This is a genomic window from Cryobacterium sp. Y11 (genome assembly GCF_002929535.1).
In the GTDB taxonomy this organism is placed as follows: Bacteria; Actinomycetota; Actinomycetes; order Actinomycetales; family Microbacteriaceae; genus Cryobacterium.
Genome location: NZ_PJJO01000042.1, coordinates 1 through 43,150 on the forward strand (window position 1 = coordinate 1; position 43,150 = coordinate 43,150).

At 60.0% G+C, this 43,150-nt stretch carries 39 protein-coding genes and 6 pseudogenes; 24 read left to right on the top strand and 21 right to left on the bottom strand.

Annotated elements, in window-relative coordinates:
- Positions 1-170: lycopene cyclase family protein (locus CXY75_RS01890; RefSeq protein ID WP_146069326.1), on the bottom strand; the 170-nt coding region annotated here is incomplete at its 3' end.
- Between the two features lie 228 nt (positions 171-398).
- Here CXY75_RS01890 and CXY75_RS01895 point away from each other — a divergent pair.
- The gene (locus CXY75_RS01895) at positions 399-1,232 is read left to right on the top strand and encodes a bacteriorhodopsin-like (RefSeq protein WP_104081180.1); all 834 of its coding nucleotides are present in this window, start codon (positions 399-401) and stop codon (positions 1,230-1,232) included.
- Between the two features lie 519 nt (positions 1,233-1,751).
- Here CXY75_RS01895 and CXY75_RS20680 read toward each other — a convergent pair.
- From CXY75_RS20680 to CXY75_RS01915, 4 genes are all read right to left on the bottom strand, one after another.
- Complete coding sequence (locus CXY75_RS20680; protein ID WP_255411751.1) at positions 1,752-1,883, bottom strand: hypothetical protein; 132 nt, start codon at positions 1,881-1,883, stop codon at positions 1,752-1,754.
- A gap of 517 nt (positions 1,884-2,400) precedes the next feature.
- Entirely contained in the window at positions 2,401-3,456 is a 1,056-nt protein-coding gene (locus CXY75_RS01905) for a zinc-dependent alcohol dehydrogenase family protein (RefSeq protein WP_104081182.1), read from the bottom strand.
- A 42-nt stretch (positions 3,457-3,498) separates the two neighbouring features.
- Entirely contained in the window at positions 3,499-3,972 is a 474-nt protein-coding gene (locus CXY75_RS01910; RefSeq protein ID WP_104081183.1) for a Dps family protein, read from the bottom strand.
- An 844-nt stretch (positions 3,973-4,816) separates the two neighbouring features.
- Positions 4,817-5,485: a metalloregulator ArsR/SmtB family transcription factor gene (locus tag CXY75_RS01915; protein WP_104081184.1), complete on the bottom strand. Its 669-nt coding sequence runs from the start codon at positions 5,483-5,485 to the stop codon at positions 4,817-4,819.
- A 100-nt stretch (positions 5,486-5,585) separates the two neighbouring features.
- Between CXY75_RS01915 and CXY75_RS01920 the strand changes: the two genes are divergently transcribed.
- Both CXY75_RS01920 and ribA read left to right on the top strand, forming a co-directional pair.
- Entirely contained in the window at positions 5,586-6,815 is a 1,230-nt protein-coding gene (locus CXY75_RS01920; RefSeq protein ID WP_104081185.1) for an NAD(P)/FAD-dependent oxidoreductase, read from the top strand.
- 2 nt (positions 6,816-6,817) lie between these two features.
- Positions 6,818-7,507 (top strand): GTP cyclohydrolase II, encoded by a 690-nt coding sequence (gene ribA, locus CXY75_RS01925; protein WP_104081186.1) that lies wholly within the window; start codon positions 6,818-6,820, stop codon positions 7,505-7,507.
- A gap of 639 nt (positions 7,508-8,146) precedes the next feature.
- On the opposite strand, the gene CXY75_RS01930 is transcribed toward ribA, so the two are convergent.
- Entirely contained in the window at positions 8,147-8,749 is a 603-nt protein-coding gene (locus tag CXY75_RS01930) for a hypothetical protein (RefSeq protein ID WP_146069327.1), read from the bottom strand.
- Positions 8,750-8,784: 35 nt separating this feature from the next.
- Here CXY75_RS01930 and CXY75_RS01935 point away from each other — a divergent pair, with 35 nt between their 5' ends.
- From CXY75_RS01935 to CXY75_RS01955, 4 genes and pseudogenes are all read left to right on the top strand, one after another.
- The gene (locus CXY75_RS01935; protein WP_369826636.1) at positions 8,785-9,339 is read left to right on the top strand and encodes an amylo-alpha-1,6-glucosidase; all 555 of its coding nucleotides are present in this window, start codon (positions 8,785-8,787) and stop codon (positions 9,337-9,339) included.
- Between the two features lie 657 nt (positions 9,340-9,996).
- Complete coding sequence (locus CXY75_RS01945; RefSeq protein ID WP_104081189.1) at positions 9,997-10,650, top strand: DUF4232 domain-containing protein; 654 nt, start codon at positions 9,997-9,999, stop codon at positions 10,648-10,650.
- Between the two features lie 338 nt (positions 10,651-10,988).
- Positions 10,989-11,486: pseudogene (locus CXY75_RS01950) on the top strand (IS982 family transposase); the annotation flags it as partial.
- A 71-nt stretch (positions 11,487-11,557) separates the two neighbouring features.
- Positions 11,558-13,021 carry a cryptochrome/photolyase family protein gene (locus CXY75_RS01955; protein ID WP_104081190.1) on the top strand — a complete coding sequence of 488 codons (1,464 nt, stop codon included), beginning with the start codon at positions 11,558-11,560 and terminating at the stop codon, positions 13,019-13,021.
- Positions 13,022-13,105: 84 nt separating this feature from the next.
- Here CXY75_RS01955 and CXY75_RS01960 read toward each other — a convergent pair whose 3' ends face one another.
- Positions 13,106-13,813 carry an SDR family oxidoreductase gene (locus CXY75_RS01960; RefSeq protein ID WP_104081191.1) on the bottom strand — a complete coding sequence of 236 codons (708 nt, stop codon included), beginning with the start codon at positions 13,811-13,813 and terminating at the stop codon, positions 13,106-13,108.
- 154 nt (positions 13,814-13,967) lie between these two features.
- On the opposite strand from CXY75_RS01960, the pseudogene CXY75_RS01965 reads away from it, so the two are divergent.
- Positions 13,968-15,268: pseudogene (locus CXY75_RS01965) on the top strand (ISL3 family transposase).
- A gap of 67 nt (positions 15,269-15,335) precedes the next feature.
- Positions 15,336-16,621, top strand: a pseudogene (locus CXY75_RS01970) (IS256 family transposase).
- A 46-nt stretch (positions 16,622-16,667) separates the two neighbouring features.
- Here the strand turns inward: CXY75_RS01970 and heR are convergent.
- Positions 16,668-17,471 carry a heliorhodopsin HeR gene (gene heR, locus CXY75_RS01975; RefSeq protein WP_104081192.1) on the bottom strand — a complete coding sequence of 268 codons (804 nt, stop codon included), beginning with the start codon at positions 17,469-17,471 and terminating at the stop codon, positions 16,668-16,670.
- Positions 17,472-17,825: 354 nt separating this feature from the next.
- Complete coding sequence (locus CXY75_RS01980) at positions 17,826-18,872, bottom strand: TerC family protein (RefSeq protein ID WP_104081211.1); 1,047 nt, start codon at positions 18,870-18,872, stop codon at positions 17,826-17,828.
- 252 nt (positions 18,873-19,124) lie between these two features.
- Here CXY75_RS01980 and CXY75_RS01985 point away from each other — a divergent pair, with 252 nt between their 5' ends.
- Positions 19,125-19,631 (top strand): hypothetical protein, encoded by a 507-nt coding sequence (locus tag CXY75_RS01985; protein ID WP_146069328.1) that lies wholly within the window; start codon positions 19,125-19,127, stop codon positions 19,629-19,631.
- A 137-nt stretch (positions 19,632-19,768) separates the two neighbouring features.
- Here CXY75_RS01985 and CXY75_RS01990 read toward each other — a convergent pair whose 3' ends face one another.
- Complete coding sequence (locus CXY75_RS01990) at positions 19,769-20,011, bottom strand: hypothetical protein (RefSeq protein ID WP_104081194.1); 243 nt, start codon at positions 20,009-20,011, stop codon at positions 19,769-19,771.
- Between the two features lie 127 nt (positions 20,012-20,138).
- Here CXY75_RS01990 and CXY75_RS01995 point away from each other — a divergent pair, with 127 nt between their 5' ends.
- Complete coding sequence (locus CXY75_RS01995) at positions 20,139-20,345, top strand: three-helix bundle dimerization domain-containing protein (RefSeq protein ID WP_146069329.1); 207 nt, start codon at positions 20,139-20,141, stop codon at positions 20,343-20,345.
- A 272-nt stretch (positions 20,346-20,617) separates the two neighbouring features.
- Positions 20,618-21,532, top strand: coding sequence for a DNA/RNA non-specific endonuclease (locus CXY75_RS02000; protein ID WP_104081196.1), 915 nt, complete (start codon positions 20,618-20,620; stop codon positions 21,530-21,532).
- Here CXY75_RS02000 and CXY75_RS02005 read toward each other — a convergent pair.
- On the bottom strand, positions 21,511-22,047 hold the full coding sequence (locus CXY75_RS02005; RefSeq protein WP_104081197.1) for a recombinase family protein: 537 nt from the start codon (positions 22,045-22,047) through the stop codon (positions 21,511-21,513). The two genes, CXY75_RS02000 and CXY75_RS02005, sit on opposite strands and share 22 nt — an antisense overlap.
- 294 nt (positions 22,048-22,341) lie before the next feature.
- Between CXY75_RS02005 and CXY75_RS02010 the strand changes: the two genes are divergently transcribed.
- Positions 22,342-23,643 (top strand): cell wall metabolism sensor histidine kinase WalK, encoded by a 1,302-nt coding sequence (locus CXY75_RS02010; protein WP_104081198.1) that lies wholly within the window; start codon positions 22,342-22,344, stop codon positions 23,641-23,643.
- Between the two features lie 321 nt (positions 23,644-23,964).
- Here the strand turns inward: CXY75_RS02010 and CXY75_RS02020 are convergent, their stop codons facing one another.
- Complete coding sequence (locus CXY75_RS02020; RefSeq protein WP_104081199.1) at positions 23,965-24,555, bottom strand: recombinase family protein; 591 nt, start codon at positions 24,553-24,555, stop codon at positions 23,965-23,967.
- A gap of 494 nt (positions 24,556-25,049) precedes the next feature.
- On the opposite strand from CXY75_RS02020, the gene CXY75_RS02025 reads away from it, so the two are divergent.
- From CXY75_RS02025 to CXY75_RS20690, 4 genes and pseudogenes are all read left to right on the top strand, one after another.
- Entirely contained in the window at positions 25,050-26,078 is a 1,029-nt protein-coding gene (locus tag CXY75_RS02025; protein WP_104081200.1) for a S66 peptidase family protein, read from the top strand.
- Positions 26,079-26,468: 390 nt separating this feature from the next.
- Positions 26,469-26,921: a hypothetical protein gene (locus tag CXY75_RS20260; RefSeq protein ID WP_233201677.1), complete on the top strand. Its 453-nt coding sequence runs from the start codon at positions 26,469-26,471 to the stop codon at positions 26,919-26,921.
- Positions 26,922-27,095: 174 nt separating this feature from the next.
- Positions 27,096-27,556, top strand: a pseudogene (locus tag CXY75_RS20685) (transposase).
- Between the two features lie 52 nt (positions 27,557-27,608).
- Positions 27,609-27,974 carry a transposase gene (locus CXY75_RS20690; RefSeq protein ID WP_255411752.1) on the top strand — a complete coding sequence of 122 codons (366 nt, stop codon included), beginning with the start codon at positions 27,609-27,611 and terminating at the stop codon, positions 27,972-27,974.
- A 35-nt stretch (positions 27,975-28,009) separates the two neighbouring features.
- Here the strand turns inward: CXY75_RS20690 and CXY75_RS02040 are convergent, their stop codons facing one another.
- A complete protein-coding gene (locus tag CXY75_RS02040) occupies positions 28,010-30,331 on the bottom strand; it encodes an FdhF/YdeP family oxidoreductase (protein WP_104081212.1) in 2,322 nt (773 codons plus the stop codon).
- A 392-nt stretch (positions 30,332-30,723) separates the two neighbouring features.
- On the opposite strand from CXY75_RS02040, the gene CXY75_RS02045 reads away from it, so the two are divergent.
- The 3 genes and pseudogenes from CXY75_RS02045 to CXY75_RS20270 all read left to right on the top strand — a co-directional run.
- Complete coding sequence (locus tag CXY75_RS02045; RefSeq protein ID WP_104081202.1) at positions 30,724-30,945, top strand: YrhK family protein; 222 nt, start codon at positions 30,724-30,726, stop codon at positions 30,943-30,945.
- A gap of 105 nt (positions 30,946-31,050) precedes the next feature.
- A pseudogene (locus CXY75_RS20265) lies at positions 31,051-31,155 on the top strand (IS481 family transposase); the annotation flags it as partial.
- A pseudogene (locus tag CXY75_RS20270) lies at positions 31,149-31,418 on the top strand (IS30 family transposase); the annotation flags it as partial. The pseudogenes CXY75_RS20265 and CXY75_RS20270, both read left to right, overlap by 7 nt.
- A gap of 59 nt (positions 31,419-31,477) precedes the next feature.
- On the opposite strand, the gene CXY75_RS02055 reads toward CXY75_RS20270, so the two are convergent.
- On the bottom strand, positions 31,478-31,888 hold the full coding sequence (locus CXY75_RS02055; RefSeq protein WP_104081203.1) for an ester cyclase: 411 nt from the start codon (positions 31,886-31,888) through the stop codon (positions 31,478-31,480).
- Positions 31,889-31,931: 43 nt separating this feature from the next.
- Here CXY75_RS02055 and CXY75_RS20915 point away from each other — a divergent pair, with 43 nt between their 5' ends.
- A complete protein-coding gene (locus CXY75_RS20915; protein WP_369826637.1) occupies positions 31,932-32,093 on the top strand; it encodes a DUF3140 domain-containing protein in 162 nt (53 codons plus the stop codon).
- Positions 32,094-32,218: 125 nt separating this feature from the next.
- On the opposite strand, the gene CXY75_RS02065 is transcribed toward CXY75_RS20915, so the two are convergent.
- From CXY75_RS02065 to CXY75_RS02085, 7 genes are all read right to left on the bottom strand, one after another.
- Positions 32,219-33,361 (bottom strand): glutathione-independent formaldehyde dehydrogenase, encoded by a 1,143-nt coding sequence (locus tag CXY75_RS02065; protein ID WP_104081204.1) that lies wholly within the window; start codon positions 33,359-33,361, stop codon positions 32,219-32,221.
- A gap of 480 nt (positions 33,362-33,841) precedes the next feature.
- Positions 33,842-34,513, bottom strand: coding sequence for an isochorismatase family protein (locus CXY75_RS02070; protein WP_104081205.1), 672 nt, complete (start codon positions 34,511-34,513; stop codon positions 33,842-33,844).
- A gap of 205 nt (positions 34,514-34,718) precedes the next feature.
- Positions 34,719-35,162 carry a hypothetical protein gene (locus tag CXY75_RS02075; protein ID WP_104081206.1) on the bottom strand — a complete coding sequence of 148 codons (444 nt, stop codon included), beginning with the start codon at positions 35,160-35,162 and terminating at the stop codon, positions 34,719-34,721.
- A 72-nt stretch (positions 35,163-35,234) separates the two neighbouring features.
- Positions 35,235-35,366, bottom strand: coding sequence for a hypothetical protein (locus tag CXY75_RS20695; RefSeq protein WP_255411753.1), 132 nt, complete (start codon positions 35,364-35,366; stop codon positions 35,235-35,237).
- A complete protein-coding gene (locus tag CXY75_RS20920; protein WP_158251088.1) occupies positions 35,342-35,614 on the bottom strand; it encodes an FUSC family protein in 273 nt (90 codons plus the stop codon). Before CXY75_RS20920 ends, CXY75_RS20695 begins: the two co-directional genes overlap by 25 nt.
- Before the next feature lie 627 nt (positions 35,615-36,241).
- On the bottom strand, positions 36,242-36,385 hold the full coding sequence (locus tag CXY75_RS19990) for a GPGG-motif small membrane protein (RefSeq protein WP_199182331.1): 144 nt from the start codon (positions 36,383-36,385) through the stop codon (positions 36,242-36,244).
- Positions 36,386-36,741: 356 nt separating this feature from the next.
- Positions 36,742-38,115, bottom strand: a complete 1,374-nt coding sequence (locus tag CXY75_RS02085; RefSeq protein WP_369826638.1) for an IS256 family transposase — start codon at positions 38,113-38,115, stop codon at positions 36,742-36,744.
- A gap of 575 nt (positions 38,116-38,690) precedes the next feature.
- On the opposite strand from CXY75_RS02085, the gene CXY75_RS02090 reads away from it, so the two are divergent.
- From CXY75_RS02090 to CXY75_RS19360, 3 genes are all read left to right on the top strand, one after another.
- Entirely contained in the window at positions 38,691-38,999 is a 309-nt protein-coding gene (locus CXY75_RS02090; RefSeq protein WP_104081208.1) for a hypothetical protein, read from the top strand.
- Positions 38,996-41,077 carry a hypothetical protein gene (locus CXY75_RS02095; protein WP_104081209.1) on the top strand — a complete coding sequence of 694 codons (2,082 nt, stop codon included), beginning with the start codon at positions 38,996-38,998 and terminating at the stop codon, positions 41,075-41,077. The genes CXY75_RS02090 and CXY75_RS02095 overlap by 4 nt, the downstream gene beginning before the upstream one ends.
- A gap of 976 nt (positions 41,078-42,053) precedes the next feature.
- Complete coding sequence (locus tag CXY75_RS19360) at positions 42,054-42,884, top strand: hypothetical protein (protein ID WP_146069332.1); 831 nt, start codon at positions 42,054-42,056, stop codon at positions 42,882-42,884.
- Positions 42,885-43,150: the final 266 nt, after the last annotated feature.

A 43,150-nucleotide genomic window follows, 5' to 3' on the forward strand; every position in this document is an offset into this window, starting at 1 on the left:
TGCTGTTCCGGTCGCCAAAAACACCAGCTGCGATCGTCTCGATAGGCCGTGCGCGGTTCCAGCAGCACGACGCGCGGGCCGGAACGCTCCCGAGCCAACCGGGCCGCCAAAGTGAGCCCGGCCAAGCCCGCGCCCAGTATCACAAGGTCAGCGTCCACGGCAGGCGGCATCTATGCTCCTTCTTGCTCGATCACGTAGACGAGTACGGACCGGGTGATACGCAAACAGCCTAACGAGAAACCCGAAGCTGATCAGTATTTCTAATACTCCGTCCGGAGCCTATTGGGATACTCCCGCTCGCGGGAGTATGTTGTGATACATAGCCTAGTTAGCTATTTATGTATTCCCTGTTTAATCGCCGTCACTTCAGCGAATACTCGTGAACAGAAAAGGACATCGTGATACCTGACTCCCTAACCCAGACCCAGTACGACACCATCTACAACGTGTTTTCTTTCGTGATCGCTTCGCAGCTGTTTACGTCTATTTTTCTGGTCGTCTGCCTGCCGCGAGTGCTGCCGCGCTACCGCCAGGCGATGAGCGTCGCTGCCATCGTCTGTGGCATTGCGGCGTACCACTACTTCCGCATCTTCAACTCCTTTACCGAGGCGTTCGTCACTGACGCCATTGGTGGCCGCGGCAACTATGCCCAAGTTGCCGGAGCATCCTTTAATGAGGGCTACCGGTACGTCGATTGGCTCCTCACTGTGCCGCTATTGCTGCTCGAGCTCGTGGCTGTTCTGGCCCTGGCGCGTAAAGTGCAAAGCAGCCTGCTCACTCGGCTGATTCCCGCCGCCGCCCTCATGATCGCCCTCGGCTACCCCGGAGAGATGGCTTCGGACAACCTGACCCGCGGCATCTTCGGCCTACTGTCCTCAATCCCCTTCGCCTACATTCTCTATGTGCTCTTCATCGAGCTGACCCGGTCGTTGAAGCGGCAGCCCGCCACGGTGCGCAAAACCATCAGCCTGCTACGACTGCTACTGCTAGCTACCTGGGGCGTCTACCCGATCGCCTACCTACTCCCCGGCATCGGCATCGACGGATCCGACGCCTGGGTCGGCCTACAGATCGGCTACTCCGTGGCCGACATCCTCGCCAAGTGCCTCTACGGCCTAATCATCTACCGCATCGCCCGCATGAAGTCCTTCTCAGACGACCCAGCCTTCGCCGACTCCGAACTATCCCTGGAAGACGCAACAAACCTCAAACGCTCCACCCTCAACACCTAGTCCATACAGAGCACGTGCAGCGGGGCTTGCACGACCGAAACCCGATCGTGCTGGCCCCGCTGCATGTGCGTGCTCCCCCCCAAGATGTTGCGCAATGTCATATTCGGAGGGCAGACCGAACGAAAGTGTTCATTCGTGAGAATCACGTGCTCGTGTTGTCGTCCTTTGACGCAGATCACATTGAGCCCTGCCCGGAATGCACAGACTGCTACGCCCCGATACGTGCTGAAATATTCCGGCTATAAGGCCCCCACGATCCGTCTCTACCAGGGTTGCCGGCAACCCCGCCAGCCAGTCAGCGGCCGGTGCAGCACCCGTCGGATCTCCTACCCATTCAATTTGAACCGTGCCATTGCAGTTCTGCAAATGCGTTCGGAGGGAAAACAGGAATATGCACATTGGGATGACGAAGTCGTACAGCGGTCTGTAGAAAACTCTTGTGACTTTTCAATGGCGAGTGACTCCTCACCAAGGGCGCACGCCACATATCGTCGGATTACGTAGTGTGTTGTGGGTTCGTTAAAGTACGGCAATAGAACGGTCGAATTTGACGATCGGGTTCTTGCGCACGTTAAAGTCGTGATTGTCCGCACGCTTCGCCGGGGCGAGAGCTTCCTGCTGTCCTGGAAAGATACCGCTGAGACGGGACATGGTCGAAGTTCAATATGGATACACCCAGCCATTCCCCTCCACTTCAAATTCCATGACGGTCGCTCGCCCAGCGTGAACCCGGTCTGGTTGGCAGAACTTACCCTCTCCGCCGACAGCTCTTTCGGGATGCTCATTACGTCAGAGAAAAAATCGCCCAGAAATACGCGGCAAACGAACTCACAGGAGTGTTGACATGCGCTATGTCAGCACAGCGATGGCCTCTACTATCCGACAACAACGGATGCGTGAACAACGACCGGCACGCGAGTGAGAACCAATTTCATCCAGTTTGCCCTGATGAACGATCCGTGCCCTCGACGTGTTCTCGAACCGGGAACTCATCTCCTGAAATTTACGTCCGTGTGGTGAGTTGAGAGCGGTAAGGAAAATTGTCGACGCTCTTCGAAAAGTGGACCATAGGCACTGTCGCGTGATTGGCCTACTTATCGAAGAATGACAGCCCAGAATTAAAAGTGCAAGGTACTTTCGGTGGATTCGGTTCCGAATGGATAGTTGCTCATGCGTTGAGAAGAACCTTTAGAGCTTTCGTCTCGGCGGCACGCCCGAACACGTCGTAGGCCTCGATGATGTCTTCGAGTTTGAAGGTGTGGCTGACGAAGTTTTCGGCCACGATCTTTTTCTGCGCGACGAGCTTGAGAAGAATATCGAGCGTGTCGGTGTTGACGAGGCCCATGCTGATATTGATGTTCGAGATCCACAGGTCCTGCAGCGGGAAGTCGACCGATTTGCTGTGCACTCCGACGTTCGCCACGGCGCCGGCAGGACGCACGATGTCCAGACACATTGCGAAGGTCTGCGGAATACCAACGGCCTCGATCGCGACGTCAACCCCGAGCCCGTCGGTCATCTCGAGTACCTGCTTCTTCCAGTCGGTTTCACTCGAGACGACCGTGTCGGTGGCACCGAACTTTCTGGCCTCCTCCACTCGATTGGCGTCGAGGTCGATCGCAATGATCCGCGAGGGACCGTAGAGACCAGCCGTGGCGATCACCGCGAGTCCGACCGGACCCGCACCGACGACCGCGACGACATCACCGGCCTTGACCCTGCCGTACTTCACACCGATCTCGTGCCCCGTCGGCAGGATGTCCGAGAGCACAGTTCCCTGCTGAGGGGTGACGTTCTCGGGCAGCAGGTAAACCGACGTCTCCGCGAAGGGTACCCGCACGTATTCGGCCTGCGTTCCGTCGATGAGATGGCCTAAAATCCACCCGGTGCCCGATGCGCCCTCGTCGGCAAGGCAATGCGAGTAGACCCCTACCTTGCAGTAGCTGCAGTGTCCGCAGGCGGAGACGCAGGAAAGAATGACCTGGTCGCCCACCTTAAGGCTCGTCACGGCGGCCCCAAGCTCGGTGATCGTGCCCACCCCCTCGTGGCCGAGGATCCTTCCCACCTCGACAGTGGGAACATGGCCTTTGAGGATGTGCAGGTCGGTGCCGCAGATCGTCGTCGTGTTGATCTTCACGATAACGTCGGTCGGTTGCAAGATCGCCGGGTTGGGCACCTCTTCCCATGACTTCTGGCCTGGACCTTTATAAACGAGTGCCTTCATGGAGTTCCTTTCGGAGAGATGGGCATAGTCGATCACTTTCGACTATATGCCCAACGCGATCGACGGTTGCGGCTGCCGATTCTCGGCGCTGACCATCCAGGCGTACTGCTCCAACTTCTCAATGAAAAGGTGCAGAATATCGGCGCTGGTGGGATCTTCTTCGTCGACGTCATCGTGCACGACGCGCATGTTCTCTACCGTGAGGTTCAGGCGTTGTGCGATGAGGTTGATCGCGTCGGTGGTGAGTACCTCGCCAGCGGGAAAGCTCGGCAAGTGCGTCGTCGCGGCCACGGTTTCGATGCGTCCGTCGGGCTGCACGTTGAGGGCGCGCAAACGTTCGGCCAATTGATCAGAGAAATCACGCACTGCCCCGACAATTTCGTCGAGTTGCAGGCGCAGGTCACGAAAGTTCGGTCCGACGATGTTCCAGTGCGCCTGCTTGCCCTGCAAATGCAGCGCAATCAGGTCAACAAGAACGGACTGCAAGTTCGTGCGAAGTGTCTCGGAGGCGTGCATAGTGTCCTTTCTTGGTACGCGGATAAAGCAAAAATATGGCGTCATTGCGCTAGCCACCGTCGCGGTTGAGCGAGTTCCAACGAACGTCTTGACCTAATTGAGGTCTCTCTTGATGATATGACCATCAACCCACAGACCGCGCTGAACTGTATTGACCTGGAAGGCGATTGACCCGTTGAACAGACAGCGCACGAAAGAGAATGTTCACCAAAACAAAATCACGTCGGGACTTCAATTCCGAATTCAAAACGACGCCGTGAAATGAGTCGCCTTTACCACCAGGCGGTCACGACCACTCTTCGGTCGAACTAAGTCTGCGAGAAGAGAGAAAGAGAGACCCTACGTCTTGTACCCCACGGGATGTGCCTATTTGCTTTACCAGACACAGGGCCTGCCCAGCCAGCATCCAGCCCATACCCGTACCGTTTGCAACGGAGTCCCCCACTCCAAACGAGTAAGTCCCGACAGATTCCTCGCCTCCCCCCAGGCGTAGCGTAGTCGGGGCTTTTTCGTAACTATCACCGAACTCGTCGGAAACTCCCAGCCACTCGGGGCCGTGCGCACTGAGCCCACTGCTGGCGTGCAATCGGGCTAGTCAACTCCGGGCTCAGTCCCCGGGAACAACTCGTGTGAATCGCTTTTGGATGGCGTTGTTAGTGACGTCGGTTACTGTAAATATGGAGGGCCCACCGCTAATGCAGTGGGCCCTCGCCAATCCTGGACGCCGGGCAGGCCGCTACGTGTGAGATTGCGGTGAACTCGCCCAAATACTGCTCGCCTCCCCCAGCGTCCACCACAACGACACCAACCTCAACCGCACCGAGGTAAGGACAAAGCGTTCCGCCTACTCGGCATTCCGGGCGATACGTACGCAACAGTATCCGTCTCTCGGCGCAAAGTGGACCTTACGTGCACGCTCCCCCGCACCTTCCGCGACCCCAACCAGTAGGGCTAGGTTGGCCGCGCAGATGGTCTCGGTGTGACTCTTCGTAAGCTGGTTGAACGGGCAGTTGTGCAGAAGCAGCCCGCCATCACCATCGTCCTGGGGTTCGTATCCGGTTGACTGCAGCACCGCATCCAAAGAGCCGGCACTCATGCCCAATGTATGGCCGTGTTCTACAGACACCTGGGTGAGCGACTCCTGGGCGGGCTTCCCTGTGCGATCGGATTGCTCAATGGCGGAGATTAATAGCTCTCCGGCCAGAGCGTAATGTCGGCCCGGAACGGACACGACGATTTCGTTGGCCGCACGCCGGTACAGCTTGGCGGGCCGTCCAGCGCCAGGACCAGTTCGGCCCGTGCGGCGCTGGAATTCGGTATCCAACAGCCCGCATCGAGCAAGTCTCTCCAAGTGAAACGCCACCGTCCCGCGCGGAACGCCCAGCGCCTCAGCCGCCTCATCACGGCCCATCGGCACGGCACTTTGAGAGACAAGATCGAACAAGGAGCGCCTCAGCGGGTCGCTGAGCGACGCTATTGCGGAGATGTCGTCCGACTGTGATTGTTCGTTCATAGTGATGATCGTAACTCTAAAACAAAGTATCTTGACAAAAGAAACGGGTGGCTCCTAAAGTTGGGCTACGAAGCTCGCCAGCACACAGTAAAGAGGAAACATGTCGGATTCTCAGAGTTATGTCATCGTCGGAGCAGGGCTCGCGGGTGCGTCCGCTGCTAGGACGCTGCGCGAAGAGGGCTTCACCGGGCCAATCCAACTGATCGGCGCCGAAGCACACCGGCCTTATATCCGGCCGCCTCTTTCGAAGGACTACCTCAGCGGATCCAGTGACCGCGACTCTGTTTACGTTGATCCCAAGGATTGGTACGCGCAGCATGATGTTGAGTTAATCCTCGGCACTTCTGTCGCCCGCGTTGATGCCGGAAGCCAGCTCATTCATACTGACGCCGGTGATGAATTCGCTTACAGCAAGTTGCTCATAGCCACTGGCTCGTCACCTCGCCGTCTGTCGATCCCCGGGGCAGACCTCGAAGGGGTGCACTATCTGCGTACCCTCGATGACTCCGACACCCTGCGCCCTCTACTTTCGGGCGGAAGTTTGCGCCTCGTCTTAATCGGCTCAGGCTGGATTGGCATGGAGGTGGCTGCGACGGCACGCACCCTAGGAAATGACGTGACGATTCTCGAACGCGACCCAATCCCGTTGGCGAACGCGCTCGGCGATGAGCTCGGCCAGATGTTCGCTGATCTCCACGAACAAAACGGCGTCATCCTGCGGCGCTCAGTTTCCGTTGAAAGCGTTCTCGGACAGGACGGGCGAGCTAGCGCTGTGCGACTCGAAAGCGGAGAGGTCATTCCCGCGGACCTCGTCCTGGTCGGCATTGGTGCCACGCCCAATGTTGAGCTGGCCGATTCAGCGGGGCTAACCATCGATAACGGCATCTCAGTTGATGCGTCGCTTCGCACGAGCAACCCGGCAATCTACGCGGCGGGTGACGTTGCCAATGCCTACCATCCTCTGGCGAAGTTGCGGCTGCGCAGCGAACACTGGGCCAATGCCTTGAATGGTGGGAAGGCCGCGGCGCGGTCGATGCTCGGCCAGAAGGTGTCCTTCGACGACATCCCGTACTTCTACACCGATCAGTTCGACGTCGGAATGGAGTACTCCGGATTCGGCCCCCTGACCCGGGGAGCTGAGGTGGTGTATCGAGGCGACCGGGCTGGCCGCGAATTCATCGCCTTCTGGGTGACGGGCGGGAAAGTCGTGGCCGGGATGAACGTGAATGTCTGGGACGTCAACGAAGCCGTGCAAGGCATTATTCGGCGTGGCAACCAAGTCGATCGCACCAAGCTTGCGGATGCCGATGTGCCCCTGGAATCGCTGTAATCATGGCCGAAACATGTTTCAGCACCAACCGCTCCGTGGCATCAACCGCCGCACTCTCGGAGGGGGGAGACAGCACCTGCACTGTCCGTCCGATCGCGATATCCGGCGTCACCTTCGAAGTTGAAACGACCGTCCCGACAAGGCACGGCACTTTCCAGTTCCGCGCCTACCGCGACCTTGTCTCCGGCAGCGAACATCTCGCTGTCGTGTCCGGCGCACCAACTGACGGCTGCTTCGTTCGCGTGCACTCAGAATGTCTGACAGGTGAGGTCTTTGAATCTCAGAAATGTGAATGCGGCCCACAACTCGACTCCGCCCTCAACACAATCAATCAATACGGCGGCATCGTGATCTACATGCGCGGCCACGAGGGCCGCGGCATCGGACTTGTCAACAAACTCAAGGCCTACCGACTGCAAGAAGCCGGCTTAGACACGCTCGATGCCAACCTCGCGCTCGGCCTCCCCGCAGACGGCCGTGACTACTCTGCCGCGGCTGCCATCCTCCACAACCTCCGACTGCGGGCGGTGCGCCTCCTCACCAACAACCCGGACAAAGTCGACCAGCTCACCGAGCACGGGATCACCGTCCTCGAGCGCGTATCACTCACCGCAGGTGCGCATCCGGCCAACTCCGCCTATCTACGCACCAAACGTGATCGCATGGGACACCTCCTTCAACACGCACTCTGATCCTGATATGCAAGACCCCGCCAGACATCGTCTATTCACCACCCGAGTGGTCAATAAGTCCCAAACAATTACACACGGATACTGATGCGGAGGTAAAAGACACCACTGCGCAAGATTTTCGCGCCAGCACAGCCCACACATAAACAGGACTGCCTTACGATGACGCGAGTCCAAACGAGCGGCAGAGAGAACTTCGCGAGCTGGGTCTCCCCGCCGCATTATTCACGACAGGTTCACGAAATCGAAAATCCAGACCAGCTCGGGACTGCCTTCAGGACTGAGTTGGCGCAAAGCTAGTGAACATCGAGTCGAGCTCGATCACAAGCGGACCTGGCCGGCGCCCAAACTCACCGACCACGGTACTTTTGCCTGCACTGCCACGACCGAAGACAACGATGCGGTTTATCAAACCGGCCCGTAGACCGAACCGGCCGTCGATCAGGTCGTGTCGATCTAGCTAGTTTGTGGACCGTGTCCAGGGGCTCACGCTATCGAGCTGGACGTTGATGACGCTGGGACCAGCGAGGAGAGTAACAACAGCCGTGAAGTCTTCCTGAGAGAGGATGCTGTCGGTCGCATCGACGCCATTGAACTGGTGACGTTGACCCGCCCCGCGTTTGTGGACGAGAAGACGACCGGCTACTCAGTGCCCGCATACAAATAAGCGTCATAGCCGCCGGTCTCCGGCAGAGCAGGAAGCGCCGAAATCGGCGACACAGTAATGGACCAATCACCCGCACCGGCCTCAACACCTATCCAGCCCGCTGGGCCAGCGGCGGGGTCCAAACCATAGGCCACACTGGCGGAATCGCCCGGGTAATCCGCTGTTCCGGCCTCATGGAAGGTGGCGTCCTCCCCATAAACCTGCGAATAGGAGTCCTCCTTGACCCAGTGGCCAGGTGCCAGGTGCCAGGTGCCAGGTGCCAGGTGCCAGGTGCCAGGTGCCCACGTTATTGTGTTGAAGCCAGATTTAGCGTCGTCGGGAAAGATAATTTCACCAGCGCTGCTACCCGTGACGGTAAAGGCCTCGAATGTCTCGTCCGCCCACGCCTGAGCAAATTCCTGCGCAGCGGGTTTATTCGTCTGGGTGGGGGGCGAAGAGGCCGACGCTGATGATTCAGGCGCGACGGGTTGCTGTGCTTGGCAACCTGACAAAACAACAGCCGTTACGATCGCTGCGGCCAATACAAATGTCACACGTTTCATAAAATCCCCTTGGTGTCTATCGTCTTCACCGCTCATTCTGGATCGTCTCCCCGCAGGGCCGCTACCCGGCTGTGGCCCTAGACGCGTTCAAACGCCCGGTCGACACCGTCACCAGCAACATCGGCCACCTCCTCGGCACCGGCCTGCTCTCCGCCGAAGAATCCGCCCTCGTCGCTGCCCGTCTGGTCTCTCCCGAACTCAATTCCGGCTACGGCCTGCGCACCATGTCCACCGACTCGGCCGGGTACTGGCCGGTGAGCTACCACGGCGGCTCGGTTTGGACCCACGACACCGCGATTGCCATCGCCGGACTCGGCCGCGCCGGCTTCGGCGCCGAAGCCGGCGTCTTGATCACCGGTCTACTCGCAGCGGCCGAATCATTCGATTACCGGATGCCCGAACTCCACTCCGGCGACGCCTCTACCGCCGTCACCGCTGCAGGTTCCTACCCCGCCGCCTGCCGGCCGCAGGCCTGGTCCGCGGCGGCCGCAGTGTCCGTGCTCAGCACCCTGCTCGGCCTCAAACCGGACCCGGTAACGGGCGAGATAACTTCCACTCCCATCAGCCCCGCCATCGTCGGAAACGTCACGCTGAATGGCCTAGCCGCCACTCTCCGAGTCGGCTGAGGTCCGCCCCCGCTCACACCGTCAGCGGGTCAGCCGACGACAGCGACCCTGTCAATATCCTGAAAAAGCCCCACCGGAATCTTTCGATGGGGCTTTTTCACACCCCAAATCATCACCGGATACGACCCGGTCATCGTCAAAAACGCAACGGGCGACAAGTCATGATTTCGCTATCGAGATCCGCCGCAACTTCCGCTACCGAGGCGGGAGCCATGCGCCGCCAATGGCTCGAATCAGCAGTGCAGGCGTGCTCACTTTGGCGGCCTTGGCACAAAATTTCCAGCGCCAAATGGCGCTTCGAACTAAGTTCACGAGGGACGTGACCGACCCCCACCTCCTTGTATCGCAGGGGATATGAGGTACTTAGGTTCCAAGACGCGTTACGGTCGCGAAGCCGCGGCCGCGGTTGCGGATGCGGATGCGCATGATGTCTACGACTATGCGGCGCGTCCTCGGTCGCGGAGCTGCGATTTTACGAAGATAGTCTTCATGGAAGGCTTGGATCTGGTGGAGGCTGCCACCGAAGTCGCTGCCATGCTCCGCACAGACGAACTCGTACCTCTTGACCCAACCCTGACACGAAGGAGGCCGCCGCCCCAGCAGTCGTACACCGCAGGTGCATGCATCAACTAACACCACGACAATCCGAGGAAAATCATGAAGAAAATTTCTGCACTCTGCTCCGGAATAGCCGTCATTTTCTTCTTGACTGGCTGCGCTGGCCAGGTGAGCGGTGAGGCAGCGTCTTCAACCCCGTCGCCCACTAGTACCGGTCATCCTTCGGCTTCCGCTTCGCCCGTAGCGCCTGATCCGGGGCAGTCCGAGCCCACCGGCGAAGCATCGGTCCCCGCAATCAATGCGGATGTGAATCCGATGCCCGCCGGAGCCGCTGAGTGCGACGGAGACAACCTGGATATTTCTATCGCCGCACAGCCCATGGCCAGCGGAGCCGGTTCGTTCTTCTCCGAGATCACATTTACTAACACCAGCAGCGACGCCTGTTGGATCGAGGGACCGCCTTCCATCTTCAACCTTGCGGACAGCGCCACGGGGGCGATCGTCGGGAAGCGCGCGGCAGACAGCGGCATGCCAGCGGTGGTGCAGCTCGCTCCTGGGGCGTCTGCTTACAGCACCATCCATTTCAGCAATGCCGGAGCGTACGACTGTGACACCGCCGTCGCCGATGTGGCCCACGTGAGTCCACCCAACTGGGACTCGTCACGGACCATAACGCTGGAAAGTCCCGTCATCGTATGCAACACACCCGCTACCTACATGGTGTCGTGGATCAGCGCGACCAGTCTCTTCTGATCTCAAGGCATGGGCAGCGACTGATTACACCTGCCGCGAAGGAGTAGACAACCGGGTTCTATGCCAAGTATCGGTCACCTGCTTGTCAGAGCGGAACCAACGAAACAAGACTTTAGCTAGGCGGGCCAAGCCGGTGGAGAGCACTGGGTGCATCACAACCCGAGGGATACAAGACGTCTCACGTTAATGTTTTGGCTCTCTCCGCGTTCGCAGGATGTGACTTGTAGCGCTAGATGAGTGAGTCCTAATCGGTTGGTAGCGCGCCAACTGCTCAGTCCGATCGGACTTTCCCCGCGTGGGCGCTGTTAATCGAAGGCGGAGGGTGTTAAACCCAGTGTGTGAAGACAGACCTCAACACCCTCCTGACCACACTTTACGTCCATCTAGACGATCGGATCATCCCTGCGTTGGGGTTTTCCAGACGCGGTCGGCCGGGCAGACCACCGGCCCTGACCGACATTGAGCTGCTCTGCCTCGTGGTCGCGCAGCACCTGGTCGGCATCGCGTCGGACCGTAAATGGATCCGCTACGCGAACAAGCACCTCAGAAGCATGTTTCCGAACCTGCCCCAACAATCCGGGTGGGGTAAACGCGTTCGCCAAGCCACCGGGCTGCTCTCTGCGGTGATCACCGAACTCGCCCGGGATACCCCGTCCTGGGGCGAGATCACCCGACTGATCGATTCCACCCCGGTGCCCTGCGGCAAGTCTCGGGAGACCGTGAAACGCTCCAACCTGGCCGGGCACGCCGGCTACGGCTACTGCGCGTCCCACTCCCGCTACTTCTGGGGATTCCGCCTCTACCTGATCTGCACTCCCGACGGAATGCCGGTCGTCTGAGGCCTCGCCAACCCCAAGATCGGCGAACGTGAAGCCGCCGAAAGATTCTCGCCAGTAGACTCGGCGACATGACGCCGCCGCGCTTTCTCTTCGCCGATCAGCTCGGTCCGCACTACGACGATGGCGGAGCCATCGTGCTCGTGGAGGCCGCCGCGGTGCTGGGCCGCCGCAGCTACCACCGGGCCAAGGCCCACCTCATTCTCAGCGCCCTGCGCCACCGCGCCCGGGAGCTCGGCGACCGCGTCGAATACCTGCGGGCCGAGCACTACCGCGACGTTCTCACGGGCCGTGAGCTCGAGGTCATCAACCCCACCTCGTGGGGCGCACGGGCGCTGGTCACCGAACTGGGCGCATCCGTCCTGCCCAGCCGCGGCTTCGTCACCAGCGAGGAGGACTTCGCCCGCTGGGCCGACGGCCGACCCGCTTCCCGACTCGTGATGGAACAGTTCTACCGCAGCGTGCGCACGACCACCGGGGTGCTCATGCGCGGCCCCGACCCCGAAGGCGGCAAGTTCAACTTCGACCACGACAACCGCCTGCCCCCGCCGAAAGCCGCGACCAGCCTGGGCCTGCCCGACCCGTGGGCTCCCGTCGAAGACGACATCGACGCCCAAGTGCGCCTCGACCTGGACCGGCTCGTGGCCGAGGGGCGGGTGCACCTGATCGGCTCCGACGGCCCGCGCCGTTTCGCCGCCACCCGGGCGGAAGCCCTGGCCGCCCTGCAGGATTTCATCGACACCCGCCTGTCCGATTTCGGGCCCTTCGAAGACGCCTCGCTGCAGGGCGACACCACCATGGCGCACTCGCGGCTGAGCGTTCCGATGAACCTGGGACTGCTGCATCCGCGGGAAGTCGTCGACGCGGTCGTGGCGGCCTACCAGGCCGGCGGTGTGCCACTGGCAAGTGCCGAAGCGGTGGTGCGCCAGATCATGGGCTGGCGGGACTGGGTCTGGCACCTGTACTGGCACCTCGGCGAGGACTACGTCGCCGACAGCAACTTTCTCGACGCCCACACGCCGCTGCCGCGCCCGTTCCTCGAGCTGGACGGCAGCACGGTCGAGGCCAAGTGCCTCAGTCACGTCCTCGACGAGGTCGGCCGCACCGGCTGGACACACCACATCCCCCGCCTGATGATTCTGGGGAACTGGTCCCTCCAGCAGGGTTACGAACCGGCGGCCCTCTCAAACTGGTTCATCAACGCTTTCGTGGACGGCACCCCCTGGGTGATGCCGGCCAACGTCGTGGGAATGTCCCAACACGCTGACGGCGGAATCGTGGCGACCAAACCGTACGCCTCGGGCGGCGCATACATCTCCAAGATGACGGACTTCTGCGGCAGCTGCCGCTTCAACCCGAAGGTGCGACTGGGACCGGATGCCTGCCCCTTCACCGCCGGATACTGGGCGTTCCTTGACCGGGTGGAACCGCGCATCCGAGGCAACCACCGCATGAGTCAGCCGCTCGCCGGCCTGCGCCGACTCGTCGACCGTGACGCGGTGGTCGCCCAGGAGCGCGAACGCACCGCCTGGTAACGCACCGCCTGGTAACGCACCGCCTGGCGCTCAGTCGGGTACTGCTCAGGCTCGTCTGGCTCAAGCTCAAGCTCAAGCTCAGGCTCAGGCGGCGGGGTCGGTGAACGCCGAGCCGGGCAAGTCGCGCTCGTTGCCCTCGATCGCGGCCACGATGCGGCGCGCCACGAAAGCCGGGTCGAGGCCGCCGGCCAGCTTCGGGGCTGCCCCGGCAATGGGGCGGGTGGCCAGGCCGGTGTCGGTGTGGCCGGGGCGGGCGTCGAGCATCCGGATGCCACTGCGTCGCAGTTCCCGAGCACTGGCCTTGCTCCACGCGGCGAGGGCGGCCTTCGAGGCGGAGTACGCGGCCATGCCGGCCGTTGGTGCTTCGCTCGCGACCCCGCTCAGGGTTAGTACGAACGGTTCGCGGCCGGCGGCGCCCGAAGCAGCCAGTGCCTCATTCGCGGCCGCGAGCAATCGCATCGGAGCGACAGCATTCACGGCGAAGAGCGTGTCGAGGGTCTCATCGGCCACCTCGGATGCCGTGCCGAACGCGACCAGACCGGCAGCGTTCACGATGCCGTCGAGGCCGCCGTGCGCCGTGACAGCCGCGGATACGAGCTGGTTCGGGGCGTCCGCCTGGGTGAGGTCGACCGCGACCACCGTGCCGGGAATGTTCAGCGCGGCGAGCTTGTCTGCGTCACGACCGCTGAGGGTGAGGCGGGCTCCCGCTGCGGCCAACAGCCGGGCAATCTCGGCACCGAGCACTCCGGAGGCACCCACGATCAGAACAGAAGATCCAGATAAAGTCGTCATGTGTCACGGTATCCCATATGGGGACGTGACCGGCAAAAAACGGGCTCTCCTGACGTAACCGTGGGTGGTTTCCGAGCGCCTTAACGAGTGCACGCCGCTCTCCGTCTAGGTTTCTAACTGACAAAGGTAAGAAACTTAGGGACGAGAAAACGGCGTGCAAAACTCAAAACTATGGCGAACTCTGCTCGGAGTCGACAAGACCATCGTCGAAGCGGTCGATCTCGACGTGAAGTCGGGCATTTTGGTCGCGTCGGTTCGTCCAACGGCATCGATGCGAAACCGCTGCGGGTTCTGCCGGAAGCGCTGCCCCCGCTACGACGCTGGTGACGGTCGCCGCCGCTGGCGGTCTCTGGATGCGGGCTCGGTGCAAATCCAGTTGGAAGCCGCGGCGCCGCGGGTAAGTTGTGGGGTTCACGGCGTCACCGTCGCCGCCGTCCCGTGGGCTCGGCATCAAAGCGGACACACGCTGTTCTTCGACGACCAGGTCGCGTGGCTGGCCACGCAAACGTCCAAGACCGCCATCACCGTGCTGATGCGCATCGCGTGGCGCACCGTCGGGGCGATCATTACCCGGGTCTGGGCCGATACTGAGAAGCAGTTCGACCAGTTCGCCGGCCTCACCCGGATCGGGATCGACGAGATCAGTTACAAGCGTGGCCACAAGTATTTGACCTGCGTTATTGACCACGATTCCGGCCGTCTCGTCTGAGCGGCGCCGGGCCAGGACAAGGCCACCCTCTCGACGTTCTTTGACGCGTTAGGGCCGGAGCGTTCGGCGCTGATCACGCATGTTTCTGCGGACGGCGCGGCCTGGATCGCCAGTGTAGTCGCCGCCAAAGCGCCCAACGCCGTTCGGTGCGCTGATCCGTTTCATGTCGTGAAATGGGCTACCGAAGCCCTCGACGACGTTCGCCGAACCGCGTGGAACGATGCCCGCACAGCGGCCCGCCACAACGACGCCCGACGCACCCGCGGCCGGCCTGCCGCCGATGATCCGGCCCGACCGGATAGTGCTCGAGCTGCCGGCATCAAGAACTGCCGTTACGTGCTGTGGAAAACCCGGAAAACCTGACCGAGAAGCAACAAGCCAAGCTCGCCTGGATCGTGCAGACCGACCCGCGGCTGGCCCGCGCTTACTACCTGAAGGAAGGCCTCCGCGTGATCTTCAAACTCCCTGTCGATGAGGCGACCGAAGCTCTCGACAAATGGGTCGGCTGGGCTCGCCGTTGCCGCATCCCCTCCTTCGTGAAACTGCAGAAGAGCATCGTCAAGCACCGCACCGCGATCCTGGCGTCCATCGAACATGGTCTCTCCAAGGGCCGGGTCGAATCCATGAACACCAAGATCCGCCTCATGACCCGTATCGCGTTCGGCTTCACATCACCCGACGCGCTCATCGCCCTCGCCATGCTCAGCCTCGGCGGGCACAAACCCGTACTTCCGGGCCGAATTTAACGGGACTGTCTCTTAAACGGTGTTTCCGGCCTGACGCGCTGGACGTGGGTCTGGCGGGAAAGGTGCCGTGATGACGACACTTGATGCTGTGACGAAGAAGACGAAAAATGAGCCCACCCGTGAGGCGTTGGCGGCGAAGGAATGGGTGCGCCTGGCCAAGGAGCAGGGCCTGGCTCTGGACGGTCCTGATGGTCTGCTGGGCCAGTTCACGAAAACGTTCCTGGAGACGGCGCTGAACGAGGAAATGACCGATCACCTCGGTCATGAAAAGAACCGTGCCCCGGACGAGCGCGACGACTCGAACGTGCGCAACGGGACCCGGCCCAAAACAGTGATCAGTCCCACGACAGGGCCGGTGACCATCCAGGTGCCCCGTGACCGAGACGCCACGTTCACTCCGGTGATCGTGCCCAAACGACAACGCCGCCTGACCGGGGCCGATGAAATCGTGCTTTCGTTGTATGCCCGCGGACTGACGACCGGGGAGATCAGCGCACACTTCAATCAGATCTATGGTGCGCAGGTCTCGAAAGAGACGATCTCTCGCATCACGGACAAGGTGATCGAGGAGATGCAAACGTGGCAGTCCCGCCCCTTGAACGGCGTCTACGCGGCGATCTTCATCGACGCGATCGTCGTGAAGATTCGGGACGGGCAGGTCGCCAACCGGCCCATCTACGCGGCCATCGGCGTGACCCTGGACGGCGATAAAGATATTCTCGGGTTGTGGGCCGGCACCGGCGGTGAGGGCGCTAAATTCTGGATGTCTGTCCTGACCGACATCAAGAACCGTGGTGTCACCGACACGTTCTTCCTGGTCTGTGACGGGTTGAAAGGGCTCCCGGAAGTTGTCGGGAACGTGTGGCCGTTGACACGGTGCAGACGTGCATCATTCACCTCATTCGGAACACGTTCAAGCTGTCCTCGAAGAAGGATTGGGATGCGATGAAACGAGCGGTGAAACCGATCTACACCGCTCCGACCGTCGGCGCCGCGCGGGCAGCGTTGGATGATCTGACCGAGATCTGGGGGAAGAAATACGGTGCGATCATCCGGTTATGGGAGTCGGCAGGGGAAGAGTTCACCCCGTTCTTGTCCTACGACCCCGAGATCCGCCAAGTGATCTGCTCCACCAATGCGATCGAGTCGCTCAACGCCCGGTACCGGCGGGCGGTGCGTGCTCGAGGGCATTTCCCCACCGAGCAAGCAGCTCTAAAATGCTTGTATCTGGTCACTCGAAGTCTCGACCCCACCGGCGAGGGCCGAGCTCGTTGGACGATGCGCTGGAAACCAGCTCTCAACGCCTTCGCCATCACCTTCCACGACCGCTGGCCGAACGCAGAATCCTACTAATGAAAAACGCCGGAAACACCGTTAACGAGACACACCCCGGCCCGGCTTAGCTGGCGATCGCCGGGATGATGGCGCCAGAGAATACTTGCCAGGCCAGCGCCGTTTTCGCGACCAGGCTCAGGGTGATATAGGTGCGTTCGCCCTGCAGGTAGCTCTTCCACTTGCCCACTTGCTTGTATTGCAGCCATTGGTTGATGGCGAAGGTGTTGAAGAACACGAACAAGGAGATGACGATACCGATCACGAATCCGGGGGCCGCAACGTCGCTGGCACTACCCGGACGAAGGAAGTAGATCAGCACCAGGATCCAGGGCACGATGCCCACCATGGACCCGAGGATGAACGGCAGCAGCCGCCCCGTACCGGGCTGTTCGTACTTCTCTTGCAGCGCACCGAACATGATCATGGCGGCGTTGACAGCGAACACCGCGACCAGCGCGCCGATGTCGGTGACGCCGTTGATTTGCAGGATCAGCCAGATCATCGTCGACGAGCTCAGCGAATACTCCACCCAGCGGAAGTAGTTGTGGTTGTTCAGCAGTCCTTTCTTATAGCGTGCGAAGAACCCGGAGCTGGAAATGAGGAAATGAAAGAACGCGCTGAGCGCGAGGAACGCGACGACGCCAATGCCGATGTTCACCTGGAAGAGTGTCACCCGTTCCGGCGGGATCGGAACGCCGGGAGGACCGGCCAGATAGTCGGCGGTCACGGCGAACAGAACCTGCGAGCTCAGCATGGTGAGAACCACCGTGAAGCCGATGGCCTGGAGCAAGTGCAGACTTCCGGCGAGAACGTTATAGATTCGCAGCCGATCGATCTGCGCGTCAGGCGTGTAGACCTTTTTGGCCATGGGACAACTCCTTCGTTTGTGGGTGCCAGCGCCCCTGAGGACATCTTGGCACCGCCGTATCCACTATTAGTTCGACGAGTGAAGACCGGGCTGAGGCTGGCCGGTTCTCAGGGACCCGCGTTCTATGGTGAACAACGATCAATACTCTTGCTTCCCCGCTCCCCTTCCCTCCCTCGACCAGAGTCTCCGTATCGGAGTGACCGGTGCCCGCCAGGACAGCTACCGGCGGTCCACGCGACGACCAGAATGCCGGTGACCGCGAGTAGCGGCAACGCAAACACCGCTGACGTTACAGTTCGGCGGACTCTCCGCGCTGTTTGCGATTCAGAGACCGGGGTGTCCGAGGGGTCCAGGTCACTCATTGAAGCGATCCTTCCCACCGCCGACGGGCACGCGTCCGCGGCGGCGGAAAACCGGCTCGACCGCAGCAAGTTCCGCGTCGGTGGCGATCCGGAACATCCCTGCAGCCTCGGTATGCACTTCGCGTCGGCCTTGGCCGCGGGTGGCGCGGAGGCTGGCCACGATGGACACCGTGATGATAGTCACGACTACTGCCAGGCTGATCGTGGTGGGGATATAGAAGACATCCAGGAGCAGCATCTTGATACCCACCCAGATCAAGACGAACGCCAGTCCGATCTTGAGGTAGATGAAGCGATGAATCAGGTCCGCGAGGAGGAAATACATAGCCCGCAGCCCCAGGATGGCGAACGCGTTCGCGGTGAAGACTAGGAACGGTTGGCTAGTGACGGCGAAGATAGCCGGGATCGAGTCGACGGCAAAGATGATGTCCGTAATTTCCACCAGCACGAGCACGGCCAGCAGCGGGGTCGCCACCATGATTCCTGCCTTACGAATCAGGAGCTTCTGCCCGTGGTACGCGTCGGTCATCGGCACGAACCGGCGAAACACCTTGAGGATGCGGGATTTCTCGGGGTGGATGTGGTCGTTGCGAGAGCGGAACATTCGCCACCCGGTGTAGATCAGGAACGCGGCGAATACGTACAGGATCCAAGAGAAGTTCTCAATCAGGGCGGCGCCGGCGGCGATGAAGATCCCGCGGAAGATCAGGGCGCCCAGGACGCCGAGGAACAGCACTCGGTGCTGGTACTCGCGCGGGACAGCGAACGCGGCGAAGATGATCGCCCAGACGAACACGTTATCTACCGCGAGGGATTTCTCGATCAGGTAGCCAGCGAAGTACTGCTGCCCGAATTCCGCCCCCCACAGCATCCACACCAGCACGCCAAACGCGACACCGAGAGTCACCCACACGATCGACCAGACGGCGGCTTCCCGCACACCGATCACATGAGCTTTGCGGTGGGCGACCAGGTCGACGGCGAGCATCAGCAGGATCACACCCAGAACAGCGAACCACGCCCACAGGGGAACAGTCATGACAAAGACCTCCACGAAATTTTCGTGAAGGTCTCATCGACCTTGCGGCCCTGCGCACCGGAACCCGTGGCGGGAACGTATTGACGATGCGAAGCGAGGATTACTCCCCTTCTGAAATACATTGAACAGGACAAGTGTGCTTCACGTCAAGGCGGGGACGGCTGAGCAACCACTGTGCAGTGTTCGCCGCAGATCGCTCGGCTACTCTGACACCGGCGATGCAGCAATCTGCCCGCAGAGACGGAGGTGACGGTGAATGCTTCGGGGTTCGATCTGGATGCCCAGTTGCGGCGCTACCCGTGGGTGTCGCGGGCATTGAACGCGGAGGCCGTCTACGGTACCGTTCTGACCGCAGGGCTGATCTCGGCATTCTCCCTCTACAATCCGGGACTGCCGGTGCTGATCGCCCGAACCGTCGGCACCGTGCTGGTGTTCTGGGGCGCACACGTGTACGCGGAAATTGTCGGCAACCGGGAGATGAGCTGGCGGGCAGCAGTCGGCGAAGCCCTGCAACGCTCCGCCGGACTGCTCTGGGCACTGATCGTCCCGGTGGCATGCCTGGCCGCCGCCGCAGTCTTCGGACTTTCGATGGATACCGCCATCAACATTTCACTGTGGGGAGCGGTAATCACGCTCGCCATATTGGGATGGTGGGCAGCCCGACAACGCCGCGCCACCCTCCTGGCAAAGCTCGGCACCGCAGCCGGCACCGCCGGCATGGGAGTCGCTTTGATCGCCCTCAAAGCGCTCGTACACTGACCGATCCCGGGCCGCGGAAAACTGACCGACCGTACCGATGTTTTCGCAACGTGCGGACCAGATCGTACGCATATCAACAGGGGCTGTCACAGAGAGCCACCTCGTAGAGTGAGGACCGACGTCCCGTAAGCTGAGCCTCAGTCGAGAACGCGCCATTCGCGCACGCGATGATCGGCGGTTGCTTGATCGTTTCCGACGATATCGAAGCGATATTTGTTGGCGTGCTCCATCACCAGGACCGCTCCGATGCCGGTGAAGATAACGAACATTTGATCCGTGAACCACAAAGTGTGTTCGTAGTGCCGGCGAAGATTCTGACCAAGTACCGGGACACTGCGGAGTGGTTCGACCGGGTGCACGATAGTTGTCATGGTGATCATGACGTCATCCTCAGCCCCAAGGTAAGCACCAGGTTGACTGTCGGTGGGTGTCTACTGGGAATGCAGACGGGGCACCTTCGATCCGTTGGATGTTGACCAGGGTCGGCATTGTGAGGACACTCGGATTGTGACCACCGACATAGATGATGAGGAAACCATTCGCCAGGTCGTGGAGCGACTTGAGGAGAAATTCCCGGACGTTCCTAGGGCTGAGATTGAAGAAGTTGCTCGAGCCGAGTTCGCTGCTCTCTCCGACCGGCCAGTGCGGGAATTCCTCACTATCCTCACTGAAAGAGCAGCGAAAAAGCGATTAAAGAAATCAGTTCACACCTGATCTGACCGCCGCCGGTAGCCAGACTTGAGAAGCGTTTACGTATCAGGGACAAACTGAAATCAAGCGGCAGTCCGCCGGCCCTGGTGACACGCCCGGAACAACGCGGCCCGGGCCGGTTCGACAGACCCGTCCGAAATCGGTTCCGTTGAACGCGGTGCCCATGTGAGACTGGGCGGTTTCAAATGGTGGAAGCAACCTGAGGCCTTCCCACCAACACCGTCATATAGATCCGAAGTCCCCCAACTGTCGGCTGTGGCTGCTTGACTATCGACATGGACGCCGCATCATTTTCTCCTGCTGGATACAACGCCGACTTCCTTGAGATTTCTCTGCCGCTCCCGGCCCCTCCCGCAGGAACCTTGATTCGTGAACTGCTCTACACACATTTCACCGTGCTCCTGGACCCCGCGCGGCGCCTGGCGATCGCGACCGGCGTCAACATCGACGGGGATCACCTCGTTACCGTTGACCGAGGCGACGACTGGCACCTCGACTCACGTATCCCGCTCTACGAACAGGCCGGCGAGGACGTCTACGCCAGAAACGATCTCGACCGCGGGCACCTCGTCCGCCGCCGGGACCCGGTCTGGGGCGACGAGGCGACAGCCCGGCGAGCAAATTACGATACCTTCTCCTACACCAACGCCGCACCCCAAGCCGCAGCCTTCAACCAATCGAAACAACTCTGGCTCGGCCTCGAGGACCACGTCCTCACCTACGCACGCACCAACAGTAACCGCATCAGCGTCTTCACCGCCCCCGTACTCTCCGCCCAGGACCCGATATACCGCGGCGTGAAGATCCCGCACGCATTCTGGAAGATCGCAGCATGGACCACGACCCTGCACGGCTCCACCGCTCTGCAGGCTGCCGGATTCGTCCTCGACCAAAGCCCGCAATTAGAAGACATCGACCTTGACACGGTCCGCGCCCCAGCCCTCATGTACGGCACTCCCCCGCCGCTGGCGGCCATACCGCACCTACCAAGTACCCATCAGGGACATCATCGGCCTCACCGGGCTCAACCTGACCGCCCTATCCGAAGCAGACGTCTACGCCCCGGCCCCAGCAATCCGGGAAGACACCGATCATCGCACGCGCTGGGTCGAACTGATCGACACCGCAGGCATCCACCTCTAACCACACCGAATCCTCTGCAGCCAGCTCAGTCCCCGGCGCGAAGGTAGACATAGACGGTTTCCCGGCTGATCCCAAACTCTCGAGCAAGAACAGACTTCGGCACGCCCGCAGCAGCCTCCTCACGCAGCTCGGCTGCGCGGGTCGCGTCCAGTGACGGGGTAGGACCACGGTACAAGCCACGATTCTTCGCCAGGGCAATGCCCTCCCGTTGACGCTCACGAATCAAAGATCGCTCAAACTCAGCAAACGCTCCCATGACGTTCAAAAGCAGGTTTGCCATCGCATTGTCATCGCCCGTGAAGACGAGCTGCTCTTTCACGAACTCGACCCGAACTTTCATCGCCGTAAGCCGGCGCACGATCAAACGAAGATCATCGAGGTTCCGGGCAAGACGATCCATGGAATGCACGAGAACAGTATCGCCATCTCGAACGAACCGAATCATCTCCTCCAGCTCGGACCGGTTCTGATCCTTCCCCGACACCCTATCCTCAAACACCCGATCGACCTCGACGCCAGCAAGCTGACGGACAGTGTTCTGATCGAGAGTACTCACTCGCACATACCCAACTCGTTAACCCGTCACGAGGCTGTCATTTTCCGAAGTCGTCTGCACAACGACCCTCGTGTTTTCGGGGTTGTGCAGCCGACTTCGAAAACTGACAAGTGGCATAAAGATGACTCAAAATGTTGTGACTCACACCACGCAGATGCATGCACGTATCAGAATGCCAAATCAGAATCAGGATTCACGGCAGATTTCGGCCCGGCAACGACAGGAGTAACCCAGTTTTTCACTCCCCCCCATAGTGGGCATTGCCCTTGTAATGGCCGCGTGGAACCTTAGTCTGAGTCAATGGGGACAAATCAGGCACGCCGCGACACGGGTCGGGCCCTGCTGGAGTTTCAAGGCGTTGTGTTCGGGGCCCTGGTGGTCGTCGGCTCGGCAATACTGCTCAGCCAACCCGGTGCCCTCGACCCGCTTCTCTACGCCGCCGGTGCCGGCATCATCACCGTGATCACCGTGATCACCGTGATCACCGTGATCTGGCACAACCGGCCAGGCCTGCAACGCTTTGCGGTGCTGCTTCCGCTTCTCGACCTGCTCGGTATTCGGCTCACCGCGCACGCGGAAGGTGCAACGCTCTCGGGCGGCGCCCTACTGCTGATTCTGCCCATAATCTGGATCGCATACTCGTTCGGCATGCGGGGCGTACTGGCTAGCGTCGCCCTTCTCCTGGTCACAAGCCCGGTCGGACTCTTGCAGGCCTACGGCGGAGACATGGAACCAGGCAATTTCACCCGCATCGTGGCTTACCCGCTGACGCTGCTCATTTTGGCGGGGGCTGCAGGCGTGTCGGGCGCGCGCATCCGACGAAAAAAGGTGCAACTCGCAGCACAGACCGCCCTCACCGAGCAAGCGGTGCAGGCTCGCGACGACCTGATCGAAGCGGTCACGCACGAGCTGCGCACACCACTCACATCGATTCTGGGCAATGCCGAGCTGGTGCTACACACAAATGATGCCCAGACGGTTGGGCGGCGCGTCGGGATAATCGTGCGCAACGCCGAGCAGATGGACACGATACTCGCGGACCTGCTCCTCGGGCGGAGCACCGGCACTGCCCTACTGGGGCTGCACATCACGGCCACCGACGTGGGCGGGCTCATCGAGACGTGCGTCGCGGCACGTCGCACAGCAGCCGATGCGCGCAGCGTGTCGATCAACGTGATCGCCTCCGACACACTCTGGGCCGACGTCGACCCCAATCGCATTCGGCAGGTATTCGACAACCTGCTAACCAACGCCATCAAATACAACCGGGTCGGCGGCACGGTAATCGTGAGTGAAACCCGCTTAGTCACCACGGCAACCTTCGCCGTAACTGACAGCGGATACGGCATAGCTCCCACCGACTCTGCACGGGTATTCGAGCCGTACTATCGCACCGAGTCGGCGCGGCGCTCATCGCAAGACGGCTCGGGGCTAGGCCTGGGCATCAGCCGTGACATTGCACGGCGCCACGGCGGCGACCTGCGCCTAGTCGAGTCATCGACGCGCGGCAGCAGGTTCGAATTGACCCTACCGCTCGCACTTTCTGATCACGAGGACGTGGTGGCGCAGCCTGGTCACGAAAGTGAGCAAATTGTTGCGTGAGCACCCGTGAAACAACATTGTTCTTGCTTTCACGTACTGGGACGGCTTGGCAGACTTAGCGGACAAAGCAAACCGGGGGGTAGCGTGAACGCTGATCCCATCGCGATCGTCATCGAAGACGACGCTGATGTCGGCGAAGTGATCGAGGCGATCCTCATCCAGGCCGGCTTCAACGTGAAGCTCGCCAGCACAGGCCCTGAAGGCATCGAGTTCGCCCGAGTTCATGCCCTGCGTCCCGGGCGAGAGTCGCAATCGCCACCTGGTCCTCGACGTGAAGTCGAAGAACCCGCCACCGCTCGTCGCCGTCCATCGTTGGTTACATCACTGGCCCTCGCGGGCAGCGAAGGCATGTTGATGGCGGTAGAGGGTCGCGCGGCTCCATCCGACGAGGTGGGCGGCATCGGCGGCAGTACGTCCACGCTTCCGAGCGGCGTTGACGATCCCGAGCTTGTCGGCGATCACCGTCGGGTCCACGGCCGGCCGGCCGAAGCGGGTGCCAGCAGTGCGTGCGGCAGCGATACCCGCATTGACGCGTTCGACGATAAGTTCGCGCTCATACTCCGCCAGCGTCGCGAGCATATTCAGCATCAGCCGACCGTTCGTCGTCGCGGGGTCAATCCCATCCGAGATCGAGCGGACGAGCACACCACGCTCCCGCAGCAGGTTCACCGTATTGAGGACATCGATGAGGGACCGGCCAAGCCGGTCCACCCGCCACACAACAATAATGTCGCCCGGCTCGGCGTAACCGAGAAGCTTCTTCATCCCCGGACGCTCAATGGCCGTCTTGCTCCCCGAGGTGATATCCGCAAACACATCGCGCTTCTGCACCCCCGCGGCAACCAAAGCGTCCAGCTGCAACTGTGCATCCTGACTCGCCGTACTCACCCGCGTGTAACCCAGCATCCTCATAAACTCGTTCTGCCTCACAAAGTCCCTTCGAAGATAGTGAGACAGCATGAATGGCGAGACGACTTTACAAGACAAAAGGTGAGCACGCGATTCCGCGCTTTTCTGCACTTTTCCCACGACTCAATTTCGGTGGGTCTCGTGTCTTGTAAACCTTTACTTTTCTGAGACTGCACGGTGCCGGCCTCTCGGCGATGCCGTCGGTGCCTCATATGTAGAAGTGATTATGGGTAACCGACCAGGAGGTTATGCGGCACAGTGACGAGATTCACCGCCTTACGAGATTCCTAGGCCCTACGAGGGCACCAGCGGCTGCGATGAGATGCACCTATTTTTAGGTTTCGAACGGAAAGACGCAGTGCAGTGCCCTGTAGGTGTCCGGTAGGGCTGCGAAGCGAAAGAAATTGCCGTTGATCGTTGCGGAGGCGTCTGCTGAACGACCTGCACCCAGCGTCCAGCGCATCATTGATGCGCGGGCTGCTCGCTAGAGTTGCCCGATGACCAACGTGCGATATCCGCGTGCTTTATCACTTGGCGATCAGATTTCGGTCCCAGCCCCTTCTATGGGGGTGCCTGCGAACCTGCACTCAAGACTTGATCGAGGGGTGCGCGACCTCGAAGCACGAGGCTTCACCGTGGTCGTGGGGGAATCTGCTCGGCGTGACGGTCTCGTTCCCGCTCCTGCCGCCGAACGACGATCGGAGTTAAGCGCTGCGTTCGCCGGCCCGGCCCGCGCGATTCTTCCTCCGTGGGGTGGCGAGCTGGCGGTGGAGCTCGTAGAGGAACTTGATTGGCAGGCGTTCGCCGCCGATCCGAAATGGTTTGTCGGCTGGTCAGATATTGCCACGCTATTGATGCCACTCACGATCACGACAGGTGTCGCGACCCTTCACGGGGCAAACCTGATGGACGAGCCGTGGGAGTTGCCAACGGAATTCCGCCGGTGGACCGAGGTGGCGTCATTGTCAGCAGGGACGTCCTTTACACAGTTATCGGCGCCGCGACGGCGGTCGCGGCCGTGGGGCGCTTGGGCCGATGAGCCCCTTACCCGCGATGCAGCTTACGAAGCGACAACTAGCTGGCGTGCGCTGGACAATGACCCAACTTCGCAAATGCATGGTCGCCTCATCGGCGGATGCCTGGAGAGTGTTTCGCTACTCGCAGGCTCGCCATTCGGTGACGTCTCCGGCTTTGCAGAACGCCATGCTCCCGAGGGCGTAATCGTCTACCTTGAAGTGTCGGGTGCAGAGGCTTCTACGGTGCTGCGCATGCTCTGGTCGTTGCGCTTAGCCGGATGGTTCAGACATGCCACCGGAGTTCTAATTGGACGCACGACCGCTCCCGGCGTTGAGGGCCTGAGTCAACGCGGCGCAATTGAGAGAGCGTTAGACGATCTGGGCATTCCCGTCATCATAGATTTCGACATTGGCCATCAGCCGCCGCAGCTGCCCCTCGTCAATGGTGCCCTTGCGGAGATCGAGCTGATTCAAGGACGCGGCCGCATCACCCAGCACCTTGTGCCCTAACCTGCTGCCGCCGTCACTCGAAAAGCGACACTGAGACGTGTCTTGTGACCTACCTGCCTCAAAACGGGCGGGTTCAGGCGGTGAGTGCAACACCCCGACCCCGCTCAGAACTGGTGCCGGCACTGATTTCAATGCGCCAAAGAGCGATCACGGAATGCCGCCACAAAGCGATGAAAGTTACAGAGCAAGCAGCGCTCTCCTGGGGTCGTCCCGTAGAGGGTCCGGCTACTGGGACGTTGCGGCCGAACGCCGCTTTCTTCGGCTGGACTCCCATCTTGTGACGGCATCCGCGCGGCTCCTATCGCCGCGTACCAAAGCGTGCGAAGGTGAGGAGATGTCTCGTCTACGCCGGCCGTCGCCTTCGTACTGGGTATGGCTTAGAGTTGTGGGGTGTCCAGCTGGATGAAAGTGGTCTGCGCTCTTGCAGCCGGCGGCGGCTTGGGGTTCCTGTCATCGGTGACGAATGAATGGGCGTCTGTGCTCACTTTCGTGTTCAATTCCGGTTGGGCATGGGCCGGAATAATGGTGCTCGGTGGCTGGATGGGTGGGACGTGGCGTACAGCAATCCTGACCGGCATCCTCGCTGAACTCGCCGCTTGCACTGCTTACTTCGTTACCGACTCATGGCTCCGAGGAGAGCCATTCACCAGTTACGCACTTGAATTGTCCTACTGGTCACTCATCGCCCTGGCACTCGGGCCCGGGTTGGGACTTGTCGGTGCGGGCGCGCGCGGCCGCGGACTGGGAGCGTTACTCGCTGGTCTCGTCGTTCCCTTCACAGCGGCCCTGGAGATGGTCTCACCGTCCCTCGCAGCGGCAGCTGGTACCTCACTGTCGATCTGATGGGTTTGAGAGCAACGAATGTGCGATCGTCAGTCGCTGTCGAACCTCCCGCTCTTCCCGTCGCCAAGTCGTCACCGCCCCAGTCGCTCAGCCGTATTCGGCACGAGCGTCCGCCGGTGGTCCCTGACAACCGTCGTCGCGACCTGCTACCTGTTAGGCGTCTCGACCCGGCGGATGGAGAAACTCGTCGAGACCCTCGGCATCACCCACCTCTCTAAATCTCAAGTCTCGGAGATGTCGAAAGAACTCGACGACCACGTCGCCGACTTCCAAACCCGCCCCTGGACGGCGGCCCCTACATGTTCGTCGCCGCCGACGCCCTCGCGATGAAAGTTCGAGAAGGCGGCCGGGCCGTGAACGTGTCCGTGATGGTCGCTACCGACGTCAACGCCGATGGCCACCGCGAGATCCTGGGCCTCCCGGTCGCTTCCAGCGAGGACGGCGCGGGCTGGTCTGAGTTCTTCCGCGACCTCACCGCCCGGGGCCTCACCGGTATCAAGCGCGTCATCTCTGACGCCCACGTCGGCCTGGTCGCCGCGACCGCGGCGACCCTGCCCGGGGCTGCGTGGCAGTGGTGCCAAATGCACTACTCGGCGAACCTGATGTCAGCGACACCGAAGAGCTCGCGGCCGTGAGTGAAGACGCTACTGCATACCGTTTATGACCAGCCCGATGCAGACGCAGTGAATGCCCAGTTCGACCGGGTCCTGGACGCATTGGAACACAAGCTCCCGAAAGCGTGCGCATCTCGACGCGGCCAGGGCCGACATTCTCGCGTTCACAGTGTTCCCGAAAGAGCTCTGGAAACAGATCTGGTCGAACAACCCGAACGAGCGCTTAAATAGGGAGATCAGCCGCCAGACCGATGTCGTCGGGATCTTCCCTAACAGGGACTCGATCATCCGTCTCGCGGGAGCTGTCCTTGCCGAGCAACACGATGAATGGGTCGAGTCCCGCCGCTATCTCGGCCTCGATGCCCTGGCCAAATCTCAGGCCGTCGGGACCGCTATGCCCGAGGAGGTGGCTATCGAGATCTCTGCCCTCAGCGCCTAATCAGCCGAGGGATCACAGGGAAACCGAAACACCACTCAAAAGGACTTGACCGGGGACTCCTGCTTCTGAGCAAGTTCCAGCCTGACGATGACGGCCTTGGATACCGGTGTGTTGCTGTCGTCGGCTACTTTGTCCAGGGGAACAAGAACGTTCGCCTCGGGAAAGTACGTGGCAGCGCACCCACGGGCGCTGGGATAGGCAACCACACGGTAATTGCGCAGTACTCGCTGCGCGCCATCATCGTGCACGCCGTGAATGTCCACCTGCTGGCCGTCCTCCAAGCTCAGTTCAGCGAGGTCTTCCGGATTCACGAAGACCACATGCCGGCCTTTCTTGATGCCCCGGTAACGGTCGTCGAAACCGTAAATGGTGGTGTTGAACTGGTCATGGGATCGCATAGTCTGCAGGATCAAGGTCGCGGCCGGCCGGCCAATAAACTCAAGCCCGTTGACAGTGATCATGGCCTTGCCCGTGGGCGTGTGGAAAGTGCGCGAGTCTCGCGGTCCGTTCGGCAACACAAAGCCGCCATCCTTCCGGATTTTTATGTTGTAGTCCTGGCATCCTTCCACCACGTGCGAGATGTGTTCGCGGATCAGATCGTAGTCTTTCTCGAATCCAGGCCAATCAGCGTTGGTCTTCTCCCCGATCGTCGCCCGTGCCAAGCGGGCGATAATGGCAACCTCGGAAAGCAGGCCAGGTACAACCGGTTCAATCACGCCGAAGGAGGGATGCACCGCACAGACCGTGTCTTCAACCGACACGAATTGCTCTCCCGATGTCTGTCGGTCGACCTCGGTGCGGCCCATGGTCGGAAGAATAAGCGCTTCCTTGCCCACGACCGCGTGGGAGCGGTTCAGTTTGGTGGAGATCTGGACGGTCATGTCCGTGCCGTGCATCGCGGCTTCGGCGGCATTGGTATCCGCGATCGCCCCGACCAGGTTGCCTCCCAATGCCATGAAAAATTTGATGCCGCCGTCACGCATGGACTGGATTGTCTTGACCGCGTCCACTCCATGATCAATTGGCGGCTCGAAGCCGAATTCCTTGCCGAGTGCGTCCATGAATGACTGTGGCATTTGCTCCCAGATACCCATGGTCCTGTCGCCCTGGACATTGCTGTGGCCTCGGATCGGGCAAGCGCCAGCGCCCGGCTTGCCGATGTTTCCGCGCAGCAGAAGCAGGTTGATGATCTCCTTGATCGTGGCGACCGCTTTCTTGTGCTGGGTTATCCCCATCGCCCAGGTGATGATGACCCTCTCAGCTTTCAGGTATCGGGCCGCCAACTCATCGATCTCGTCTATGCGCAGGCCAGTCGCCTCCAGGACTGCACCCTCGTCCAGCTCCGCGAGGTGCAGTGTGAACTCCTCCAGCCCTTCACAGTGCTCGTCAAGGAATTGGCGGTCCAGAACTGTTCCCGGGGTTTCGGCCTCAGCATCGAGCACCCTTTTGGAGACGGCCTGTAACAGGGCCATGTCCCCGCCCAGCCTGATCTGAATGAACTGATCGGCAATCTCAGTCCCGTGGCCGATGATGCCCTTGACCTGCTGCGGGTTCTTGTATCTTCTCAGTCCCGCTTCCGGCAGGGGATTTACGGCGACAATTTCCGCGCCGTTGTCCTTGGCTTCCTCGAGAGCAGTGAGCATGCGGGGACTGTTGGTTCCCGGATTCTGGCCCATGATAATGATCAGATCGGCCTTGCCGAAATCATCGTAGGCGATCGTGGACTTGCCAATTCCAATGGTCGGGTCCAAGGCCCGACCGGTTGATTCGTGGCACATATTGGAGCAGTCGGGCAGGTTATTCGTCCCGTAGCCGCGGGCGAAAAGCTGATACGCGAAGGCGGCCTCGTTGGACGCGCGACCGCTGGTGTAAAAGACAGCCTCATTGGGGGACTCGAGGCTGTTGAGCTTGTTGCCGACGATGGCGAATGCCTTGTCCCAGCTGATAGGCCGGTAGTGGTCCTCACCGGCTGGCTTATAGACAGGTTCAGTCAGGCGTCCCTGCGTGCCCAGCCAATACTCCGAACGCGTGAGCAGGTCGCTGACCGAATGCTCGGCCCAAAAACTGGAGGACACGACAATGGGCGTCGCTTCCCAGGTGACGGCCTTGGCGCCGTTTTCGCAGAACTCGAATGCCTTGCGATGATCAGGATCCGGCCACGCACAGCTCATGCAATCGAAGCCGTCCTTCTGGTTCAGAGACAGCATCGTCTTTCGCGTTCGATCCACGCCCATATCCTTGATCGCCGGAATCATTGAGTGCAGCACACCGGGCATCCCAGCGGCCCAGTCCTTAGGCTTCCCAACTTCAATGTCGCTGTCTTGAGGTTCGTTCACCGGAGGGTTCTCGCGCATCATGACCACTCTCTTCCCGCTTGTAACAGCAGCGACCAGAATCAATCGTGCCGACCATATCAGGACTAACAGGTGCGCTCAGGCATAGCAACTAAAACGATTAAATTGCCAACCCCGACGCGAGTAGCCTGAGCGAATGCAGGCATTTATCGAACACTGTCACGTTGGGAGACGAGACCGTGATTGGGCACTATGAAACGCGGTCGCGGCCAAAGGATCGCCATTCAAGAGGGTTGATTTGAAGTCCTTGCCTGATGTCGGGGAGCTTCCCTTCGGCCGGCTCGACTGGCACAACAACCGGCGTCTCCACAACGCTCTCGAGAGCGTTCCGCCGCAGGAATAGGTCAGCACAATCGGGTTGTCATCGCCCATGAAAAAACTGAAGGAATCTCATTATGATTCGCACCCTCGTCCAAGATTACGAACATATCCACACCACCATAGGCATCAGCGGCAACCTGTTGTTCGTCGTCGGCTCTGTGCTTTTCTTCAAAGCCTTTAACCACTTCTATACGCTTGCGGTCTGGCTGTTCGTCATCGGTTCAATCTTCATGTTTATCGGCGCGCTCGGGGGTGGCCTGCACCGAATGCTGCAGCGTCGCAACAATAGGGTCTAGGTGTTGTTCCCACGGTGGTTGTATGCAGCGTGGCTGGAGTAAAAAGGTGAGGACCTCCGGTATCGATTGGATTACCACGCTCAAGCCGATGCCACGGAGGCCCTCATCTCTTACGTTACTCACGCCAACGCACCCCTGACGCCCGAGGGACGCCTGAAACTCGTCCAGCTCGTCACCCGCGACGGCTGGGCCCAAGCCCGCGCCGCGGAACCGAGCTCGCAGGGTATGCCGACGTCCAAACCGCCCTCGACACGACGTTCTACTTCTGTGACCCGCACTCACCTTGGCAGCGCGGCAGCAACGAGAACACGAATCGCCTCCTGCGGTTCTGGATCGAGAAGGGCTCCGACCTCTCCACACACAGTGCCGAGGACCTACGCCGCACGGCCGCCAAGCTCAACCGACGCCCTCGCCCGACCCTCGACCTCGACACCCCGGGTCAACGACTCAACCAGCTGCTCCTCGCAGCCTAAAACACTGCGTTGCTCCGACGACTTGACTTTGCCCTGATTGAAACGCCAGTAGTCGCAAATTACGGTGCCAAGCCGAGCTGTTCGAGCATGCCCTGTTGGTCGCTGCTACCCCACCGCTCGACAAGTCTCCCGTTCTCAAACCGGCTAATTTGCATGCCACGAACAGACATCCTTTTACCGCTAGCGGCGTGGCCCATGAGAGGGCCTTGGTGGGTGCCGGTGAGGGTATAAGCGAATGCGACGTCGGTATCGTTGGCGACGAGACGCTCAACTGCGATGTGCAGGTCTGGAAAAGCGGCAATCATCTCGCCAAAAAACGCTTTGTAACCCTCAGGACCAGGGCCTTGCCCAGGGGCAGGGTCGTTATCGACTGCATCTTTTGCCACGAGGTTGTCGAGAAGGTCGAGTTTTCCGCTGTTCACGGCGTCACCAAACTTCTGCTGGGCTGCGATATTCATTTCTTGACTCATGTGTTTACTCTCTTCCTAGACATTTACCGCGGCTGGGTTTGTATTGGCCACGGGTGATCATATGTCTGCAATTCTTAGAATGAAAAAGGCCGAACTGACCGCGTCCGATATCGAACACATATATAGGGTGGTCAGCTACGTGAAGCGGCACAGGGCACGGGGCACAGATTTCGACGCCGAGCACTCACGATGGCGATACTCGTGATGAACTAGGGAAATGACCCACTAAAAACGTAGCGGCAGGGGGAACTGTGAGGTCTGGTTCTCCCTGCCGCGCGCGCCGTAGTTTGGACCACAGAGGCTAGGTCAAATGGGCCGCTAGGGGTTGGTTTATTCGGGCTTGAGGATAACTTTGGTCCACCCGTCGGTGCGGTCGCCGAAGTTCTTGTAGGCGTCCGCGGCGTCACTGAGGGGAATCTCGTGAGAAACGATCCATGATGGCTTGGCTTTACCCACAGCTATCAGCTCGCGCAACTGTCGATTATATTTCTTCACCGGGCATTGGCCACTGCCAATGTTTATTCCCTTGAGCCACTGCAGGCCGTAGTCAATAGCAATCTTGCCCTGTTTGGCGTTCTCGTCGAAGCCGCCGGGATCTGCGGGCAGGAAAACGCCAACAACACCAATTCCCCCGGTGATACGCACGGACTGAATCAACCGGTTCAGAGTCATGGCGGGATCTTCGGTGCCCTGTGCGTCGTGGGCCTGATAGCCCACGCATTCACAACCTCGGTCCGCGCCGATGCCCTTGGTCTGGTCCAAAACGAACTGAACCGGGTCCGTCTTCGAGTCATCAACGGGAATCGCGCCGATTTGCTCGGCGAGGGCAAGTCGGTCTGGGCGGCGATCCACAACCCAGATTTTACTCGCGCCCTTAATCGACGCAGACAGGGCTGCCATCAGCCCGACTGGACCCGCACCGTAAATCACTACTGTGTCACCGGGCATGACGCCGGCCATCTCGGTAGCGTGGTAGCCCGTAGGGAAGATGTCCGAAAGCATCACGTAATCGTTTTGCTTTTCTATGGCGTCTTCACCCAGGCGCAAGCAGTTGTTGTCGCCGTAGGGCACACGCAGCATTTGCGCCTGCCCGCCAGGATACGGCCCCATGCCCGCGAAGCCGTAGGCGGCGCCCGCGCCGACCGGGTCTGACTGAGTGGTCATGCAATAGTTAGTGAAACCGCGTTCGCAATTCTTGCAAAACCCGCAAGAAATATTGAACGGCAGAACGACGCGTTCGCCGACTCTTACCTTATCGACGCCATTACCGACCTCGATGACCTCGCCCATATTCTCGTGGCCAAACGTGCGCCCAGTCTCAAAATTGGTGCGTCCCTCGTACATGTGTAAATCTGAACCGCAAATATTCGTGGCCGTGATGCGTACGAGAACGTCAGTGGGACGTTCGATCTTGGCATCCGGAACTTCTTCAACACTGACCTTGTTGGGACCCTTATAAACGACTGCCTTCATTTCTTTTCACTCCCTGATTTTCATGACCGTGAAACACGAACGGTCCGTCTTCACTTTCGGAGGTGTTCGACTTTTAATACCCGGGCAGCCTCGAGCTGCCCGCTAGTTGTGCATACCTCGGCGAATTCAAGCGGTCGTCGCAACGAAGGGATGCATTCGTCGAGCGTGGAATGGGAAGCGAGGAGACACCATTGACCGCGATCGAGGCCACCTTTTCGGTCCCAAATACCTTTCCACCGAGATATCCGCGGCAGGTCAGTCGTCAATTAACGCGATCGACAGTACACGTGGCGCATCAGTCGGTCCATCGTTCCCGATGGCTGCTGCACGTCCTGTTCGACGACACTCGGAATAGCCATCAGCTCTTGGGTATAGCTGAGTTCGGGACTTTTCTTCAGCAAGCGTTGATGAAAACCGCTCGCAGATCGCCGTAAATGGAGGACTCGGTGGGGACCAGCGGCGGCTTTGCCGAACCGCAGCTCACAGGTCTCCTGCGGATACGGCGGATTCCAACATTTCTATTGCTCGCTCGGTGGTAAGTACTACCCCGGCGATGTAGTTGAAGTTGGTTAGGGCGGCCGCATACCCGTCGCCGAGTTCAGGGTGCTGTGCGGCGGCGGTCGCGTCGGCAACGACGGCCACGTCAAATCCTTGTTCTAGCAGTTCACGTAGGTGACTTTCGATGCACAGGTTTGCTGACATTCCTGCGAGCAGAACCTTGCTAATTCCGCGTTTACGCAGCTGGAGCACGAGGTCGTTCTGCTCGGGCCCGTAGATCTTGTGGGGACTGCACACTACCGTCTTGCCGTCTTGCAGGAACGGTTTGTAGCGCTCTAGCCAGTCAGCTCCTGAGCCAGAAAATCCGTCAAGATCCAAGGGCCCCGGCCGATCGAACATGCCGATCTCGTGCATCATCTTTTCCAATGTTCCGCCGAATTCCCACTGGTGATCGTGGGGGAAATAATAATGCGGAGACACGAAAACCTCATACCCAGAGGTCTTGGCACTCACGAGCAACTGCTCAATGTGCTCGACGGTGTTATTCTCTTCGACGCTCTTACCGACCAGTTCCCAAGTCGCACCGGTAGGGCTGAGAAAATCGTTTTGTGGGTCCGTCAGCACGAGCGCTGTGGTGGATGTATCAAACAACATAAAAATTCTCCTTCATCAAAAGTCACGAGTAGTGATGGCGTTGGGCGTGGTGACCTCCTAATGCGAATCGGATGAAATAGTTTCTGCAACCCTCTTCACCGTACCGAAGGCTAATCCAAGGTCAACCCGGGTAAGGAAAAACTCGCAGGAACAGGAAGGTACCTGTGCACGGAACCTCAGCAGCGTGAACAAGCGATGGGACGGGCTAAACGACGGGCGAGGGAGGCTCTTCAGAATCCCTCTCGGTGCCAGGGCGTAGCGCGACCAAAATGCGCTTCAGATCGATAACGATCGCGGCCGTGGGGCTGAGCGATGTCGTCCCGGCATCCAACTCTTGTATGCCGTGCAGAATCGCCTCGACTGCCACTACGGCAGCATCAAAGGGTGCGCTATCACGCGGGCCGTCGTCCGTGGCACGCAAAGTTTCTGCGACCGCGTGCAGGGCATCGCTCAGAACCGGCTGCGGCTCGGGCGGCAGCTCAAGGGGAATAGGTTTACCCCAGATCATGCCCGTAAAAACCTCAGTCAGGTTGCGCACGTGAAAAGTGACGTTCTCCAGAGCCGCGAGGTCCTCATAGTCGACAACAAGATTCCTGCGGTTGAACCGAGCACGAGGGTTACCCTTACGACTCTCGTCGGCGTATTGCACAGCTGACCTGACATCTCGGGCCGCGTCGGTAAGTGCGTTGCCTCTGGTCGCCCAGAGGTCACGCTCCGGAGTTCAACTCTCGACCAAGGCCACGCCGAAATCGCTGAGGTGCGTGGCGAGGGTGCCCCGAAAACTAGTCAACCGATCGACAGCCGTGCCGATCGCAAGCGGCGGCAAAATTAGCAGGTTGACCAAAAGTCCCACCGCATTCCTCCGATAAGAGAGCCAAGGCCGATGACCCGCGAAATCGTCCACGCGCTGGGCTCACTCAGGAGGAGCACGGCCCCAGCAAGGGCGATTCCGACGGCCAGCCCAGCGAGGGTTTGTAAAGCGCTGCGGAGAGAACGCATAAGCGTTGGGTGCATGCTCAAAAGTGCGCCCAACGGCGCGTAGTACCGCAATTCCTGGGCGTCCCCAGGGAGAAAAGGGGACAGCGTCCAGGCAATCGCCACAGCAACAGCAATCTTGGTGACCTGGAGGAATCGCGGAGGTTGAAGACGACGGGCCAACGCCAGCCGTGATGCGTTTCACGGGAAAATCGTTCTCAGCATCGTCTAAGCCTCTTCCGCGGCAACGGAGAGTTGAAATCCGCTCGCCCCGCAGGTCAAGTGCAAATACTGGCGAGGCGCTGGGAAACATCCAACAAGAAAATCACTCCCGCAGTAGCCGGTACGGCGCTCAGAATTTTCGAAAAGGATGTCCACCTCCGTTCACGCCGTGTCCGACAACGCGACGGCGATATCGAATCAATGCGGATCTTGCTCGCGGAACGCGCCTCAGCCAACAAGGCACGCACTGTTGGTCAGCGCGCCCGAGGCAACCCGACAGGATTATCGTCGCTTTGACGGCGACAAACTGGCGGTCACTCTCGCGCGCACACGTCCGGCGCCGGGGACCACTCCGGAACTGATAGCTCGAGCATTCGCGAAACGGGCCGCGCAACGCCACCACGCGCTAACGGCAGACATTGCCCATATCGTCATGCAGCGCTCAGACAACGAAGAGCGTCAGTGGATCCTTCACGCCGAAACCGTTCCGGAGCTCCGCCATGCCCCGAAACGGCTACTCGATCCGCAGTCTCAGCTGAAGAGGCTCACGCCACCTGGACCAACCAACAGCCCCACGACGATGAGCACAATACCCCAGAGAATCTGGCGTCGAAATAGAGCGACAATGCCTGCAATAACGAGGATTACCGCAATGATCCAGAGAATTGTTGCCATGGTGCTGCTCCATTTCATTCAGCGCCGACGGGCCGTACGCCCATAGCGGTTTTCGATCTGTTGAATCGAACGTACCCCCTGCTCGGTCTCTGATCACTGTGTTTTATCCAAAATGGCGTGGAGGTGAGACGCTGTCATCATGTGTTAGCCGCCATGCGAAACGACGAAGAGAACCCAAGCACGGTCACGTCCCCCCGAGGGGACGCTCCTATTGATGTCAAGCGGCTTTTTGCGCCGCCTTGGTTTATTGAGTTTTGTCGTCGAGCCATGCGTTGAAGGCGACTTCCAGATTGGTGTCAGCACGTTCGGGCACTCGCGAGCTTGTCAATTAGTTTGTGTAAGTGATGTGGAATTGGTTATAGGTGGGGGTTGATTCGGTCTGGGTAGACCAGGGCGAGTTGGTTGAGGGCGAGCTTCCAGTTGGTGACGGTTAGGCCTTCAACGAGGCGGCCTTCGGCCTTGCGTTTGGTCTGGCGGTTGCCGCCGCGTTCCTTGGCTCGTTCACGGGCGCGTTTGTCTTCGATGTTGCAAATCGCCAGCCAGAGCATCTTGGTCGCGGCTTCATCGCTCGGGAAGTGGCCGCGGTTCTTCGTCACTTTCCGCAGCTGGTAGTTCAACGATTCAATGCTGTTCGTCGTGTAAATGACACGGCGCAAATCCGGTGGGAACGCGAGGAACGGGGCGAAGCGTTCCCACGCGTCTTCGAACGTTTTCACCGCTGCCGGGTACTGGATTCCGAGGGGTGACTCCGCAAACGCGGTCAGTTCGTCCCAGGCTGCGTCGGCGTTAGCGGCGGTGTAGATCGGCTTGAGAGCGCTCGCGATCTTCTTGCGGTCCTTGTAGCTGACGAACCGCATCGCGGCGCGCAGCAGGTGGACGACACACGTTTGCACGGTCGCTTGGGGCCAGGTCGTTTCGATCGCTTCGGGGAACCCGGTCAGGCCGTCGCAGCAGACGATGAGGACGTCCTTCACGCCGCGGTTGGCGAGCTCGGCGCAGACGCCGGCCCAGAACTTCGCGCCCTCGGTCTGCTGCACCCAGATGCCCAACACGTGCTTGATTCCGTCCATGTCCACGCCGACGGCGATGTGGGCGGCCTTGTTGCGGACGTGGGCGCCGTCACGAATTTTGACGATCAACGCGTCGAGGAACATCACCGGGTAGAGGGTCTCCAGCGGCCGCTGCTGCCATTCCAAGACCTCCTCGAGGACCCCGTCGGTGATCTTGGAGATCGTCTCGTGGGAGAGGTCGGTGCCGATCGTGGAGACCAGGTGTTGCTGAATATCGCGGATCGTCATCCCGCCGGCATAGAGCGAAATGATCATGTCATCGAGGCCGCCGAGACGCCGTTGCCCCTTGGGCACCAGGCGTGGGATGAAGCTCCCGCTCCGGTCCCGGGGAATGTCCAAATCGAGTGCACCGATTTCAGCATCGACCAGTTTGGGCGTGGAGCCGTTACGAGAATTTGGATAGAACCGGGCTTCGGGGTCGCCCTTTTCATAGCCGAGGTGATCGGTCAGCTCGATCTGCAACCCTCGCTCGAGGACCGCTTTGATCAGGCCAGGCACGAACCCGCCCTGACCTGTGAGCTGGATTTCGCCGGCATCAATCTTCGAGAACAACGAATCCAAAGCGCCGCTCTCGCGGAGCTCATCGATCGCCTTCGCCGCCTGCAGTTGAGACGGGGACCGCGGTGCCTTGCGCAACTCGTTTCGATTCGTCATGACCATGAGTATCACTCCTTCGAGTAGTCGATCCGCAACCCCTTACACAGACCATCTGACACCCTCGCTGACGACCTGTCTTTCGCTCATTCCCTGCCTCTGACGACGTTGTTCCCGGGTTATTCCTCCGTTATTCCCCGTTATTCCTCTTCTGTCGGCCACCCGTGCGCCCTCACTTCCGCGTAATCATGCAAAAGTCTCGCTCTGCCGGCAACGCTTTTCCCCCATTCGCTTGTCCGCCGCGAAACAGATACCCCCCCCGTGGAGACATACATACAGACACCCCCCTCCAAAAAATCTATATATGTGTTTCCCCCCCATACCTTTTGAAAACCTAAGGGAAAAAGGGAATAAAGGTTTGTGTAGAAACCCCCTACTGCCCAGTTTTTGTATGGGATCGGAGGGTACCAACACGGAGTCAGACTAGAGGGAATAGTGGGGGAATAAGAGGGAATAGCTGGGGAATAGCACGGGCGAATTTGGGGAATAGCAAGAAATCTTTCGCAAACGGCTAGAACCGCCGCATGTAAACGTGCGTGGTCGTCATTTGAAGGCCAGTACCCCTGTTCGAAAGGCTTCACATGGACCTCGACTATTTCGCCCCCGCTCAGAAGACTGTTCGCCTTGCCACTGGCCATGAGGCGCTTGTTGGCAATGCCCAGACCTCCATCTTGTTCATCGGGCCAGAGACGACTGACGAGTTAGACGTCGTCGCAAAGGCGGCCGGCGAAACCACCCTCGTTGCAGTTACCCCCGAAGTCAACGCATGGATCGACGCCACCAACATCCCAGACCCCGACATCGATCAGGTGATCGCCCATACCGTCGTCCTAATCCCGAACGCCCCCTCGACGCATCCAGCGCAGCATGGGACAGCGCTACCGAATTGATCGAACACCTCAGCAACCTTGGTGCCAAGAAAGTTCTCATTGCTCGTGTTCCCGGGAGCTCAGCCGGGCTGGCAGCGCTACTGGAGAACCAGTTCGAAGGCACTCGCGCGATGTACGTCGCGTCACTTATCGAGCGAGCGAAACCCCTCACCGGAAAGCGCCCGGCAGCACCGAAGGCCAAGAACGGCGGAGTCAAGGTCGCCCGCGTCGACTGGGAGGCAGGTCGTATCGCCGAATACGCCGGCGAAGACGCAGACTCCGCCGTCACACTCCTCGATGCCGCTGTTCGACGAATCCGGACGCGAGAGGTGTTGGACGACCTCAACGACGCTGGACACCGAAACGTCGTGCAGATCCACGATGTAAAGGTCGCCCACTGGGTGGACGGACGCCTGCATGAGGAAATCATCACCGGTATCACGGACGAGCAGCTGCCCGCTATCCGATCGTGGCTGGGCAGACTGCCGGGCTCACGTGGCGTCGATATCGCTCTGGCCACAGGCAAGCAAGAGGAGATCGCAGAGGCCATCCGACAGGCCAACAAGGATCAAATCGAACGACAGATCGCGCGGACACGAACCGGCTGGATTGAAGCGGACGGCGAGCTGATGTTCATGCATCAGGGTGGGGCGATCACGGCGTTCGGTAACGTGACCCGCGCCGCCTCCGAGCTTGAGGGCGCCCTTCAAGTAATCAGCTTCCCTGACCCGGCCATGATTTCTCCCGACGCGAAGCGGGTATTGGCCGAAAACCAGATCGCCGCCCTTCGTGAGCTGTTCAGTGAGCACATCTACGCCTCCATCCAAGGCGTAATCGCTCACTCTGTCGCAGGTCTCGGTGTTGGCGCGGCTGTCTGCCTCTACGGGGAACCCGGCTGTGGAAAGACGACGATGCTGAGCGCTTTTGGTGCGCAAGCCAGCCCCGAGTTCGGTGAGGGACACGATGCCCTCGGGACTTTCGACGGCACTGTCGCAATGGTCAGTGATCTCGGCAAAGGCCTCCACCAGTTTTTCATCACCGTCGACGATGCACGCCCGAAAGACAAGGAAGGCCTGTTGGAGATCGCCAATCAGATCAAGGCCTTCGACCGTCTCTCCCGTCGTGCCTACGCCGGCGGCTCCGCTGGCCGTGTCAAGAAAGAGGTTGACGCACAGGGCAAATGGATCAACGGCAGCGCGGACCGCACCGACGTCGCGATCATCCTCGCTGGCGAGAAGATCCCACCCGCCATTCAGAGCACGCTCGAACGTGTTTGGTCACTGCAGATCCCCGAACTCGATGCGTTCCGTTCAGGCAACGCCGACAAGTTCAAGGAATTTACGGAGCTGACCGGACCGAGCGAGCACATGGCGTCGTTCATCCAGTGGCTCGCCGGTCAGATCACCGAAGCTGGTGGTTTGAAGGTATGGCGTGAAAGCTGGAAGGCCAAGCGAGCCGAGTTCGTCGAGGCCCGCAAGGAGACTGCTGCAAAGATCCGCTACGCAGAGGTTGCAGCTGTCCCTGAGCTCGGCTTCCACATATGGCTGAACTACATCACCTCAACCGGTGCCCAGACACTCGCCGAGCAGCAGGAGCTCGAAGAACTCGTGCAGAAGCAGTTCACTACAAACATGGTCCGTCACCAAGAGACGACTCGCACTACCAGCATCACAAGCTGGCAATCCGCACTCGACTCGCTGCAAGCAGCGATCGTTTCGGGCGAAGCGTACTTCTTCTCGCCCGGCAGAAACGCTGGAACATCAGTCCCAGACGACCACGTTCTATTGAAGGATGGAGCGGCGGAGGGCGCGAGCACATCTACGCAAATTGGTGAGCCGCACCGCGTCATGCTCGGAGCACATGTTTCCGGTCGGAAGGGCACCGGCCAGTTCATGGCGATCCTCCCCCGCGTTGCGTTCAAGCTTCTGAGCCGTGAGTTCGCATCTGAAAGCGCACTTATCGAAGCCTTCCAAGAAGTCTCTATCCGTGACGCAGGCAAGCGCACCAAGAAAGTCGCCATGTTCGGAAAGGGCGTCGCCGCTATCTGCATCCCGTGGGAACTGTGGGACACCGACTGGCAGGCCAACCCCGCCTACTAGGTCGCAAGAAGGGTGCGATGCCGAAAGCATCACACCCTTCTTTATTTAGTTGGCACAATCCGCCGCATATACCTGTGCGTGGCTACGCCGTAACCACTACCGCTCTAACGAAAGGCTTCCATGCAAATCCTCACTGAAGACAACCTGCACGTCCTTGACGCATGGTTCGACCACAAGCGCGTTACATCATCGACCGGCTCACCTGCGTAAGTGGCCGCGAGACGTTTCGCTGACTCTGCGAATTCATGTGACAGGCGGCTGTCATTGCGGTGTCCCCACCGTTGGATGAGCCCGCGCTCGGTGGTCGCGGGGAAAGCAGCAAAGATTTTCGGCGTCTTGGGAGAGTCGGTCACGTGGTCAGTCTGGCGAAATCTGCCGGTGCCCGCCATCCCCAGACCAAGGCGGAGGACCACACATTTGGCCACAGGCGACTAAAACGGCACCGAGCCCGTCAATACCTAGCGTCGACGCGCAGCTGCTCGATAAGCTCCTCGTCGTGAGCGAAACCGAACCGGCACGACTGGTCATAGATTCGGCTGGGGGCGTGACCCGGCGAGTGCTCACCTCCTTTGGATTCCTAGTCTTGGTCGTGGCACTACTGGTCATGGGCTTCGATATTCTTCCTAGTCTTAGTGACGCCCCCGGAGCTACGACGTCCGGACTCGCATCTGAGGACCCTTGGGCGGTATTCGGACCCCCTCTGGTTTTGGCCTCGGAATGGTTCCTGATTGACAATCCCCTCCCGATCATTGGCTCATTGGCGGCCGTCGCTATAGGCCTGCAGGTTGCGGTGCACGGCCTCCGCTCGGAGAGTAATCGGAAGGCGAGCCCAACGGAGATCGCACGAGCAAAGGCGTTCTCAGCAACAGGAGCCTTCGTTGCCGCAGTCGTAATCTTTTTCGGAATCGGAGCGACCGCGCAGAGACTGCTAGATCCGGCGCCCGAATCCTCAAAGGCAACGTTCCTAGCGTTCCTAGTGACCACGTTCGCTACGGCGGTGCTTTGCATCGATGCAGCGCGGGTCATCACGAGCACGGAAGTGAATCAGCGGCTCAGCGTTGCCGTTGAGCTGATGAGAATCAGGAAGGATCGACTTGCGTTAGCGGACCGCTCGCTTCCGTCGGACATCTGGCTCAAGAGAACCGGACAATGGAGCGTGGCCGTGCTCCTGCTACTCCCAAGTGCGGCGCAACTCCTGACGGATCCCGGTTATTTCTTGGCGGAACAATCGAGATCGACGCTGCCCGAATTCTGGTTGATCGTCGTTTCCGTTCTCGGCACTGCGCTCGCCGGCGTCGTTCTGTTGCTCTTGGAGTTCGGACTCGCACTGATCTTCTTGCTGATCGTGAATCTGAAACCACTGACGCGAGGGCAACGCCTCGGCATCGTTTCCGCTGCCACCATACTCGTGGCGGTATTGGTGGTCAGGCCCGGTTGGGCCGACGTTCCAATAGCAGCCTCGACTCTTTACCTAGTCAATACATGTGTCATCTTCTCGGCCACATTCATCACTTGGTATCGACTGGCTCGACAGGAAGCACCACGCCATCCGAAGCTAACGTTTGGGATTCACGGCCTGCTCTTGCTGGCTCTCCTCCGGATCTTCCAAAAACTGGTACGGACTTCCGAAGCCGATGTCGACTGGTTGATAAGCGAAGCGAACCCCACTGCTGCTAAAGACATCAGGGTATTGGAGACACAAAGGGTGGTGCCCCCACGGGCGCGAGCTCGCAGTTGGTTCAGCCCACATCCACGCCGCCGCCCACCGGCCAAACCTCCTGTTTCGTCAGAGCGGCCTGCGGTATAGAGGACCTGGGAAACGGCGAGGGTGCCGGGCTCATGGAGCACCCGCCACGTAGTGCCGCTGTTTCGTCATGTGACCGCCCTCGTAGCGCCATCGACCCGCCTCTAGCAGCACGCTGCCGACCACAGCTGGGTCTGTGGCGACCGTGGTGACCACCTAACTCCGGACCCCAGCAGCTGAGCGCGTGTTGTCCGTCGCGTTATTTGACGATGGCGGCGTCATCGTCGGTGACGATGCCTGGATCTGAAAAAGCCCCGCCGGCGAATCCG

What these genes read in the sequence shown, in the direction of transcription:
- CXY75_RS02055 (WP_104081203.1), bottom strand. Translation starts at nt 31,888, where the DNA reads ATGAGTCAAGAAATGAATATCGCAGCCCAGCAGAAGTTTGGTGACGCC.
- CXY75_RS19990 (WP_199182331.1), bottom strand. Translation starts at nt 36,385, where the DNA reads ATGGCAACAATTCTCTGGATCATTGCGGTAATCCTCGTTATTGCAGGC.
- CXY75_RS02070 (WP_104081205.1), bottom strand. Translation starts at nt 34,513, where the DNA reads ATGTTGTTTGATACATCCACCACAGCGCTCGTGCTGACGGACCCACAA.
- CXY75_RS02045 (WP_104081202.1), top strand. Translation starts at nt 30,724, where the DNA reads ATGATTCGCACCCTCGTCCAAGATTACGAACATATCCACACCACCATA.
- CXY75_RS02025 (WP_104081200.1), top strand. Translation starts at nt 25,050, where the DNA reads ATGACCAACGTGCGATATCCGCGTGCTTTATCACTTGGCGATCAGATT.
- CXY75_RS01930 (WP_146069327.1), bottom strand. Translation starts at nt 8,749, where the DNA reads ATGAGCGGTGAAGACGATAGACACCAAGGGGATTTTATGAAACGTGTG.
- CXY75_RS02090 (WP_104081208.1), top strand. Translation starts at nt 38,691, where the DNA reads ATGGACCTCGACTATTTCGCCCCCGCTCAGAAGACTGTTCGCCTTGCC.
- CXY75_RS20680 (WP_255411751.1), bottom strand. Translation starts at nt 1,883, where the DNA reads ATGTCCCGTCTCAGCGGTATCTTTCCAGGACAGCAGGAAGCTCTCGCC.
- CXY75_RS01920 (WP_104081185.1), top strand. Translation starts at nt 5,586, where the DNA reads ATGTCGGATTCTCAGAGTTATGTCATCGTCGGAGCAGGGCTCGCGGGT.
- CXY75_RS01980 (WP_104081211.1), bottom strand. Translation starts at nt 18,872, where the DNA reads ATGACTGTTCCCCTGTGGGCGTGGTTCGCTGTTCTGGGTGTGATCCTG.
- CXY75_RS02040 (WP_104081212.1), bottom strand. Translation starts at nt 30,331, where the DNA reads ATGATGCGCGAGAACCCTCCGGTGAACGAACCTCAAGACAGCGACATT.
- CXY75_RS02010 (WP_104081198.1), top strand. Translation starts at nt 22,342, where the DNA reads ATGGGGACAAATCAGGCACGCCGCGACACGGGTCGGGCCCTGCTGGAG.
- CXY75_RS01915 (WP_104081184.1), bottom strand. Translation starts at nt 5,485, where the DNA reads ATGAACGAACAATCACAGTCGGACGACATCTCCGCAATAGCGTCGCTC.
- CXY75_RS02000 (WP_104081196.1), top strand. Translation starts at nt 20,618, where the DNA reads ATGGACGCCGCATCATTTTCTCCTGCTGGATACAACGCCGACTTCCTT.
- CXY75_RS02020 (WP_104081199.1), bottom strand. Translation starts at nt 24,555, where the DNA reads ATGAGGATGCTGGGTTACACGCGGGTGAGTACGGCGAGTCAGGATGCA.
- CXY75_RS01990 (WP_104081194.1), bottom strand. Translation starts at nt 20,011, where the DNA reads ATGATCACCATGACAACTATCGTGCACCCGGTCGAACCACTCCGCAGT.
- ribA (WP_104081186.1), top strand. Translation starts at nt 6,818, where the DNA reads ATGGCCGAAACATGTTTCAGCACCAACCGCTCCGTGGCATCAACCGCC.
- CXY75_RS20690 (WP_255411752.1), top strand. Translation starts at nt 27,609, where the DNA reads ATGCCCAGTTCGACCGGGTCCTGGACGCATTGGAACACAAGCTCCCGA.
- CXY75_RS01945 (WP_104081189.1), top strand. Translation starts at nt 9,997, where the DNA reads ATGAAGAAAATTTCTGCACTCTGCTCCGGAATAGCCGTCATTTTCTTC.
- CXY75_RS02085 (WP_369826638.1), bottom strand. Translation starts at nt 38,115, where the DNA reads ATGGTCATGACGAATCGAAACGAGTTGCGCAAGGCACCGCGGTCCCCG.
- CXY75_RS01960 (WP_104081191.1), bottom strand. Translation starts at nt 13,813, where the DNA reads ATGACGACTTTATCTGGATCTTCTGTTCTGATCGTGGGTGCCTCCGGA.
- CXY75_RS02065 (WP_104081204.1), bottom strand. Translation starts at nt 33,361, where the DNA reads ATGAAGGCAGTCGTTTATAAGGGTCCCAACAAGGTCAGTGTTGAAGAA.
- heR (WP_104081192.1), bottom strand. Translation starts at nt 17,471, where the DNA reads ATGGCCAAAAAGGTCTACACGCCTGACGCGCAGATCGATCGGCTGCGA.
- CXY75_RS01910 (WP_104081183.1), bottom strand. Translation starts at nt 3,972, where the DNA reads ATGCACGCCTCCGAGACACTTCGCACGAACTTGCAGTCCGTTCTTGTT.
- CXY75_RS01955 (WP_104081190.1), top strand. Translation starts at nt 11,558, where the DNA reads ATGACGCCGCCGCGCTTTCTCTTCGCCGATCAGCTCGGTCCGCACTAC.
- CXY75_RS01905 (WP_104081182.1), bottom strand. Translation starts at nt 3,456, where the DNA reads ATGAAGGCACTCGTTTATAAAGGTCCAGGCCAGAAGTCATGGGAAGAG.